Below are 53,007 nucleotides of genomic sequence, written 5' to 3'. Positions count from 1 at the left end.
CGACGGGCCCGCGCCGGCCGGCGGCGCGCGATCGCCGCGTAGCTTCTGCCCAGGGCGAATCTGCCCGGGGCAGAAAGCCTGGGCCGCCGGGGTGCGCCCGGCGGACGCTGGAGACCGCCGGCTCGCCGGGCGGTCCCCCGCCCACCGGCGCTACGGAGGTGGGCGGTCATGGGCAGCGTCTGGATGCGGGACGAGGGGCAGCCGGTCTTCGGGGACCGGGTCTTCGAACGGCTGCTCAAGGAGCGGATCATCTTCCTCGGCACCGAGGTCACCGACGAGTCGGCCAACCAGATCTGCGCGCAGATCCTGCTGCTCGCCGCCGAGGACCCGGAGCGGGACATCTTCCTCTACATCAACTCGCCCGGCGGCTCGGTGAGCGCCGGCATGGCGGTCTACGACACCATGCGGTACGTCAACAACGACGTGGCGACGCTGGCGCTGGGGATGGCCGGCTCGATGGGGCAGTTCCTGCTCTGCGCCGGGGCGGCGGGCAAGCGGTTCGCGCTGCCGCACGCGCGGATCATGATGCACCAGCCCTCCGGCGGGATGGGCGGCACCGCCGCCGACATCACCATCCAGGCCGAGAACATGCTGCACGTGAAGCGCACCATGCAGGAGCTGATCGCCGAACACAGCGGGCACACGCTGGAAGAGATCCAGCGCGACTGGGACCGGGACCGCTGGTTCACCGCCGAGGAGGCCCGCGAGTACGGCCTGGTCGACCAGGTCCTCTCCCGGGTCGACCAGCTCACCGGTTGACCGGTACGGCCCGGCCGGTCGCGCCGGCCGGGCCGTCCGGTACGGGTCAGGGGTAGCTGACGACGGGGCTGGTGCCGTACGAGCCGACGACGGGGGTGCCGGCCTCGTTGATCGTGCGCTCGATCCCGCCGCTGCCGTCGAGGAACACGGTGATCGCGTCGTGGAACCGCACCCCGGCCCGGCGCGGCGCCTCGATCGCCCGGTCGCAGCGGATGTCCACGCCCTGGTTGAAGTACGAGTAGACGCCGAGCCCCCACGCCTCGTGCGTCCGGACGTGCGGGGCCACCTTGTAGGAGGCCCAGCCGTCGCCGGTCGGGCTGCGCCAGGCCGCCTGGCTCGGCGGGTCGTAGGGCAGCTCGCTCTGGTAGAACACGGTCCGGCCGCGTTCGCCGTTCCAGATCGTCTGCCAGCGCTGGTAGTGCTCGACGAAGAGCCCGTACGCGGTCACGTCGTCGCCGTTGACCACCACGCCGGTGGCCGCGGTGTTCACGGTCCAGCCGATCGTGCCGGCCCGGCCGTGGTCGCCGCGCCAGGCCCAGATGTTGTCGATCAACGTGTGCCGGCTGTTGACGACCAGGCTGGTCACCGCGCGTCCGGCGTACGGGCCGCCGATGCGGAAGAACACGTCCTGGAGCGAGATCGGGTTCGTGGCGTGCGACAGGTGACAGTGCCGCCCACCGACCTCGACCAGCACCTCCGACTCGACCGGCCCGGCGTCCACCAGCACGCCGGCGATCCGGGCCCCGTCGACGTCGTCGATCCGCAGCGCCGCGTCGCCGCCGGTCGGCACCAGGCTCGGCATGCCGAGGCCGAGTACGACGGTGCCCGGCCGGCGCACCCGCAGCGCCCGGTCCAGGTGGTAGACGCCGGGGGTGAGCAGCAGGTGCCGGCCCCGGGCGAGCTGGGTGTTGATCCGCCGGGCGGAGTCGGTGGGCCGGGCGAGGTAGAAGTCGGACAGCGGCAACGAGGGCACCGGCGCGCCGCCGGCGCCCCAGGTGGTGCCGGCGGTGTCCCGGCGCAGGCGCGGCACGGCGACGCGCCAGCGGCCCGCGCCGTCGACGAAGAGGTACGGCTTCTCCCGGGTCACCGGGCTGGTCGGCAGCGTGGTGTACGGCGGATCGGGGAAGCCCTGCGCCGGCGCGCCGACCACCCCGGAGAAGACCTGGTTCCAGACCCCGTTGGTCCAGTCGCCGCCGAGTTCGCTGTCCCGGGTGAGCCACTGCTGCTGCGAGCCGTTGATGGTGATGCCGTCCACCTTGGAGTCGGCGATGTAGCCGCCACTGGAGTAGCCGCCGTTGCCCGGCTCCAGCCAGAGCACACCCTTGATGTGCACCCGGCGCATCGGTGACGCCTGGGAGACGGCCCACTGGTTCGACCAGTCGGTCGGGGTCACGGCGAGGTTCTCCGCCGAGCGCCAGAAGTTGGTGAGCGCGGAGATCCCGGCGGGCGAGTTCGGGTCGGGCTGCCCGATCACCCGGACCGCGCCGTGGATCTCCACGTCGTCCGGGTGCGCGCCGAGCCCGGCCACTGTCGTGTAGTAGCCGAGCCGGGCGTCCACCTCGTATCGGCCCGGCTTGAACAGCACGGCGTAGCGGTCGAAGCCCATCTCGTTGTGCTCCTGGGCGGTGAAGATCCGGTCCAGGGTGGACTGGATCTCCGCGACCGGCGTGCTCGGGTCGAAGACGTGGACGTTGGGGCCGAAGTCGGGCTCGCGGGTCGGCCGCGCGGGCGGGGACGCGACGGCGGCGCCGGCCGGGAGGCCGAGGGCGGTGAGCGAGGCCGCCGAGGCGGTGAGCGTGAGGAAACGGCGGCGGGAGGGATCGGGTGTTCGCATCTGCCTGCCTGTTCGGTGATGGTGGGGAGAGCGCTCTCTTGGCCGTTCCTACCTCATCACCGTCGATCCCGCCAGAGCCCGCCGGTTCCGGAACTAGCGGCCGGCGTCGTACCGGGCCCGGGCGGCCTCCACCTCAGCCAGGTGGGTGGTCGCCCACGCCTCCAGGCCGGCCACCAGGTCGAGCAGGCTGCGGCCGAGGTCGGTGAGCGCGTAGTCCACCCGGGGCGGGACGCTGGCGTGGACGGTCCGGGTGACGATGCCGTCCCGCTCCAGGCCGCGCAGCGTCTGGGTGAGCATCTTCTGGCTGATTCCGTCGATCCGCTCGGCCAGCTCGCCATATCGCCTGTCACCACCGGCCAGGCTGAGCACGACCAGGACGCTCCACCGGTCACCGATCCGGTCGAGGACCTTGCGGCTGCCGCAGTCTCGGTTGAACGGGTCCGCCAGCACCGCTTCACTCTCCTTCAGTGCGTATCGAACTTCAAGGTGCCTACTCTCCAACGGGAAGTGAGGTGACGCTGTTCCCGTTGGTTCGGACGACAGCCCCTCCGCACACCCAGGGAGCACACCCATGTCCATCGTCGTCACCGGGGCCACCGGCCAGCTCGGCCGCCTCATCGTCACCGCGCTGCTCGACCGGGGCGTACCGGCCGGGGAGATCGTCGCGCTCGGCCGCGACACCGGGCGGCTCGCCGACCTGGCCGGCCACGGGGTCGTCACCCGCCGGGCCGACTACGACGACCCGGAGTCGCTGCGGGCCGCCCTCGCCGGCGCCGACAGGCTGATGTTCGTCTCCGGCAGCGAGGTCGGCCGGCGGCGACCGCAGCACGCCAACGTGGTGGCCGCCGCCCGGGAGGCCGGCGTCGGGCTGGTCGTCTACACCAGCATCGCCCACGCCGACACCTCCGGCCTGCTGCTCGCCGGCGAGCACCGGGACACCGAGAAGCTCCTCCACGACTCGGGCCTGCCGTCGGTGTTCCTGCGCAACAGCTGGTACCTGGAGAACTACACCGGGCAGCTCGGCGCGTACCGGGAGCACGGCGTGACGGGCGCGGCCGGTGACGGGCGGGTCAGCGCCGCCACCCGCGCGGACCTCGCCGAGGCCGCCGCCGTGGTGCTCACCCGCGACGACCACGACCAGGTGTACGAGCTGGGCGGCGCGCCGTTCACCCTCACCGAACTGGCCGCCGAGGTCAGCCGCCAGACCGGCGTCCCGGTCGGCTACACCGACCTGCCCGCGGACCGCCTCACCGAGGTGCTGGTCGCCGCCGGCCTGCCCGAGGGGTACGCGGCCGTGCTCGCCGACGCCGACCGGGGGATCGCCCGCGGCGAGCTGGAGGTCGGCGACGACCTCGCAAAGCTGCTCGGTCGCGAGCCGACCACCCTGGCCGAGGCGATCCGCGCCGCGCTCTGACGACCGGCCGAGCGCGCCCGGCCGCCGGTGGCGGAGGTCAGGCGCGCTCGGCCCGCTGCTTCACGAGGTCGTCGACCAGGCTCTCCACGTAGTCGGCCGTCTCCTCCCAGCGGGTGACGGCGACGCTGCGGATCCCCATGGCCTTGACCGGGTAGTCGTTGCCACCCACGTCGAGGCGGTCACCGACGAAGAGCACGTTGTCGATCTTCAGGTCCAGGCACTCCAGCAGCTTCCGCATGCCGTACGCCTTGTCCACGCCCTTGCGGGTGACGTCGATCGAGGTCGAGCCGCCGCCCCGGACCTCCAGGTCCGGCAGCTTCGCCGCGACCGCGTCCCGCAGCCGCTTCTTCTTGTCACCGTCCGGGTCCCAGCCGTACTTCTCCGCCGGCGGGGCGGACTGCCCCAGCGCCGAGAACGTGATCTGGCTGCCCCGGTCCTCGATGATGTCGCCCCAGGTCTTCGCCTCCCACAGGCCGAGCGCCTGCGCCGACTCGGTGAGCGCCGCGACGACCCGGGCCTTGTCGGCATCGGTCAGGTCCTCGGCGTAGACCTGCCGCCAGTCCCCGTCCGACCAGCGGTAGTAGCGGGTGCCGCAGGTCGGCATCAGGTGCAGCCGGTCGCGCTGCTCCTCGGTGAGGTCGAGGTGGGTCAGCACCTGCGACTGGAACTGCTCGAACCGCCCGCCCGAGATGATCAGGACGTCCACCTCGGTGAGCAGGTGGCCGAGCAGGTCCGCCATCCGACGATCGATCTGGGACTTGGAAATCGCCAGGGTGTCGTCGAGGTCGAACGCCACCACTCGAAGATCGTTCACGAATACCTCATGTCGTCGCGGGCAGGCCAGGACTAGCAGGGTACCGACGGTGACCCTCCGGCGTCCGCGAGCCCCGATCGTCACGCCACGCAGCCTTCTGGTCGCAGGCTATCGCTCCGCCGCTCTCCCGTGGCCCTGGGCAGCGGAAACGTCCGCGTAGACCACCCCGTCGGCGCACGCGGCGACCACCGACGACGGCCACTCGGGGTCGTAGTCGCGGCACCGCCGTACGCGCCGGAACGCGGTCGCCTTCTCCGGGCCGGGCAGGAGCAGCACGGCGCGGTGGGCCAACTCGGCCATGGTCGCGATCCCCATCGTGACGCCGTGCGTGGGCACCTCGTCCACGGACCCGAACGCGGGATACGTGCGGAGGTTGTCCCGCCGGGTGGAATCCTCCAGGCGGACCACCCGCGTCACGCTCTGCCGAGCCGAGCCCGGCCCGTTGAAGCCGACATGGCCGTCGCCCGAACCGGACGCCAGGATCAGCAGGTCCATGCCGCCGTGCGCGCGGATCCGCGCGTCGAGATCGGCGGGACGGTCGGGCCCGGGGACCCAGACCTGCGCGTCGGGGATCCGGTCCGCCGGGCGCAGTCCCCGGTTGAGCGGTCCGACGATCTCCGTCGTGACGTACCGCTCGCAACTGTGGTGGCGGTCCGCCGGCACCGGCACGAAGCGGTCGGCCGCGGTCTGCACGTACGCGTCCAGCGCGACCACGACGAGGCCGGAGACGGGGATGCGCCGTTCCGTCACCACCTCGGCGAGCACGCGGAAGGTACGGGTGGCGCTGCGTCCGGACGGGCAGCCCAGGAGGTAGCGCCGGCCCGCCGACGCGGCGTCGCGCAAGCCACGGGCGATCTCCAGTGCCGTCTGGGTCGCGAGGTCCTCGGCGGTGGCGAACACGACGGAACGAACAGGCACGGCCTTTCTCCTACCACTTTGGAATGGTTCGACGAGAAGACGTTATTGCGTCCCGCGCTACCGTCGTCACTACCCGCCCGGCTGTTTCCGTGGTCGAGGGAGGCCGATGGTGTCATCCCCTGTCTCATCAGACCTCAGCGCCAATCTGCAGCGATTCGATGGAATTCGGGTGCACGACCTCCTGCACGAGTACGCGGAGCGAGGCGCCGCCGTGGTCCGGCTCCGGGTGGTGGACGCGCCGGCCACCTACGTCGGCACCGTCCACGTCGACATCGACACGCCCGTGCCGGCACGCAGCCGCAGCCCGTGGACCCGTCTCGTCGAACTGGCCGTGCCCCTGCCGCTGGACGCCCTCCGGGCGACCGGCACGGCGCCGCCCCGCGTCACGGACCTGAGCGTCACCGGAAGCGGCCGTGTCATCAGCGCGCGTCAGGTCACCACCGACTCCCGCCTGCTCATCGAGGTGCCGTCCCGGGAACTGCGGGGCGCGTCGGGAAAACTGCATCTCGCCTTCACGAGCGCGAGCCTGTTCTTCCTGGTCGGCGGCGACGGCGTGCTCCAGACCTGGCGGCTGGGCTTCGCCGTCCATGCCCCATCGGCCCCCCGCACCGTCGTCAATCTCGAACACTCACCCGAACTGTCGCTACGATGCCGGGTGGATTCCTCCGAATACCATTCGCTGGCCCAGGGCGTGGGCCCCGGCACGGTCCGCAAGATCGGTTTCTATCCGTCCGGCCGGGCCGAGATCGCCTACCTCTTCGGGCTGCACAGCGAATCGCGCTTCCGCAACCTGGCGATGCTGCCGTTCGCCGGTTGCGTCGGGTTGTTCTCCTCCGCCCTGACCATCGCGCTCGTGTTCGGTGGCTACACCGACATGGCCGCGGTCAGCCTCGCGCTCGCCCTGGCGCCGCCCGTCCTCCAGGCCGTACGGCCGTCGACCGGCTTCTACCGGTCGGCCGACATCCACAGCCGCAGCCCCGGCGCCTGGATCTTCGCCATGTCGATCGCGCTGTACGCGCCGGCCACGCTGTTCGCGGTTCTCACCATCACCGACCTCACCGAGCTGCGCCGGGTGAGCCAGGTCCTCTGCTACGCGTTCGGCGTCCTGCTGGGCCTGCTGGGCGCGGCGATCCTCGTCGCCGTGCGGGAACAGATCCTGCCGCCGCACTACTGCGACGTCTGCACGACGCGGCTGATCTGGCGCCGGCGGAGCCGGCTGCACCGCGCGAGCAGGCGTACGGTGTGCGAGACATGCTTCGCCGACATCGAAGCCGACGAGCAGGCGAGAGGCTGAGGAAGTGGCGCACCGACCGCTGACGTTCGACCTGGCCGCCGAGATCGCCGAGACGGTCCGGCCGGCACTGTCCGACGCCGCCGCGACCACCTCCCTCGGTGAGGTCACCCAGGACAAGGGCGGTGGGCACACCGCGCACAAGGTCGACGACGTCGCCGAGCAGGTCCTCTTCGACGCGCTGCGCCGGCGAGGCTTCCAGGGCCAGGTCTTCTCGGAGGAGGCCGGCCTGGTGCGGCTGGGCGACGAACCACGGATGGTCGTCTGCGACCCGTACTGCAACACCACCCTGACCTTCCACGGCGTCCGGGAGTCGGCGGTGGCGGTGTACGAGTACACCCTCGACGGAGAGTTTCTCAGCGGCGCGATCGCGGACATCCAGATCCCGCGCGTCGTCTGGGCCGACCCGCACACCGGGGCGCACGTCTCCAGCCTGGGCGGCGACACGCGAGCGGCGGCCTGCTCGGGCGTCCAGCAGGTCGAGGACGCGTTCCTGGTGGTGTCGCTCCTGAAGCGGAACCGCCGCCGGAACCCGCCACTGACGCTGCTCGCCGGCCCGAAGCTGCTCGCCACGGTCGACGGCGCCATCGTCGCCGCCCGGATCGCCGTCGGTGAGGTGGACGGCTTCGTCGACCACGAGTTCGGCCAGCCGTCCTACGAGACGCTGGCGTACGAGTTGGTGGCCCGGGCGGGCGGGACGGTGACCGACCCGGCGGGCGAGCCGATCGACTTCGGCGCGATCGTCCGTGGCCTCGGACGCGGTGAGGTACGGCGGCACAGGATCCTCGCCATCGCCAATCCGCGCCTGCACCAGGACGTGCGGGCGCACCTCGCCGGCTGACGACGTAAACCTGTCGACAGGCGGGCGGGGCGGGACCATGGTGGGTGGATGCGCCAGGAGGAGATCTGGGACGCCGACGCGGCCCGGCGCTACGACACCCCGGGCACCGGGATGTTCGCGCCGGACGTGCTCGGGCCCACCGTCGACCGCCTCGCCGCGCTCGCCGGTGACGGGCGCGCCCTGGAGTTCGCCGTCGGCACCGGCCGGGTGGCCGTACCCCTCGCCGGGCGCGGCGTGCCGGTCAGCGGGATCGAGTTGTCCGTGCCCATGCTGCACCGGCTGCGGACGAAGGTCGACGCGGCCACGGTCCCGGTGGTCGTCGGCGACATGGCGACCGCGACCGTGCCGGGCGAGTTCAGCCTGGTCTACCTGGTCTACAACACCATCGCCAACCTGCTCACCCAGGCCGAGCAGGTGGCCTGCTTCCGCAACGCCGCCCGCCACCTCGGGCCGGGCGGACGGTTCGTGATCGAGCTGTGGGTGCCGGAGCTGCGCAAGCTCCCCCCGGGCCAGCAGGCGACCGTGTGGCACACCGAGGACGGCTACATCGGCCTGGACACCTACGACGTGCTGCGGCAGCGGGTGGTGTCGCACCACTTCCACTTCGGCGCGGGCCGGGAGGCGCAGGTCTTCCGCACCCCGCACCGCTACGTCTGGCCGTCCGAACTGGACCTGATGGGCGAGCTGGCCGGCTTCACCCTGGAGAGCCGGCACGCCGACTGGCGCGGTGCGGAGTTCACCGCCGGATCCCGCTCGCACGTGTCGGTCTACCGGCTGCCGGGCTGACCGACGCTCACCCGATGGCGAAGGTTCTCGTCACCGGCATGTCCGGCGCCGGCAAGTCGACCGCGCTGCGGATCCTGGCCGCCCGGGGCCACCGCACCGTGGACACCGACTCCGACCGCTGGAGCCGGTGGGTGACCCTGGCCGACGGTTCGGCCGACTGGGTCTGGCGCGAGGACGCGATCGCCGACCTGCTCGCCGGGCAGAGCACCGGGCATCTGTTCGTCGCCGGCTGCAAGAGCAACCAGGGCCGGTTCTATCCGAGCTTCGACCACGTGGTGCTGCTCAGCGCACCGGCCGAGGTGCTGCTGACGCGCATCGCCGGCCGCACCGACAACCCGTACGGCAGGCGAGCCGAGGAACGGGCCGAGATCCTGCGCAACCTCGCCGAGGTCGAGCCCCTGCTGCGGGCCACCGCCACCGCCGAGGTCGACGCGTCGGCGCCGGTCGAGACTGTCGTGGGGCACCTGGAACGCCTCGCCGGTGCGTAGGGTCGGACGCATGTTCGAGAGCGCGCTCGTCAATCTCTACACCTCCGACATCGAGGCCGGCATCCGCTTCTACCGCGACCTGCTCGGCTTCGCGGAGACGTTCCGGACGCCCACCGAGGGCGTCCCGGAGCACGTCGAGCTCCGTCTCGGCGGATTCACCCTCGGGCTCGGCACGGTCGAGGCGGCCCGGCGCGCCCACGGCGTCACCGCCGAGCCGGGACGGCCCGTTATGGCGCTGGTCGTGTGGACACACGACGTCGACGAGGCCTTCGCCCGGCTGACCGCCGCCGGTGCGCCTCCGGTCCGGCATCCGCACGACTCGGGCAACGGCAACCGCAACGCGCTGCTCCGCGACCCGGACGGGAACCTCGTGGAGATCGTCTCCAAGGTCGGTTGAGCGACTCGGTCGGCATCGGTGCCGACTGTCAGCGGACGGCTGCCGTTCCCTCGTCGCCGTCGAGTGGTTCACCCAGGGCGACGGCGAGCCGGTTGCGGACCTCGTCGACGGTGAACTCCCACCCGACAAGTCGCGCTCCGGTCCAGTTGATGCCGACGAGGAAGCCGTCGCGAGCCAGTCCCGGCAACTCCTCGCCCCGCCAGTGCTCCAGCGACATCGATTCGGCCCGCAGCCCGTGTCCCCAGGTCTCGGCCGCCCGTTGGGCGCGAGCGAGCGTCGACCAGTACGGAGCGGCCCGCTTGCCGTTGGAGGTCATCGGCGCGGGGCTGCCGGCGTCGTCGCGGACGAACCAGACGACGTGATGATGCGCGACCTCACGAAAGAAGGCTGCCGCCTGGGATCCGCTCTGGCTCATGGCCCGCGACGGTAGCAGGGCGACGGCGCCCATGCCGCCGCGATCGGACAGCCGTACTCCTCTGCCTCGTCCGCGTCGGCAGGCGCGACGTCGATGTCGTCGCCGGCGTGCCGTCGCTCGTCATCGGTGCGCCGACCACTGGTGGCTGCGGCTACACGGAGAGCAGCTTCCAGTGCCCCTCGGAGACCACCTCGACGGTGCCGTCGGCCACCTTGATGGCCGTCTGGTCGTCGATCGCGTACGCCGGACCCGCGATCTCGGCCGCCCATCTCTCGGCGCCGGCCATGGTGTTGTCCGGCTCGAGACCGAGGTGCGGGAAGATCGAGAAGTCGACGAGCCCCAGCGTGCGGTCGTCGGGCGCGGACTGCCACCCGACGAAGTCCGCGCCGATCCGTGGGGTCAGCACCATGCTCCCGGCACTCAACCCCACCCAGACGGTGTCCCGCAGCGACGGCAGGAGATCCGCCAGCCCGGACTGCCGCATCCAGTGGCACAGGTACGTCGCGTCGCCGCCGGCCACCAGCAGGACGTCGGCCTCCCGGACCCACGGGATCCACCGCTGCTCACCGATGCTGGGCAGCGCCGTCAGCTCGAGGACGCCCAGCGACTTCCAGCCCAGGTCACACATGGGTAGCGGCGACTGACCGGCGATGAAGCGCCAGGCCGATGCCGGCCCGCCCATGGGATGGCACGCGGTGGGGATGCAGAGGGCGCTGGAGTCGGCGATCGGCTTGCCCAACAGGTCGACCAGCGCATCGCGGATGCTCGGGTTCTGGACGCCCGCGGAGGTGAGAAGAAGCTTCACGCTTGCCTCCTGTACGTAGCGGTCATGACGGTCCCCCGGAGAGCCGGGAGATCGGGGGCACGGAACTACAGACCGGTTACCAGAACGAAAATCATCGCCGTGGCGACCCTTCAGACAGAGGTCGCTCAACACCGAACAGGACGAAGGTGGCGGGGGCGATCGGGGGCACCGGACGCGTGAGCCCTGCACGGCCGTCAATGAGCGTTGATCGAAGCCGTGATCTGGTGCCCCCGGCAGGATTCGAACCTGCGACACACGGTTTAGGAAACCGATGCTCTATCCCCTGAGCTACGAGGGCGCGAGGGCCCAGTCTAGCTACCTGGGGGTTCACCTGGGGTGGCAGGGAGTGGCCCCCGTTCCCCGGACCAGTGTTCGCCCAGCCCAGGACCACACCCCAGGTCTCCATGCGACTCCGGTTGATCTTGGCGGGCAGGGCGGAGTGGCCGGCACGATGGGGTCGCGTCGGCGGGAAGCCTGCTAGTTCAGGCTGCGGCGCGGACTGCCGGCGTCGGTCGGGCGAGGGCGAACATGGCTTGCCGGTGGCCCCGTGGGGGCACGGTCGTTCACGTCGATGCCGGCCTGGTCATTGGTCGGGGTGAAGCTTCAGCAGCCGGTCGACGAGGGTGGCTGGGTTGGTTGGTGTGGTCCCGAACAGTAGGGCTGTGTACAGCGGTGCCACGACGACGTCGACGATCTGTTGGAGTGTGGGCGGATTCTCGCCACGTGCGCGGGCCCGATCGAGTAGTGCCTGCATCTCGTCGTAGCGTCGGGTGAGGGCGGGTGGTAGTTGCGCCTGGGTGCCGAGACGGACGGCGACCAGTGTGCGCAGCAGGAGCTTTCCGTCGGGGCCGGAGAGGTCTTCGGCGACGTGGTGGGCGTAGTCCTCCAGGTCGGCGTGGAGGTTGCCGGTGTCGCGTACGGGCGAGCGGACGGTAAGGCGTTCGGCGACCGCGTCGAGCAGCAGGCCGTCGAGGGAGCCCCAGCGCCGGTAGAGGGTACCCAGGTGCACTCCCGACCGCTCCGCCACCTGGGCCAGGGTCAGTTGGGCCAGCGGTTGTTCGGTGGTCAGGTCGTCGACTGCGCGTAGGACGTCGGCGCGGACTCGCGCGGTGCGTCCACCGGGGCGGGACTGGCGTTGGTCACTCACGGGGCAATCTTAACGCGGAGAGCTTTGCGTTTAGCGCCGCATGGGCTACCGTTGACGCGAAGATGTTCGCGTTAAGTGGCCGGCCCGCCAACCCGAGCCCCTTCAACACCCATCGCACGCACCAAGAAAGGACAAATGCCGTGAACATTCGCGAAACCGCCCAGCAAGCCTTCAAGAACCACCTGGAGTACCTGTCGTCCGGGCGGATCGAGGAGTGGGTGGATCTGTTCACCGAGGACGGAGTCCTGGAGTTCCCGTACGGCCCGGCCGACTTCCCGAAGAAGGTCGAAGGCAAGCAGGCCCTCTTCGACTACATGCGGAACTTCCCCGAGCACTTCAAGGTGGAGTTCATCGACCTGCGCTTCCACGAGACCGTCGACCCCACCCTGGTCATCGCAGAGTTCAAGTCCGTGGGCCAGGCGTTGAGCACCGGCAAGCCGTACAACCAGACCTACATCTCCGTCGTGGAGACGGTGGACGGAAGGATCAGCCGCTACGTCGACTTCTGGAACCCGCTGGTCGCGGCCGAGGCGCTCGACGCGACGGGCGACACCAGCCTGTACGCGGCCTTCGACGCCAACTAGGCCAGTGGTGATGGGGCGCCTCGAGTGGAGGCGCCCCATCACCACAACCTCGCCAGACTGCTGTCCGGGCCGGGTCGGCCTGGCAACCAGCCTCGTTCATCAGCTGCGACCATCGTCGACGCGAATCCCTGGCTCTGGGCATGGTCGACGACGGGCACCACTGGCCGCCTTCATCCCCCGCCACCACGAAGAGGAGTTATGACATGCATCCAGAGGATCTCATTGACCAGTTCGCCATCCAGCGGGTGATCACCGAGTACGCCTGGTTCGTGGACCGCCGAGACTGGGACGCTCTGGTGGCGACGTTCGCCGATACCGTGGTCGTCGACTACACCGCGATGAGCGGCGGCGACGCAGAGACTCTCTCCGGCGCCGAGCAGGTAGATCGGTGGCGACGGGAGCTTGGCGTCTTGGATGGCACACAGCACGTGGTCACCGGGGTGATCGCCGACGTGACGGGCGATACCGCAACCGCAACCGCGAACGTGCTGGCTTGGCTACGACGCGACAACGTGCCGGGCGGACGGCTGTGGCACAACGGCGGCACGTACGAGTTCGAGCTGCGCCGCGCAGGCGAGCGATGGCGAATCAGCCGACTGGTAGCCCGACCCATCTGGATCGAGGGAAACATCGGTGTCTTCGCGCACTGACGCGTCTTCGCCGCTCCCAGACCAGCCGCCCTGCTCGATCCTGACGACTTCGCCCAGTACGGCGTCACCGATCGAGCGCTGGACGATCTCCTTAGCCGATTCGCCGAATGGCGTCGTGAATTGCTCGACGAGGAGGAGACCGCTCGACCTGACGGCTCCGCCAGCTGATCTTCGGCAAGCGATCACGGCACGGCCGCAGAGCGACAGGCACGCAAGGGCGGAAAACAAAACCGCCGGTCATCGGCCTGCGCACACCGGCGGAGCGTCGGGTTAGGAAACCGACGACCGATCTCGGGACGTCACCTTCGGGCGGCGGGACGTCGACCCTCGACATCCCACCGCCTCGTCAACCCGCTTGCCGTCACCGCTGGGCGGTGGGCCGTACCACGATCTCGTTGACGTCGATCTGGTCCGGCTGGGTGACCGCGTACGCGATGGCGTCCGCGATCGCTGCGGGATCCAGCGCCATGGCGTCGCGGCTGGCCAGCAGCGTGGCGCGGGCGTCGGGGTCGGCGACCGCGTTGACGAAGTCGGTGTGCACGAAGCCCGGGGAGACGACGGTGACGCGGATCGTGTCCCCGACCTCCTGCCGCAGCCCTTCGCAGACCGTACGCACGGCCGTCTTCGTCGCGGCGTACACGGCCTGCCCGGGCACGGTGCGGTACGCGGCGGTGGACGCCACCGTCACCAGGTGTCCGAACCCCTGGCGGCGGAAGACCGGCAGCGCGGCGGCGATGCCGTGCAGGACACCGCGCAGGTTGACGTCGATCATGTCGTCCCACTCGTCGACGCGCAGGTCGTCCAGCGGGGAGATCGGGCCGATGCCGGCGTTGTTGACCAGAACGTCCAGCTGGCCGAATTCGGTGACCGCCGTGTCCACCAGGCGGATGAGGTCGTCGCGCCGCCGTACGTCGGTCGCCAGTGCCACGGCGCGGCCGCCGCGTTCACGGATCTCGCCGGCGAGCCGCTCGACGCGGTCGCTCCGCCGGGCGCCGAGGACGACCGTCGCCCCGCGGGCGGCCAGGGCCAGCGCGGCGGCCCGGCCGATTCCGCTGCTGGCGCCGGTGATGGCGATGACCTTGTGCCGGGCACCGGTCCTGTCTGTGCCTGTCATGGCGTTGTTCTCCTCGGGTTGCTGTACCGGGCCGCACGGAGGACGTCGCGTCTTCTCTCACGGCGGCTCGGATCGGGTGCACTTCCGCAGCCCCATCACTCCTGGGGCGACGGCCTGTGGCTAGGATGGAAACCGAAGCGGACAGGTGTCCGCATGGCCTCTCACGTTAGCGGACACATGTCCACTTCGCCAGCGAACAGGAGTGACATGGATCGCGGCACCGACGACCAGTCGAAGACCGGCGCGCAGCGGGGACCGAGACGGCGGACCGATGCCGAGCGCAACCGGACCCGAATCCTCGACACCGCGCGCACCGCCCTGGAGCAGGACCCCGACGCCTCGATGCAGTCGATAGCCAAGCTCGCCGGCATCGGTCAGGGCACCCTGTACCGCAACTTTCCCCACCGCGAGGCGCTCGTCCTGGCAGTACACCGTCGCGACGTCCAGGGCCTCATCGACGCCGCACCCCGGCTGGCCGCCCGACACCCTCCGCTCGCGGCGCTACGGCGATGGCTGGACGAACTGGGCAGCTACGGCAGGATCAAGCACGGCCTGGCCGGCGCCCTGAACAGCTCCACCCGAGAACAGCTCGCCACCGAGGGGTACGACCCGGTCGTCGACGCCATGGGCACGTTGCTGCACGCCTGTCAGCAGGCCGGCGAGGTCCGCGAAGACGTGACCGCCGACGACCTCCTGCTGCTGGTCGGCTTCCTCTGGCGCATCAGCCCGGACGAGAACTTCGAGACCCGCAGCAGCCACCTGCTCGACCTCGTCATGGACGCCTTGCGACGACCCGCCACGTAGCGTGCGTCTCGCGCCGCGGTCCGGTCACCTGTTCCCACGGACCGTAGTGGTGGGCAGGAGTCCGCCAGGCGTCCGGCCCGAGCGGGGCGACCCTCACGGGGACGGCGCGTCGGCCGGATCGACGCGCCGGTTGTCGAGCAGCCCATGCCCGCCTTCGGCCTCCCAGACGGCCGCATCGTCACCGGACCGGCGACGCTTCGCGGGCCGGGCGGCGACGAGCAGGCCGTCCGCGGCCTGGGCACCGCCCGGGCGGGCAGCCTGGGGCACGGCCGCCGGGACCACGGCGCGCGTGGTTCCCGGTGCGGTCACGGACAGGTCTACCCGCAGATCACGCGGACCCGTGGCGATCACCAGCTCAGCGCTGAGGGTCGCGAACCAACCCACTCGCACCACGGCACCGTCGACGCCGATCCGGGTCGGGTGGCTGTCCCAGGCCGCCGGCTGGAGCATGATCCGCTCGACCTGGCCGTACCGCCGGGCGGTCAGCGCCTTGACCAGGCTGGACAGTTCGACGACCGGATCGCGTGAGGTCGGCCACCAGTCTCCGTCGACAGTCGTCCGGCGGGCCGGCGCGTCGGCCAGCCGCAGGCGTGCCGTCGGGGGCTCACCGGTACAGATCCACGTCATCCGCTCCTCGGCGGAGCGGAGCATCAGTGCCGTCCTTCCGGTGTGCCCGCGCCCGGTTCGGTGCTCCCGAGGCGGTGGGAGCGGCGCGGTCGGACGATCCTTCGTACAGCTGCGTACGTGGTCACCAGCAGCACACCGAACACCACGGCGAGCAGCAGCGCGACTCCCATCGGCAGGCGACCCTGCGCACCGAAGAAGTGCACCTCCGCGCGCTGCCCGTTCATGAGGATGAAGATCAGAAGCAGGAGCAGCAGCACGGCGTACCCCGCAACCGCCGCCAGCGGACGTCCGGTGCGGCCACCCGGTTCCGGGCGGGCCCGGCCGTCGACGTCGGGGCCGGACTGCGCATCGACGGTACGGGCGGAAGAAGTTGACCTGGCCATCGGGACCTCATTTCGACGGTGGTGCGCGACGTACGCGAACCGGGGTCGCCGGGGTCCAGGGCAACACCCCCACCCTACGCTCGATGAGGCGCCTCGACCAGGCCGCCGGCATGAGGTGACGTCGTCACCGGTTCCGGCTCGAGCTTCTCGGAGCCGTCGACGATCGCCCGTGCCAGATCGGACAGCCGCCGGTTACGACGACGGGCCCCGTTGCGGAGCAGCGTGAAGGCCTCATCGACGTCCGTCTGGTGGCGTTCGGCGAGGACACCCTTGGCCTGCTCGATCAGAACCCGGCTGTGGAGTGCGGCCTGGAGTTGCTCGGTGAGGGTGTCGCCGTGGCGGATGGCGCGTTGCTGGAGCAGCCCGATGGTGGCCACGTCCGCCAGTGCCTGCCCGATCCGAGCCTTGCCTTCGTCGAGCGCGCCCGGGCGGACGTCGAAGAGATTGAGCGCACCGATGACCGTGGAACGCAGGCGCATGGGCAGGGCGTGCACGGCGACGAGACCGGCTTCGGCGGCGGCTGCCGTGAAGCGCGGCCATCGGTGGGCGGCGGTCCGCAGATCGACGACCGACACGGGTCGGCCGGTGCGGAAGCAGTCCACGCACGGGCCCTCGTCGGTCTGCAGCTGAAGCAGCTCCAGGAGGCGGGTGCGCTCGGAGGACGCCGCCATCACCTGAAGGTTGTCCCGCTGGTCGGTCACCAGCAGCCCGGCCGTCGAAACTCCCAGCAGCTGAACGCATCGTTCGGCGAGCACGTGCAGAAACTCGATCACGTCGAAGTCGTCGACGAGAGTGTCCGCCATCTCCACGAACACGTCGGACAACCGGATCTCGGCCACATCGCCCACCCTTGGATCCTTCGGTCCCGCACGGCCGGTACGCGGGCGTCAGCTCACCGTACGCCTGGTCGGGTGGAAGCTGTACTCGCACGGCCCGGGACAGCTCTTCGTCGCGGCGCTCGCCGGGACGTCACGAACCCTGGCCTGCCGTGTCGGGGGGATGTAGCGAGCTGGCCTGGACCGCCGACGGCGCTCAGGCCGCCCGACGCCCTCGCTCCCGGCGCTCGGGCAGCCAGAACAACGTCGGGTACAGCGTCCAGAGGTGCCAGAAGGGGATCTTGGTGGTCGCGGCGGCGCCGATGTGGAACCCGGCGGCGGCCAGCGCCACCAGGCGACGGTCCGGCTTGCCGACCAGCAGCAGCGGCAGGAACAGCACCTCCAGTGCCACCGTCGCGATGCTGATGTACCGGAACAGCTCCTTGCGTTCGTACAACCGGTGTCCCAGCCCGGTGCCGGTCAGCGCCGTCGCCGCGCGCAGCGTGCGACCCGTACTCAGCCAGGACACACCGCCGTACTTCAGCTTGGACACCGCCGACTGGAAGTAGAGCATGCCGACGTAGAGCTGCATGAACGCGATGGCCAACGACTGCAGCCGGGGGTCGGAGGGCCGGCCCGCGCGTCGGCCGAGGGCAAGGTCGCTCGACGTGTCCAGCGCGCCCAGGACCGCGAGGAACACGTTGAGGTGGGAGTTGTAGCTCCACAGCTTGGGGTGCAACGTCGTCACGTGCTGGCTGAGCCGGGCGAACTGGGCGGCAGCGGTCAAGCCGGCGGCCCGGCGGCCGGTCGCGCCCCAGGCCGCCAGGGAGGCGACCGTGGTCGCCCGGAGCGTCTCGTACTCCTTCGCGGTCAGCATCCGCCGCTGCTCGTCACCGGCCAGCGCGGCGACCGTGTCGCGATGCTCCTCGAAGAAGTCGCCGGGCGGGAGCTTCGCCACGGTCAGGCTGATCACCGCCACCAGGTTCATCCGGATCGCGGCCGCCTGCCGCCGCGGATCCGGCTGGTGGAAGAGGAACTGGTCAAGCCTGCGGAACATCTGGCCTCCGGTATGAGAACAGCAGTTCGGGCTGGTGCAACGGCCGGTCCGTACGCGGGTCGTAGTCGTCCAGGTCGAGGGTCACGGCATACAGGTCGAGGCCGTGGAACCCCGCCGGGCCGAGCGGCCGATGGCTGGCGTGGACCTCGTCGAACGCCGGCCACGGGCGGGTGTTGAGCCGGCGGAGGACCCGTTCGGCGAACCGGCGCTTGATCTCCTCGTCCCCGTTGACCAGGAACACCTCGGCCATGATCGACACGACCCGGAAGAACTCCAGCGGAAGGAGGCCGTACACGGGCAGCAGCTCCTGCGATCCCGCCGGGTCGTGCAGCGTCACCCGCGGCTGCGGGAACCGGCTGGGCAGGGTCCGGTTGAACATGTTGTAGGAGCACAACGGCCAGCGGTTCCGGTCCTTCCAGGTGTGCCAGAGCTGGGCGCCCAGGTAACCGGCGCCCGCGGTGACGAGAAGCGCCTCACTCAGGGAGCGCCAACCGCGACGACCCGGTGCGGAGCCGCTCACATCGCGTCCAGAACGGCCCGCCGGCGGGCCTCCGTCTCGAAGACGCGGAGCAGGACGACGGCGATCAGGGTGTACGCCACCGCGATGCCGACCTCGATCAGCAGGTCGGGACCGGCCGCGCCGAAGCCGTCGCCGTCGGTGATGTGCCGGGCTGCGGCGACCGAGTGGGTCAACGGCAGCACCGAACCGATCCCCCGCAGCAGGGCGGGCAGCTCGCCGGACGGGACGATGACACCGGTGAGCAGCAGCATGAGCGCCGAGGTGATGTTGGTGACCAGCCAGATGTCGCGCAGCCGCAGCCCGACCGACCCCAGGGTCAGGCCGAACGCGGTGCACGCGATCGCCCCCACCAGCGTGGTCAGGACGAGCGCCGGCAGCCGGTCGACGGGCGTGCGCCAGCCCAGCAGCAGAGCCGCCGCGCCCAGCATCGTCACGGAGACCAGGGCGCCGTTCAGCACGTACGGCAGTCCCCGGCCGAGGAAGATCGCGGCGCGGCTGCGCGGGCTCAGCAGCACCGTGCCCAGCGTGCCGTAACGGCGTTCGTTCGCGATCGCCATCGTGCCGCCGAAGATGCCCGCGACGCTGCACGACAGCACCGCGTTGCCGACGATGAGGAACTCGTCACCGGCCACACCCAGGCCGCGCCCCACGTAGACGAAGAAGAGCAGTTGGAACAGCGGGCTCGCGAAGAGGGTGCCGATGTACATCGACGGGGTCGTCCAGTTGAACAGCGCCCGGTACGAGGTCATGCCGCCGACGACCACCAGCCGGGCGGTGCTTGCGAAACCGTTCATGTCGACTCCTCCCCCGCTCAGGCCAGCGCCAGGGTCGCGGTGTCCCGCGCCCGGCGTTCCACCCAGGTCATCATCAGCGCACCCAGGACCAGGTAACAGAGCCCGACGGCGAGGCAGATCAGGATCGGTGGCCACGCGTCGCCGCCGGTGACCGCGGCCCGCAGCGCGTCCGCTCCCCACTTCGACGGCAGCGCCGCCGAGAGGGGCGCCGACCAGGCGGGCAGCACGTCGACCGGGACGAGCATGCCGGACATCATCCACACCGGGTAGCTCAGCGAGTTGGCCAGGGCGTTCGCGTTGGGCAGCAGGACGAACGACGCCGCCAGCAGCAGGCCGACCATCCCGAGCGACAGGACCGTCGCCGGGACCGCGGCCACGAAGGCCAGCGGGTCGGCGAAGTCCAGCGGCACGCCGAACAGCAGCACCCCCCAGATCAGGGTGGCCAGCAGCGCGTACGCGCCGACCGCGGCCGACGCGAGGGTGATCGGCAGGAAGACCAGCACGAGGGGGACGGGGGCGGCGGCCAGCGGCTCCAGCACCCCCATCCAGCGCTGGTTCTGGATCGCGGCCCCCGAGCCGAAGAGCACGGAGGCCCAGATACCCATCAGCCCGGCGCCGACCGCCGCCGACAGCAGTTCACCGGGGCGGTCGCCGGCGCGGAACAGGTAGACCGCGATGGTCGCGAAGATCAGCGGCTCGATCAGTGCGACAAGGATCTCCAGCGGAGAACGCGACAGGTAGACGATGTGCGTACGCAGGCCGACCGCGAGCAGCCGGGGCAGACGACGTGGCAACGAGCGCCGAGCGTTCACGACAGGACCGCCGTCGTCTCGGGGGCGGCGGCCTCCTGGCCGGTCACGATGCCCACGTAGGCGTCCTCCAGGGTCGGCTCGCGCACCTCCACCCGTCCCAGCTTCAGGTGCGCGAGGGACTGTCGCACGAACGAACGGAAACGCTCGGGCTCGGCGTCACCGTCGATGTCGCACTGGACGACGATCACCTGCAGCATGCCGCGCTGGTCCACGGTGACCCCACGGACACCTCGCTCGGCGCGCAGGGCGTCCAACTGTTCCTCGTCGACGCCGTAGACCTCGGCCTCCACCACCACCCGGTCCTGGGCGTGGCGTTTGAGCTCCCCCGGGGTGCCGAGGGCCCGCATCCGGCCCGACGTGATCACGCCGATCCGGTCGCACAACTCCTCGGCCTCGAACATGTAGTGGGTGGTCAGCAACACCGTCCGGCCGCTGCGGACCAACTCTGCGATCATCGCGCGCAGGTCGCGGGCGGCGACCGGGTCGACACCGAGGGTCGGCTCGTCGAGGAAGATCACGTCAGGATCGTGCAGCAGGCCGCGCGCGATGTGCAGGCGCTGCTTCATGCCACGCGAGTAGCCCTCGACCCGCTCCTTCTGGCGTCCGGTCAGGCCGACCAGTTCCAGCAGCTCCTCGATGCGACGGCGTTGGACGCGCGGGTCGACCTCGTAGAGTTCGGCGAAGTAGCGCAGGTTGTCCAGCGCCGACAGGCGGTCGTAGAGTCCGCGGTCGCCGCCGAACACGTAACCGATGCGGCGACGCACCTCCGCGGTGTGCCGGGTGACGTCCAGGCCGTGGATGCGGGCCGTGCCGCCGGTCGGCAGCAGCAAGGTGTTCAGGATCTTGATGGTCGTGGTCTTGCCGGCGCCGTTGGGCCCGAGCAGGCCGAACAGCTCCCCGGGGGGCACCTGGAAGCTGACGCCGTCGACGGCGGTGATGGTCCTGCGGGTTCGGCGGATCCAACCGGAGCTGGTCCGGTACGTGCGGTGCAGGTTGTCTGCCTCAATCGCGTACATGACTGTCCTGACTGTTTTCCGTGGCCTGGCTGATGGGGGTGCCACTCGGCTCGACGGCGACCGTGACCCAGGTCGGCAGCACCGTCACGAGCCCGTCGACGCAGGTGACGAAGACCCCCTCGAACATGTCGTACGCGCGGGGGGTGCCCATCCGGCCGTCCGCCGTCACCACCCGCGTCTCGCCCGGTCCGAGCCGCACCGTCCAGGACTGCGGGGCCGGCAGCCGGTGGTACGAGCCGTTCGCGAAGGCGAAACCCACAGCCACCGAGACCGGCTGGGGGCGGTCGTTGCGCAGCGTCAGCGGCAGAGCCATGGCCCTGCCGTCGTGGGCGAGAAGGTCGGCGCGGGTCGCCTGGTGGAGCCCCGGCACCTCACCGGTGCGCCACCGGGTCGGCCCGCACCGCAGGCAGAAGTGCACCCCCAGGGTCGCCGAAGCCCGCAGCCCGTGCCGGAACTGGAGTTCCTCGGCGGACCGACGTCCGCAGTGTGGGCAGGGCGCGGGAAGCGCGGCGGTCTGCCGCAGGCCGGCGACCGCCGATTCGCCGAACTGCCACCAGGTGGTGTGCACGGTGTCCAGGAAGTCGTCGACGATCCGGGCCTGCAGGCTCGCCAGCTCCTCGTGACACGCGGCGACCGCGGTGGCCAGGGAGGTGGAGGGCACTCCGCCCTGCAGCCCGGCCCACAGGTGACGTACCCGGTGGGCGAGCGCGGCCAGCGCCGGCTCCGGAATCGGCACGTCGAACCAGGGCAGCGACTCGATCGCCGGAATCACGTGCTCGCCCAGGGTCAGGAGGTCCGCCGCGGCCGCCGACCCGTCGGGTTGGCCCCCGCCCCCGCCGCTGGTGGCGGGGGCGGTGGCGGTGAGGTCCTGGGCGGCGGCCGCGACCAGGGTCGCGGGCAGCGCGAGCGACGGGTCGCCGAGCAGCCCGAAGCGGGTCAGCTCTCCGGTGCCGCCGGCGGCCATCGCGTTCAGCTCGCGCAGCACGTCACCGGGGCGCAGACCACGGGCGATCCCCGACAGCATCCGCTCCGACGTACCCGGGTCGGGCTCGTGGCGACCGACCGCGCCGAGCACCGCGACCGCGTTCCCCTCCAGCAGCCCCAGCGTCACGCTGACCCGGTGCGGCAGCGCGTTGACCCCGAAGGCGATCGCGTCGCAGGCGTGCGCGAGGACGACGGTGCCCCGCAGGGAGCTGGCCGGCACCCGCTGCGAAGGGCTCAACTCGGGCCGGAAACACCCGCCCCCGCGGAGGCAGGACGGCGTACGTACCCCGGGCGGCGCGGCACCGTCGGGCGGCGCGGCGTCCGACGGCGCGTCCGAGCGGCCGCACACCACACCGTCGGGCAGGTGTACGCAGCACTCCCGGCCGTGACTGTTGAGCACCAGCAACCCGTGGCCGCGGGTGGTCAGGGCGTCGATCTCGTCGATGCTCGTCACGTCCGCGCGGCTCGCCCCCGGCATGACCGGATGGACGAGCCTGCCGACGCCGGGCCCCGCCGCGGCCGCCACGGTCAGGGTGCGATAGACGAGCGCCACCAGGGCGGGGAGGTCGCGGGCGGTGACCACCCCGACGCGGGCGTGCCACGAGGCGGGCCAGTCGCCGATCGCGTCGAGGTCGGTGAGCAGACCGACGAGCGCGACGTACGAGTCACCCAGCCGCGCGAGCGCCGCCGGCATCTCCTCCGGGGCCACGTGCAGTCGATCCCGGCCGGTGGCCTCGGCCAACAGCCCGCCGACGACCTCCGACCGCCGCGAGCCGCACGACACCACGACACCGGGCCAGGCCAGCCTCTGCACCGGCGGCAGCGGCGCGGGAGCCAGCAGTTCCTCGTACCGTCGTAGGGCCGGCCCCTCGACCAGCGGGAACGGGTCGGAGGGCTGCCACCCTTCGGCGGCCGTGAACCATTCCTGCTCGGTGACGAACCGGACGCCCTGCGCCTGCGCGGTCCGCATCAAGCTCCGTCCGCTGGGCTGATGGGCGTCGCCGTGACCGTCGGCGCGCCGGTCATCGACAGGCCGTTCATCTCCTCGGGGTCGGCCACCAGGTCGAACACCTCGACGTCCGAGCCACCCTGCGCCCAGATGATCTTCTGCCGCTGCCGGCCGGGCTCGTCCAGGCGGACCGAGCCGAGGGGCTGCAGGTGGGAGTACCCGCTGGCCGCCCGCTTCTCCTCCGGGAAGAAGGTCTCCGAGTAGGCCGGGCGGGACACTCCGGTGTCGCCCTTGAAGAACTCCACGAGCGAGCTGCCGTCGGAGGGCGGTGCGGACAGGCCCAGCATCTCCAGGACGGTCGGCATGATGTCGACGAGCCGGACCTGGCTGTGCACCTCGCCGCCACCGGTCACGCCCGGCGCGGCAATGATCAGCGGGACGTGCTGGGTGGCGTCGAAGAGCAGACAGCCATGGCCCTCCTCCTCGGGGTGGCCACGGTCGCCCGCGTGGTCGTTGGGGTACCAGCCGCCGAGATCCTCGCCGTGGTCGGAGAAGCAGACCACGATGGTGGAGGACAGGTCGTGGCCCATCTGCTCGATCCGGGACAGCAGGAGCTGAAGGTAGTGGTCGGAGTAGGCGACCTCGCCCTCGTACGGGTTGGCGACGTCCGGGTTCACGTCCTCCGGCGGCTCGTACGGCCAGTGCGCGTCGAAGAAGTGCGCGAAGAGGAAGAACGGGGACTCCTGGCGGGACAACCACTCGGTCGCCCGGTCGACCACCAGCGGGGCCCGCTTGAGGGCCAGACCGCGCAGCTTGACGTCGCCGACCGACAGCGGGTCGCGCCCGTCCGGCAGCTTGGGGATCTCGTCGTCGTAGAAGTCGAAGCCGCGGTTGATGCCGTACCACGTGTTCAGACCGGGGCACGACACGACGGCGCCGGTGGCGTAGCCGGCGGACTTCAGCAGTGCCGCCAGGGTCGGCACGTCGGCCCGCAACTGCTCCCGGAACAGGTGTCGGATGCCGTGGTTGGGCGGCTGGAGTCCGGTGAAGACGGTGGCGTGGCTGACCGGCGTCAACGGACACGACGAGACCGCCTGCAGGAACGTCGTGCCCTGTCGACGCAGCCGCTCGATTCCCGGCATCTTGCCGGAGTAGGCGACGTCGGCCCGGACCGTGTCGAGGGAGATGAAAATGATGTTGGGCTGCTGCATCAGGCGCTCCTTGGCTCGTCGAGGGGGCGTCAAACCGTGTAGCCGAGGGCCCGCAGCTGCTGCCGAACCGTGTCGTCGGCGGAGACCGGAACCGGTGGCTGCAACGCCGCCCGGTAGTCCTCCAGCAGCTGGCGCAGGTCGGTCGGGTCGGCTGCCGGGTCCTCGTGCGGCACCCGCCGGTCGTCGAACCGTTCCACCCGACTGATGTCCACCTCGTCGATCCCGGCGAAGCCCGGCTGGTAGCGGCGCGTGACCCGGGTCAGCTTCCGCTGGTCCAGATAGGCGGCCTGACCGACCAGGACGTGCTTGAGCGGGCCGGGGGGCTCGCCGCGCAGCTGCCGCTGCTGGTAGGCGACGAACTCGCGGGTGTCCGACGTGTACGCCTCGGCCAGGGCCGGCCGGTCCTCGGGCGCCGGCTCCTTGCCCCGGACGGTCGCGGCCAGGGACGCTCCGTCGAAGACGCCGGTGCTCGGGACCGGGATCCCGGCCAGCTCCATCACCGTGGGCGCGATGTCCACGGTGCGGATCCGGTTGACGAAGGTGCCGGGGGCGACGTCCGGACCCACGACCATCAGGGGGACCCGCAGGACCCCCTCGTTCATGGAGTTGAAGTGGCCGTACGAGTGGGCGTCGAACTCGTGCCCATGGTCGGCGAAGAGCACCAGCAGCATGCGCTTGCCGGTACGCGCCACCCGCTCGGTCAGCTTCTCCAGGAACGGCTCGAACCGGCTGGCCAGGAAGTGCTCCACCCCGTCCAGGTAGAGCTGGAACAGCAGATCGTAGGAGCCCTCGGCGTAGAAGTGGTTGACCGCCCGCTTGTAGCGCAGCAGCAGGTCGGTGTCCTCCGCGTCCCGGAAGCTCTCCACCAGCTGATCCGTGAGCGGCGGCACGTCCGCCGGCAGCATCTCCTCCAGCTCGGCCACCTTGCGCCGGTAGGCGTCACCGCCGAACCGCAGGTTGTGGAAGCCGTACGGCAGGTGCACCCCGCCGAAGTGGGCCAGCGCCACCGTGGACTCGGCGGAGACCACCGCGTCCACGAAGTCGTCGTCGCGCTCGGTCAGGTAGGTGTCGATGTCCTGGGTGTAGCCGAGCTGCGGGCCGAGGATGATGGGGAAGTCCACGTTCATCACCGTGCGGCGCCCGACCCGGCGACCGTAGGTGAACACCGTGGGGCTGCGCAGGCGGCCGTTGTAGAACTCGTGCAGCCCGTGCCGGATCGGGAACTGCCCGGTGAGGATCGACCCGTGCGCGGCGGCCGTGTAGGGCGCCGCCGTGATCATGTTCGGGAAGTAGGCGCCCTGTCCGGCCAGGTCGTCGAGGACCGGGGTACGCGGGGCGCGCAGGCCGGGATACCGCAGCGGCCACAGCGGCATCGGGTTGGCGCCCATCACGTCGCTGCGCATGGTGTCGATGGATACGAAGACGACGTGGTCGTACTCGCCCGCGTGTGCCATGGTGCCCCCTGGTTCGCCTAGCATCGACGTCGCACGATCCCGGTCAGGCAACCCAGCCCGCCGTCCGCGTTCAGATATTCGCCCACATCGACCTCGTCGACCCGCACGCCGGCCGCGACCAGTCGGGCCCGGATCCCCGGGGCGCCGCTCGGCATCAACACGTGGCCGGGCGCCAGCGTCACGAGGTTCATGCCGCGGGCGTCGAGCATGTCGGCGTCGTCGGTCAGCTCGATCAGCCGGTAGCCGTACCGGTCGAGCAGGGCCCGCAGTTCCGGGCCGGCTGCGGCGGACCGCACCGCCGCCAGCCGGTCGTCGAGCGGCACGACCACCCCGAGCAGGTGCTGCGCGCCCCGTCCGAGCGGGGCCGACACCGTTCGAACGCCCTGCTCGCCCAGCACCCGGCCGACCACCCGGGCGCCGCCGTCGTCGGTCCGGAAACCCAGGCCGAGCAGGACGGTGTCGTCGGCTATCCAGAGCGCGTCGGCGCCCTCGAAATGGGCCTGTCCGGTGACCGTGGCCAGGATCGGCACGCCGGCGGCGGAGAGCGCCTCCGCGGCGTACCGCTCCTCTCCGGCCCGTTGCCGCGCGGCCGTCCGGCCGACCACCGCCCCGGCCGGCGTCATGAAGAAGAGGTCACGCATGAAGATCACGTTGGGCGGCGCCGTCGGAGGCGGCTCCGCCACCAGCACGTCGACGCCGTGCCGGTCGAAGGCCGCGGCTATCCCGTCCGCCTGCCTACGGATGGCGTCCAGGTCGACCGGAGCGCGCATCAGCTGCGTGGCCGCGTCGGCCACGGCGCCGAGGCTGTCGGGAGGGCGCGCGACGAGCACGGCCTCCAGCGGGGCGACCTCGGACCGGAGGCCGCACCGGGCCCAGACCAGGCCGCCGGACACCTCGTCGGCGTGCTCGGCCAGCCGTGGCTCCCAGCCCGCACCGCCGAGCGAACTCCGCTCAGATCCAGTCGGCTTCAGATCCATAGCCCAGTTCCTCGGCCGTCGCCAGCACCCGCTGGTCGAGTGACGAATGAATCAGCCGGGCGCGTCGCCGCCACCGGTGCGGCGACGGCGGTGCGGTCGCCACGACCGGTCCGATCCCGTCGTGCACGGTGCGGGAGAACCCACCGTCGAACGGCACACCGAGCCAGTCGGCGATCCGCCGGACCGTCTGGACCCGGCTGTCGGCTCCCCGGATCACGTCCTCGAACCGCACCCGCAGGTAGTCCGCGGAACCGTTCGCGACGTCGGAGAGGATCGCCTCGTGGCAGGAGCGCCACTGGAAGGCACAGACGTCGGTCAGCGGACGGTCCGCCAGCGCCTCCCAGCCCGGCGGGAGGTCGAACTTCCACCAGTGGCGTTCCTCTTCGCTGTGCGACGCGTAGTCCTTGATCCGCAGCGGGTCGGCGAGTCGGTGCGCATGGAAGCCGGGGTGCTGCCAACCGTCGTAGAGGCCGTTCACCGAGGCGGCCGGGTTGCGGGTCAGGTGGAGCACCCGGAGCCGGGCGTTGGGGAACAGGGCGCGCAGGAAGTTCATCCGGTACGCGTTGCTGGGCGCCTTGATGACCAGAGGATTCGCGGCCAGGTCGGCGGCGGTGGCCCGGCGCCACGGCCGGGGCAGCACGAACGGCGGTTCCTCGATGACGAACGGCCCGGGCGGGCCGTCGGGGCAGGTGGCGTGCGAGAACAGCCGTTCCGGCAGATCGTAGAAGCGCGGGTTGACCGGAAACGACCGGGCCCGCAGCTCGTCGATCAGCTCGGCCTGGAAGCCGTCCACGTCCGGCAACTCGTCCGGGGCCCACCCGTGGCGTTCCCGCAGCCGGCCGAGCACCGCCCGGGCGACAGTGGTCCACTCGGCCAGCCCCAGGTCGAGGTGGGGCCACTGGATGAAGAACCGCCACGCCGCGTCCAGCTCGAACTCGGTGGTGTCGGCGATCCTCGTCGCCGGCATGCCCGCGTCCAGCGCGAGCTCCCGGTCCAACACCTGGCGCACCGCCGGGTCCAGCCACTGGACGTGCTCGGGCCCGAGGGCGTCCGAGCCGGTGCCGCTCGCCGGGAAGTCCAGCCCGGCGATCCGCAGGAAGGGATTGAACTCGGCCCGCAGGTGCACCAGCCCGTCGGAGCTGCGCAGCATCTCGGTGAGCATGCTCGAGCCGCCACGCGAGCTGGAGACGATCACGATCAGGCAGCGCACCCGCGAGGTGAAGTCCGAGACGGCGGGCCCCCGCAGTTCACGGAGCTCGGCCAACCGCCCGTGCCCGGGCGCGGTGAGCGGCAACGCCGTCGCGCCGGCCACTACTGCGCCGGCTTTCGCAGGGAGTACACGCACCAGCGCCACCGGTCCCGCACCGACCCGTCGGCCGCCACCTCGAACGGGTGCACGGCACGCACCTCGGGCGGGGCGTCGTAGAACAGTCGGTAGATCTGCTGGCGATGCTCGGGAGTGGTCTCGTGGGTGTCGATCCATTTGTCGATCGATTCCCAGAGGAAATATTCCTCCATCTTGTCGAGCGTGAATCCCGCACCGAGCAGAAGGCGCCGGAAGTCCTCCTCGCGGAACATCTGAAAGAGCAGTGGCTGCTTCTTCTTGAAAATGCGGAACATCCAGAAGGCGTCTTCGTCGGCGTACGGGACGATCTGACCGACGATGAACTGCCCGCCCGGCCGCAGCACCCGGAAGATCTCCGCCACCGGCACTTCCGGCCTGGGCAGCAGGTGCAGCACCTCCCGGTTGACCACGAGGTCGAAACTGGCGTCCTCGAATGGCAGGTCGTAGACCGTGCCCTGAAAGACCTTGTCGAGCCGGGTGGAGGCCAGGCTCACCATCTCGGGCGTGATGTCCAGGCCGATCATCTCGCCGACCTTGCCGCGGAAGGCGCCGCCCACCACACCGCTGCCGCAGCAGACGTCCAGCATGCGGGCGTTCTCCGGCACGTCGCAGAGCGCCGCGTGCTGTGCCAGCAGGCCGTCGTCGGCCAACCAGGAACAGGAGTCGTGCCAGTTCTTCGAGCGGATGCCGAACTGCTTCTGGTAGACCGAGTAGTCGATCTCGATCTTGCGCTGGCGCACCCGAGCCGTCCGGGTCGCCAGGCGGGCGGCGAGCCGGGCGCGGGAGGCGTCCAGCACGCGTTGGACGATCCGTTGCGCCAGTTCCGGATCGGCGTCGAACTGACCCTGCAGCCCGTCCTGCACGGCCTCCTGCACGAAGGAGCCGACCTCGGGGCTCTGCAGGCGTCGCTTGGTCTGGCCGTCGAACTTCGGGTGCGCCATCCGGATCGCGACGACCGCGGTGAGCCCTTCCAGGACGTCGGTCGTGGTGATCTTCTCGCGGTTCAGCCCTTCCAACAGGCCGTTGGTGGTGGCATGTCGGTTGATCACGGTGGCCAGGGCCGCCCGGAGACCGTCGATGTGGGCGCCTCCCTGCTCGGTACGCACCGTGTTGACGAAGCTCCAGACGTCCTCGGTGTAGCCGTCGGTCCACCGGACGGCCGCCTCCAGGACCAGCGAGCCGGACTGCCCGCTGATCACGATCGGCTGCTCGTGCACGGGCGTGGCGGCACCGCCCCGATGCGCCAGGAACGCCGCGACGCCTCCGCTGTGGTTGAGCGTCACGTGCCGGCCGGTGCGCTCGTCGCGCATCTCGACCGTGAGGGCCGGGTGCAGGAAGGCGACCTCTTCCAGACGGTTCACCAGCACGTCGGCGGAGAATTCGACGGCGTCCAGCACCGTCGGGTCGGGCTTGAAGGCGATCGACGTGCCGCGCCTGTCGCTCGGCCCCAGATCCGTCAACTCGCTGGCCTGGCGCCCACGGGCGAAACTCTGCCTCAGGTGCCGACCGTCGCGCCAGACGTCGAGTTCGAGCCACTCGGCAAGCGCGTTCACGCAGGACAGGCCCACGCCGTGCAGGCCGGCGGAGTTGGCGTACGAGCCGCCGGCGAACTTGCCCCCCGAGTGCAGCGTGGTGAGCAGGACCTCGCAGGCCGGCCGCCCGGTCGCCGGATGGATGTCGACCGGGATGCCGCGCCCGTCGTCGGTGACGACGCAGGATCCGTCCCCACGCAGCACCACCGAGAGAGTGCGGCAGTAGCCGGCCTCGGACTCGTCGACCGCGTTGTCGATCAGCTCGGACACCAGGTGGTGCAGGCCCTCGGGCCCGGTCGATCCGACGTACATGGACGGGGTGCGGCGCACCGCGTCCAGGCCCGAGAGGATCGTGATGGACGACGCGTCGTAGCGGGCGACCGGCGCCGGCCGGTCGATTTCCGTGGCACCCATTCGCTCCCCTAGTCCCCCGTGCCGGCCGCGGTGTGGCGGCCGGTCAGTTCCTGCGCGCGCAGCTCGGCGAGGGTCGACTGCAGCCTGGTGACGTGGGCGCCCTTGAGGGCGGTCAGGGTCTCCAACCAACTCGCCACGTCGGCGAGACCCTCGTCGTGCGCGTGCTCGCTCAGCTTGGGGTAGAGGTCGGCGGATTCGTGCAGCTCGCCGGTCAGTGCCGCCGCGACGTTGAGCTCGGTGTCGCCGAGCGGTTGCCGGGTGGACGGGTCGGCCTCGAAGCGGAGCAGATCGAGGTGACCGTGCGCCACGCAATCCGTCGTGCTGGCAAGTTCCCGGAGAGTCTGTGCGACGGCGAGATGACCCTCGATCTCAGCAATTTCCGCGAAATATGCGTATCGCTGGGCGGTCATGGACTCGGACGCGAAAGCGGCGCGCAGATCTGCAAAAAGCTGCGAGCTCATGCCAGGCATGCAGGTTTCCTCGCCTCCTGCTGCAGAGCACAGGTCGCACCGAATCGATCGACCGCCCCCGCAGCTCGTGACCGACACTAGTCCAGTGATCGAGGGGCAGTCTAGAGTGGATCTCAAGATCATATTTACCTCGACCAGTACGTGTGCACTTGCTAAAGTGTGCTCCGTCGCGAACGGGGGACGGACATGCGCGGACTACTGGTATCCGGGCTCGGCCCGATGATCAAGAATGTCAATTACCTCGAAGGCAGCCTTTTCGACCCGGGCGAGGCCGACGTCGCGGGCTACTTCCGGGACGTCTCTCCCGAGTTCGCGCTCGAACGCCTGGAGCTGAGCGTCGACGGCGGCCGGGGGCCGTTGCTGCTGCCCCGGTGCTCCGACGTCCCCCACCTGACCACGTTCGCGCTCCTGGCCATCCTGGACGGATGCCCCGGCGACTACGACCACCTGGACACCGGCGACATCTGGGCGGACCGGTCCCCGGCCCTCGCCGACGACTACGACGTCGTGCTGCTCTCGACGACCTTCATCTACGAACGCCGGTCGCTGCGCCGGGCCCTGAGGTATCTGGCGGAGCGTTGGCCGGACGCCACCATGGTGCTCGGTGGGCAGTTCACCAACCTGAAGTTCGTCCCGGTGATGCGCGACCATCCCGAGGTCGACTACGTCGTCCGTGGTGACGGGGAGGAGGCCCTGCCGCTGCTCATGCGCGCGCTCGCCGGTCGCGGCGACCTCAGCGCGGTGCCGAACCTGGTGCACCGCACGGACACCGGCCGGCTGGGGCAGACCCCGCTGCGGGACATCGACATCGAGACCCACCCCTCGCCACAGTTCCGGGGCAAGCACGACATCGTGCCGTACGAGTCGATGCGCGGTTGCCCCTTCAGCTGCGGCTTCTGCTCCTTCCCGCACGCCTCGCCGCGCTGGCGGTACAAGTCGGCCACGAAGATCCGCGACGACTGGGGGCGGTACGCCGAGGCACACGGCGCATCCATGATCAAGGCGATGGACTCCACGTTCACGGTCCCGCCCCGGCGGATGCGCGAGCTGTTCGACCTGCTCCCGGCGCTCGGCGTGGGGTGGGAGGGATACAGCCGGGCCAACGCCGTCACCAGCGCCGAGGACGTGGAGCGGTTCGCCGCGTCCCACTGCCGCTCGCTGTCCATCGGGTTCGAGTCGATGAGCGAGGAGAGCCTGCGCCGGATGAACAAGCGGGTGACCGCGAAGCAGAACCGGCAGGCGTTCGAGCTGCTCAAGGACAGCGAGGTCGGCCATCGCTGCTCGTTCATGGTCGGCTACCCCGGTGAGACACCGGAGGACTACCGCCAGACCCACGACTTCCTGACGAACGAGTACCGCGGCTACTTCATGCTCAGCATCTTCTCGATGCAGGACGAGACCATGCCGGTCTGGCAGGAGGCCGACAAGTACGACCTTCAGGTCGCGGACCCCGAGGACCCGGACAGCGGCTGGAGCCACTGCGGGATGGACTTCGCGCAGGCGAAGGCCCTGCACCGGGAGACCCTGCACGAGGTTCGCCGACGCAACGACGAAGCCCTGCTGGTGCTCTGGCAGAGCCGGTACGAGGTGCCGATCGCGCCGAAGCTGCCCCGCCGGCAGCGGTTGCGGATCGAGAAACTGATCGAGCGGATCGGCATGCTGCCCGTCGACGAGCCGGACCGCGCCCGCGGTCGGCAGCTCGCCGCCGGCTACCTGCACCAGCTCGCCGACCTCGGCGTCACCCTGCGCGCCCGGGCCGGCGCGCCGGTCTGAGGCGGCTCGCCACGGCGGTCGGACCTCAGCCGGCCGCGGCGATGAGTTCGGCCTCGAGAGCGGGCGAGATGACGGGGGTCCGCGATGCCACCGCCAGGTGCGGGTCGGGCAGGGCCCAGTCCAGGATGTCGCGCAGCGTCTCCCGGACCGGCCGGGTCCGCAGCCCGGCGGCGATCGCCTTGGAGCAGTCGAGGCTGAACAGGCCGGCGACCGGCGTCAGCGCGGTCGGCTTCCACAGCGGCAGGGTGGTCAACGGCTGCAGGCCGTAATCGACGAGCACCTGCTCCGGGATCCAGACGGCGTTGCCCACCGGCGTTCCGGCCGCCTCCGCACAGGCGGCGATGAATCCGCTCATGGTCAGGGTGCCGTCCGCCGGACCCGTCGCCGTGTAGACCCCGGCCTGCCGGGCCTCGGTCAGCCGGACGACGAACTCACTCAGGTCGCGCGCGTCGATCAACTGCAGTGGCTGGTCCCGAGGCTCGGGGGCGGCGAACCGGTCCCCCCTGGCGACCCGCAACGGCCAGTACGGAATACGTCCGGAGAAGCTGTCGTAGTCGAGGGTGTTCGTGCTCACCCCGTGCGCGTCGCTGCGCGAGCGGCTGGCCACGTCGTACGGGCCGAAGATGAGGCCGCACCGCACGACGAGGCTCCGGTCAGCGCCGTAGCTGTGCTGGACGGCCCGCTCGCTCGCCGCCTTCTGCGGGCCGAGTGCCGGCCAACCGAGCGCCTCGGTGTCGGGCTCCTCGTCGAAGACCGGGGCCTCCTCGGTCACCCCGGGCCGACTCACGTCCCGATAGACCGACATGGTCGAGATGTAGGTGTAGAAGGGCACCGAGTCCGACAGCAGGGCCGCAGACGCACCCACCAGTCGCGGCACGTAGCCGCAGGTGTCGATGACCGCGTCGAAGGTCTCCCCGACCAGGCCGTCGAGCCCGCCGTCGCGGTCGCCGACGATCCGCCGCACCTGCGGGAACAGGTCCGGGTTCTCCCGGCCCCGGTTGAACAGGGTCACCTCGTGGCCGCGCCGGAGCAGGGCCGTGACGATGTGACGGCCCAGGAACACGGTGCCACCGAGCACGAGGACGCGCATGACGCTCCTATCGGGGATGGGGTTCGGGCAGCCCGAGTGCACGGGCCGCCCAGGGCAGGGCCACCCGCAGTTGAGCGCGCTGGAAGGGCCGCACCCGAGGGGCGGTGGGAATGTCGGGCTCCCCGGCGAAACCGGCGAAGAAGCCGGCCACCATGGCGACGACCCCCGGGTCGAGGCCCGGCTCGGCCGGCGGGACGCCCGTCTCCAGGGCGAGGCTGGGCAGCCAGAACGCCAGGTCCAGTTGGGGATTGCCGACGGCGGCCAGGTTCCAGTCGACCAGGACGGCACCGCGGTCGGTCAGGCAGGTGTTGTCGCTGCGGACGTCGAGGTGCAGCACACTGCTCCCCGCGAGCACCTGCGGACCGGTCACGTCGAGCAGCGTGTCGAGATGCCGCGTCAACCACGCCTCGTCGCAGGCACCTGTGGACAGGAACCGCTCCGGCGCCTCCGCGACGCGGCGCCAGCCGGTGACGAACGGCGAGTCGTCGGACAACCTCGGCAGGCCGTCCGGTACGGGCGCCTCGTGCAGGGCGTCGAGCGCCGCCCGGACCTCCGCGACGGACTCCGGCGTCCACGGCGGCGGCCAGCCGGACGGCAGGAACTCGAGCGCCAGCCACGGCACCGTTCCCTGCCCCATGCCCCACACGGCGGGCAGGAAGTCGCCCTTGGCCGTCGCGTAGAACCCCAGCTCCTGACGCAACCAGGTGGCGGTCAACGTGTCGCTCGGCGCCTTGACGAAAGCTCGGCGCCCGTCCGCGAGATCCACCCGGCACCGTCGGGCCGGGGTGTAGCCGCCACCGGTGACAGGTGCCACGGCGACGACGGTGCTGCCGAGGGTCTCCTCGATCTCCGGCAGGACGTCGTCCAGCTCGGTCATGCCGACCTTCCGATCATCTGGTCTAGCATTCAGCAACGCCCCTCTTGTTGACCAGAGCCCTCGGCCCTCGGATGGGGAAACGCATGGATGTCGTCGTACCCGCTCCACTGGTTCTCGCCCGCAGGCCACTGGTACGGGTCGTGGCTCCCTCGTTGTCCGCCCGGGTGGTGCCGGCGGAGGTCAGGGCGTTCGCCACCCGTCGGCTGACCGGGCTGGGCTTCCGGGTGACCTTCGGCGAGCACGTCGACGCCGACGGCCCGCTCGGGACCGCGCCGATCGGGTCCCGGCTGGCCGACCTGCACGCCGCATTCGCCGATCCGGAGGTCGACCTGATCCTCACCGCCATCGGCGGACACTCGGCGAACGCGGTGCTGGGTGGACTCGACTGGGATCTGGTGGCCGCCAACCCCACCTGGTTCTGCGGCTTCTCGGACATCACCGCCCTGCAGAACGCCCTGCTGACCCGGGCCGGCCTGGTGACCCTCTCCGGCCCCCACTGGTCGACCTTCGGGTGCCGCCGGCACCTGGAATCCACCGTGGAGAGTTTCCTGGACGCCGTCACCTCGGACGGGCCGGTGCGGTGGCGGGCACAGGACTGGTGGTCCGACGACCCGACCTGGTACCTGAACCAGGAGGATCGCACCCGACTGCCCTCCGAGGGCTGGTGGATGCTCTCCCCCGGCACGGCGCAGGGTCGGATCGTGGGAGGCAACCTGTGCACCCTGGCGCTGCTGCAGGGCACCGGCCTGCTCCCCGACCTGGCCGGGGCGGTGCTCTTCGTCGAGGACGACGCCGGTTCGTCGGCCGCCACGGTCGCCCGCCACCTGCACGCCCTGCTCCGGCAACCGGGCGCCGACCAGGTCGGCGGGCTCGTCCTCGGTCGCTTCCAGCGGGAGACGGGCATGACCCGGCCGCTGCTGGCGGCGATCGTGGCGGAGCTACCGCACCTGGCCGGACGACCGGTCGTCGCCAACGTCGACTTCGGCCACACCTTTCCCCTGCAGACGTTTCCGATCGGTGGCGCGGCCCGGGTGTCCGCGGACGCCGCCGATCCGGACATCACCTGGGCACTGCCTCACGCACCGGTGCGCACGACGTAGCGGCGCCGGGCCGCCTCGACCACGTCACGCAGCTCGGTCTCGCTGTCGGCGCGGAGGATGAGCATCAGGCACCAGAGGCCGTGGGTCTCCGCACCCACGGCACAGAGCGCCCGGTGCTCGACGACGTGCGGATCCGCGTCCAGCTCGGCGGCCGTCGGCATGGACAGCACCCGCCCGCCCCCACCACTGGCCGGGATGTTGATGCCGGCCACGTGCGGGCCTCCGCCCCGCTGCGCCACCCGTCGGGTCACCGATCTGCCGACCAGCTCGTCCGCCCAGAGCAGCCGCAGGTCGACCCCGTCGCGGCAGCGCACCATGTCGAGCAGCGGGCCGCCGCCGAACCGGGTGGCGACCTCGGACGCCACCAGCTCGTCAGCCGGCGTACGGAAGAACTCGAAGTGCGTCGGACCCGAGCTGATGCCGATCGCGGCGTTGACGGCCCGGTGCAGCTCCAGCGCCCGGTCGATGAGCTTGCCGTGGTCGGCGGCGTCGAGCAGCAGCGAGCCCTCCTCGCCGGGCGGCACCGACAGCCTCGGGCGCGGATACCGGCCGACCGTGAAGTACATCGGTGCCCCGTCGGACCAGACGGCGTCGGCGTGCAGTTCCTCGCCGGTCACGTACTCCTCGATGATCAGTTGGTGGGAGATCACCTCGGGCGGAAAGGCGAGGCCGTCCACGACCGTCCGCAGGTCCTCCGGCCGGTCCACCCGGACCGTGGCCATCGCGCCCATTCCGCTGACCGGCTTGACCACCACCGGGAAGCCGACGGTGTCGGCGACCTCGGCCGGATCGGGGACCGCCCGTGCGTCGGGTACGGACATGGAGCGCGCGCAGCGGATGCCGGCAGCCCGGTAGCGCCGCTTCATCTCCCGCTTGTCCCGGGTGGCCACGGCCTGGGCCAGCGTGCCGCCCGGCACACCCAGAAGCTCGGCCAGCAACCCGGCGCCGTACTGGCTGAACTCGGCGAAGCTGGCGACGCGGCGGATCCCGGCGTCGCGCAACCGCAGGTCCACCGCGACCGCGCTGAGCTGCTCGACGGAGTCGAAGTCGCGGACCTCGTAGACGCCCTCCGCGCGCGCCAGCAGCGCCCGGTCCACGTCGCCGAACCGCACGTCCCACTGGTCGAGGACGACGTGGACGCGGGCTCCCGCGTCCAGCAGCGCCCTGAGGACCACCGGCTCCCACTTGCAGAACAGGATGCTCACGACCGGGAGATCCCCGCGAGCTTCGGCAGGAGGTCCGCCACCTGTTCGACCGCGATGGAGGTGCGGTCGCCGGAACGCAGCTCCTTGACCGACACGGTGGTCGGGTCGTCGAGGGTCAGCACGAACATGGCCCCGCGGCCGTCCGCGTACTTCATCTGGGCGGCGTGCCTGGCCGCCCCGGGGTACAGGTCGACGTCGAACAGGCCGGTCTCCCGGACCGACGCGGCGAGCCGGGCATCCGCGATCTGGTCCTCCTGGTTGCCCCGGGTGACCACGACCAGGGGACGCTGTCGCTCGGCGTCCCGGATCCGGCCGAGGCTCTCCAGCGCGGACATCAGCCGGGTCACGCCGATGGTGCCGCCCACCCCCGGGAACCGGCTCCTGGTGTAGAGACCGGTGAGGTTGTCGTACCGGCCGCCACCGCCGACGCTGCCCACCTCGGGCGCCTCGACGAAGCCGATCTCGTAGACCATGCCCGTGTAGTAGTCGAGGCCGCGGACGATGCTGGGGTCGAAGCGCACCACGTCGGGGTCACCGCCGGCGGCGACGACCAGGTCGAGGATCGTCCGCAGCTCCTCCAGGCCCGCCTCGGCCTCGGCGCTGTCGACGAGGTCGGCCACCGCGGCGAAGGTCGCCTCGTTGGTCTCGCCACGGGCGGCGAGCACCGCGAGGATGCGCTCCACGACCGCGGCGTCGACCTCCACCTGGGCCAGCTCGGCGGTCACCCCCGCCGGACCGATCTTGTCGATCTTGTCCAGGGCACGCAGCACCGGAGTGATCCGGTCACCGAGGTCCAGGCCGTTGAGCAGCCCGTTGACCATCCGGCGGTTGTTGACGCGCACGACGAACCGCCCGAAGTCCATCCGGGTCAGCGCGGCCTGGGCGATGGCGAGGATCTCGGCGTCCGCGCTGACGTCCGTCTCGCCGATGATGTCCGCGTCGCACTGCAGGAACTCGCGGTAGCGACCCTTCTGCGGCCGGTCGCCGCGGAACACGTAACCGATGTTGTACGCCCGCAGCGGCATGGTGAGCCTCGACCCGTGCTGCGCGACGAATCGGGCCAGCGGGACGGTCAGGTCGAAGCGGAGCGCGACGTCCCGACCCCCCGCGTCCCGGAACTCGAACATCTGCTTGTCGTTGTCACCGCCGCCCTTGCCCTTGAGGATCTCGGCGTACTCCACGTTGGGGGTCTGGATCGGATCGAATCCGAAGGAGCAGAAGGTCTCCTCGATGACACGGAGCATCCGGCGCCGGTACTGGCCGGCTGCCGGCAACACGTCGGTGAAACCCTTGAGCGTACGAGGCTGAATGATCTGGCGGTCCATGATGACTCTCTGTCGGGTACGAACGGAGGACAGGGGCGCTGACGACGGCCGGCTCGCGACAGGAACCACGTCCACCCCTGCGGGTGGAAGCGGCTACGATGCCCGACCGCTGGCCACGACCTCCGCCACCGAGCCGGCATCCACCTCACGCACCTGACCGCCGGGCATATGTCGTACGGTGCACGATCCGTCGCCACGCACCTCCACGAGCGTCGCGAAGTCCGCTCGCACGGACGGGTCGGCGGGCGGGTCGAAGAGCACCCGGGTCGGCAGGCCACGCCGGCGCAACTCGCGCACCACGTCGAGCAACGACCCCTCGCGCGCGTCGGGTCCGCGCGTCACGACGACCTCGTCCGGTGCCGTGCCCCCGGCCCGGGCGTCCTCCAGCAGCAGACCGACCAGCCGGGTCAGGCCGATCGAGACTCCCACGCCGGGGTATCGCTCGCCGGTGACGTGGCCGAGCAGGTTGTCGTACCGACCGCCGGACCCGATCGCCCCCCAGTGTTCGCGACCGGCGACGAACGTCTCGTAGACGGTGCCGGTGTAGTAGTCGTGGCCCCGGGTGATGGAGAAGTCCAGCCGCAACCGGCCCGCCGGCATGCCCAGCCCGATCGCCGCGTCGATCACCGTCTCCAGCTCGTCCAGACCGCCCTGGTCCGCGCCACGACGCGCGAACAGGTCCCGTGCCTCGCGCACGGTGTGCAGGCTCAGCAGCTCGCCGATGTCCTCGGCGACGGCGTCGGCGACCCCGGCGTCGCGCAGTTGCAGGACGGTCTTCTCCCGCGGCTGCCGGCCGCCCTCGTCGATGATCTGCACGATGGCCTTGACCCGGGTGTTGTGCAGGCCGTGCACGGCGAGCAGGGCGGCCAGTGCCCGGCGGTTCGAGATCCGGACGGTGAAGTCGCCGAGGCCGACGGCCTCGAACGCGGCGTGCAGCGCGCAGGCGATCTCGGCGTCGAAGAACAGACTCAGCTCGCCGCGGCCGATCACGTCGAGGTCGCACTGGTAGAACTCACGGGCGTGTGACAGGTCGGGGATCTCCGCTCGCCACACCTTGGCGATCTGGTAGCAGCTCAACGGGAAGGCGAGGGTGTCGCCGCGCTCGGCGATGTGACGCGCGAGCGGGACGGTGAGGTCGTAGCGCAACCCGAGACTCGCGCCCGTGTCGGTCTCCGGAGGCTCGGCGACCCGGAAGATCGGCTTGCCGACTCCGCCGTCGGAGTATTGGCCGTCGCCCGCGGTCAGCACCGACCACGGCTGCACCGCGGCGGTGTCCAGCGGACGGAATCCGTGACTCTCGAAGCCTTCGCTGATCGCGCGGATGAGACGCCGCTCCAGCGACACACCGGCGGGGGACCACTCCGGGAACCCGGGCAGCTCGATCGGAGGACGCAGCGCCGAACGACGACCGTCGATCCCCACGTCCATCGAGACATCCTCATCAGGTGAGTGCTGCGCCTGCACCATAGCATCCGACTCCGGTGAAGTGGTCATCGAGGCGCATTCCGGGCGGCCGGCGCAGCCGGCTTGACCCCCCGGGCGACGACGAACAGCATCTGGTCGACGAACCGACCGCCGTCCATCCGTACGGAGTGCAACTCCTGGAACGCCGGCGAGGCCTTGCGGTACACCTCGCGGATCGCCTCCCGGTTGTCCTCACCGATCGCGCCGTTGTCGGACCACGCGTCGACGTCCTCCACGGAGACGTACCGCTCCGTGGAGACCTCGTCGCACCCGGCCTCGGTCATCAGCCGGGCGAGGTCGTCGGGGAGGAAGAAGTTGCGGCGGACCGGGTTGCGCAGCCGCAACACCTCGAAGTACTCGTCCCGGTCCGCGTCGCCGTAGGCGCACAGGTTGATCAGCAGGATGCGACCGCCCGGCTTGGTCACCCGCACCATCTCCCGCACCGCGTCGGGCAGGGTCATGAACTGGATGCCCTGTCGGCACACCACCACGTCGAAGGTGTCCGACTCGAACGGCAGCGACTCGGCCGGCGCCAGGACGAACTCGTCCAGGTGGGGCTGCGCCTGCTCGGCCATGTCGGCGGTGATGTCGACGCCGACGACCCGGGCCACCCGCCCGGAGAACAGGCGCGACACCAGGCCCGTGCCGCAGGCCACGTCCAGCACCGCGTCGTCGGCACCGGGTTGGGCCATGCCCAGCACGATCGCGCCCAACGCCTCGTCCGTGCACCACGAGCTGGACTGGTCGTAGGTGCGGGCTCGGGCGGCGAAGTGCTCCACGACGTCGTCGCGTTGGATGGTCAACTCGATTCCCTCCGGTTGTGGACGTGGGGTGCGGCCACGGCGGCCGCGTCGCGGTCGAGCACCGTCTTCCGGTGCGCGCGGTTCCGCAGCGCCCACCCGCTCCGCCTGCGTACGCGGACCCAGGCGACGGTGGCGTCGCGGACCAGCCGGCGCCGGTAGTTGCGGTCGTTGCGCATCGACCGCACCTCGTTGCGCAGTCGCAGCGCGAGGTCGTGCACCCGCACCCGCGCCATCGACGGCGGCCGGCCGGCGCCGTCCTCCGCCTCGGTGGCGTAGCCCAGGCGCCGCATCATCGGTCCGGCGGCGAGCACGACCTGACGGCTCTCGGTCGGGCTCAGTCCGCGCAGGTGCCGGCCGACGCTGTCGGCGTTGATCGGCCGGTCGGTGTTGTGCCACGACTGGGACAGCCGCGCGGTCCGCTGCGCGGCCGGAGACCTGTGGTGCGCCAGCATCGCGGGCTCGAAGGGCTCGTCGAGGAACTCGCAGAGCCGGCGCAGCACCGGCTCCGGATCGGCGACCAGATCCTCGTACCGCAACTGGTGCACCACCTCCGGCCCGTACCGGGCGAGCGCGGCGGCGGCCAGTTCCTGCTGGCGGGACCAGAGCAGGGCCGTCCGGTAGGGATGGAAGTGGTTGAACACCGACCGCTTCGCCGAGGCCGCGACGTCCCGGGGATCGCGGACCAGCCAGATGAACCTGGCCCGCGGATATTCGGCGAGGACCTCGGCGACGTGGTGCACCGTGAAGGTGCTCTTGCACCCCCAACGCGGCTTGCCCTCGGCACGCCGGTACTCCTCGTAGAAGGCCCCGACGACGCCGAACACGCTCGGGCCCGCCTGCGCGAGCACGCGCTCCTCGTCGATCGGATGCTCCCAGGGGTGGATGTGCCGACGCAGCAGCCGCTGGGCGTCGCGGACCAGGGCCCGCCGGTTCCGGTCCTGCCGCAGGTCCCCGTACGCCGGGGCGAGCGAGGCGAAGTAGTGCATGAAGTGCGGCGGGTGCGGCACCGTGATGTGCGGATGCGAGTTCAGCACCAGGCGCAGCAGGTTCGAGCCGGACCGCTCCGTCCCGATGATGAGGACGGGGCTGTCGGCTCGAACCAGCTGCGGCCCGGGTGCCGGCGGACCGCTCGGAATCATCCGACGGTCAGGCGCTGGCCGGCGCGAGCGTCGCCTCGCCGCTCAGCTTCTTGGCCCCGCAGGGCACCAGCAGGGAACCCGCCGCCGCCACCTCCGGCGGGGCGATCTTGTCGAGGGTGAACCGCTCCGAGCCCGGGACCAGGTGCGGACCGGCGGAGCTGAACTTCGACCGCCAGCCGGGCCCCGCGTACGAGGTGGAGCGCTCCAGGCCGTCGTTCGGCTGCGGGTAGAAGTAGTTGAAGTGCTCCGGGTAGTGCTTGAAGTCCATCACCGGCCCGGGAGCGTAGGCGTCGTAGATGCGGCTGTAGGCGTCCCGGCACGCCCGCTCGGGCAGGCCGCTGACGTTGAGGAACTCGTCCTCGTGCAGCGCCTGCTCGATGGAGAGCCAGTTCAGGTGGTCGACCTCGCTGCGCATCAGGCCCTTGTCGATGGCCTGACGGTAGACCGTCGTCCCGGGCATGGCGGACAGGTACTTCACCCGGGTCACGTGGTGGTAGCTCTCGGCGAACTCGACCATGTGGCCGAGCGACTCCTCGGTCTCGTTCGGCAGACCCACGATGAGCAGGGCACCGAAGCGCACACCGCCCTCGAAGGTGGTGCGCATGGCGCGGACGGTGAGGTTCTCCGAGTTGCCCTTGCGCGCCTCCCGGAGCACCTCCGAGCCGAGCGACTCCACCCCGTAGAGGATGATGTCGGCGCCCGCGTCACGCATCGCGTTGATCCGGGGCTGGTCCATGTCGGCACACCGCGTCAGGCACGTCCAGCGCAGGTCGTGGTCGGAGATGACGTCGCACATCTCCAGGGTCTGGCGGCGGTGGGAGCTGAACGTCAGGTCGACGAAGAAGCAGAAGTCGATGTTGTACTGCGACTTGAGCCAGGCCAGATCCCGGTCCATCTTCTCCGGCGACTTGGCCCGCACCTGCGGGGTCGTCCGGTAGCAGAAGGAGCAGTCCATCTTGCAGCCCCGACTGTAGGACGAGATGATCTGCGGCTGAAGGCCCATCGGGCTCTTCGACTGGGGCCACAGGTCCAGTCGCATGCGGGGCAGCGAGTCGAGGTCCATCATCTGACCACGGGGCCTGGTCCGGCGCATCTTGCCCTCCGGCCCCCGGAAGCAGATGCCCCGGATCGAGGGCAGGTCCTTCTCCCAGCGACCGGCGCAGTAGCTCTCCATCAGCTCGAGGATCGTGATCTCCCCTTCGCTGATCACCGCGATGTCACACGCCGTGTTCTCCATGAAGACGTGCGGCACCGAGGTGACGAGCGACCCGCCGCAGATGATGGGGACGTCCGGCCGGGCGTCCTTGACCATCGTCATCAGCTCGTTGACGAACGGGAAGTTGTCCTCGAAGGTGCAGATCCCCAGGACGTCGGTGCCCTCCATGATCTGCCGGTACGCCTCGTTCAGCGGGTCGACCGCGTACCGCACGTCGACGATGCGGACGGGGTAGCCGGCGTTGTGCAGGACCGTCGAGATGTAGGTCGCGCCCTCGTAGGGCGAGGTCAGGAAGAACTCCCACCCGCGCATCATGGTGAACGGCGACGGGCCGACGACCAGCGTGAACTTCGGCTTGGTCGGGTCGATCGGCACGGGCGTCTCGTCCTGCTCGCGCATCTGGGCCATGTACCGGTGGTCGACTGCTTCGTTGGAATTCGTGTAGAGCTCGGGCGCCAAGGAGAGCTGTCGTGGCATGTACGCGTCACCCTTTCAGATCGAGATCGGTCATTACTTCCACGTCGCGTTCCAGCGCCGTGCCGAATAATGGATGATCAAATCGTGGTGGTGCTCGCCGGCCCCGGCTCCTGCGCAGGGTAAACCGTCGGATCATCGAGCGGGACGTTCAACCAGGAGATCATCTGGCGGAGCTGGTGATAGGTGGCGAGACGGCGCTCGTCGGAGTCTTCCCGCTCGGCGGCGGCAATCGGCTCCCACAGCCGCCGCGTCATCACCGGACCGAGTTCGAGCAGCCCTCCGCTGCCCCCGGTCGCCCACTTCGCCAGCACGTAGCGGGCGATCGCACCGATCGGAATGTCCAGATTGGCCGACATCCCCCGCAACGTCACCAGCGGGTCCAGCAGGCCGTACATCTGGACCTCGGACTTGAAGTTGGCATGGCGGTCGTCATCGTCGATGGGTTCCCGCCACCGCGTCAGCGTGATGGTGGGTTCGTCCTCGACCGGATTCTGTTCGACTTCACGCATGCCCGTGCCCCCGTAATTTGCTCTAGGCGGGGTCACGCAGTTTCCGTGGACCGCCGCGCATCCGAAGGATGCCACGACTCCGACCCAGGCCGGAATGCCGCTAGATCAATGCCGAACACTAACATCCGCGCCGGACGCAAATCAACGGCTTCGATCGAACGAATTGCGTCGACGGCAGTCTTTACAGAAGACGAACGTTAACGCATGCCGGATCATTGCGGTGATCTCAATGGGACCTGGACGCGGCCGGGGACGACGTCCACCCCCGGCGCGCGCCGGACGACCCGCGGGACCTCCGCGAGGCCGGGAGAGGGGTCACTGCGCGCTCGGCCGGCTCCGCTCGATCCGAGCGGCCAGATCACCGAGCACGGTGTGGTCGAGCAGCTCGTGGAACTCCAGGGCCACCCCGAGATCGCGCCTGATCCGGCGCTGCGCCTGGAAGGCCAGCATCGAGTGGCCGCCGAGCGCGAAGAAGTCGTCGGTGGAGCCGATCCTCTCGTTCGCGAGCAGATCGGCCCAGAGGTCGGCGAGATAGCGCTCGACCTTCGTGCTCGGTTCACGGTGGTCGGCGCGCCGGCGTCGCCACTCCTCCAGCAGCCGTCGTACCCCCGCCTCGTCGCGCTTGCCGTGGTCGGTGGCGGGAATCTCGGGGACCACCAGGAAGCTCGCGGGGACCATGAAGTCCGGCAGGACCTCCTCGGCGTACGCGCGCAGGTCCCGGATGCGCACCGTGTCGTACCCGACGATCAGCGCCACGAGATGGCGGTCGCCGACGCCACCCTCCACCTCCACGGCCGCCTCCCGCACCTCGGGGTGACCGAGCAGAGCGCGCTCCACCTCCCGTGGCTCCACCCGGTATCCGCGGATCTTGACCTGCCCGTCCGCGCGCCCGACGAAGTCGAACAACCCGTCGGGGCGCTGTCGGGCCAGGTCACCGGTCGCGTAGAGGCGGGCGCCCGGGACCTCGCCGAACGGGTCCGGGCGGAAGCGTTGCGCGGTGAGATCGGCGCGGTCGAGGTAGCCGCGCGCCACTCCGGGACCACCCACGTGGATCTCACCGACCGTGCCCTGCGGCACCGGCGTCAGGTCGGCGTCGAGCAGGTGGATCGTCGCCCCGTGCAGCGGCACGCCGATCGGCACGCTCGGTGCGTCCGGCGCGACCTCGCGCACCTCGTGGGCCGTGCAGGCGGTGCTGATCTCGGCCGGCCCGTACAGGTTGTAGAGGCGGCCGCCGAACTCGCCGGCCAACAGCTCCCGACAGGCGGCCGGCAGCAGCACGTCACCGCCGGTGTGCAGGATGCGCAGCGACGCGAAGGCGTCCTGGTCCACGCTGACGATCTTGTTGAACGCCATGGTCGGCACACACATCGCGGTGATGCCCCGGCGCCGGAGCTCACGTCGCAGGTCCGCGCCCACCAGATCCCGCAGGGGCGGGAGGATGACCACGGCCGCGCCGGCCGCGAGAGTGCACCACGTCTCGAAGTGGAAGGCGTCGAAGGAGACGCTGGAGATCTGGCCGACCCGGTCCGTCGGCGTCAGCTCCGGCAGGGACGGGTTGCGGGCGAAACTGACCAGGTTGCGGTGCTCCAGCACGATGGCCTTGGGGGCACCGGTCGACCCGGACGAGAACAGGACACTGGCCACGGCGTTCGCCGGCACCGCCGGCAGCTCCGCACCGGACTCCGGCGCCTCGGCACCGCGGCGCCAGGCCCACACCTCACCGGGACACCGGTCGCCCCAACCGGGCAGGGTCACGGTGAGCCGCACCCGAGCCGCCTCGATCATCAGGTCCCGCCGCGCGTCGGGATAGCGCGGGTCGACCGCCACGTACGCCGCCCCGGCCTTGAGGATGGCCAGCACGGCCAGCCAGAGGTCGACGTCCCGAGGACGGTGGACCGCCACCCGGTCACCGGGCCGGACCCCACGGCCGATCAGCTGCCGGGCCAGCCGATCGCTCTCGGCGTCGACCTCCGCGTAGGTCAGGGCCTGCCCGGCGTCGACGAGCGCCGGTCGGTCGGGGTGCCGCCGCACGCTGTCCCGGAAGACATCGACCAGGGTGGCGCCGCTGACCGGAGCCGGCTCGGACAGGGGGCCGGCGAGTTGTCGCAGACAGTCGTCCTCGGCGCCGGCCACACCCGTGTCGACCCAACCGGCGGGTGCGGGTGCCGCCGCGGGCCAGAGAGCGACCTGGCCGTCGTCGTTGCGCAGCACGCGCACCGGAGACCGCGCATCCGTCGCCGCGTCGTCGAGCATGACCATGCAGACCTCCCCCGTGGTGATCCAGCGGTCAGGCTAGCAAGAGTCGGCCGCCCGATGGTGATCGAGAAGCATCTTTGCCGAAGGTCGGACGGCAGAGGTGGACATCGATGACCAGCGGGGCGCTTTCCATTGACACATGGAGAATTGGCCACGTATGGTCGCGATTCCGCCCCGCTGTGGAGCGTCAACCCCGCCGCACGCCTGGAGGAACGCTTGGCGTCGTCGCTCGCCTGGACCGCGCAGTCCGCCGCCGACGTCGCCGAGCAACCCCACCCACGCGGCAGCACGATCCACACTCTCGTCGCGGACAGCATCCTGCGCCACCCGGACCGGATCGCCGTCCGGGAGGGCGACCACCTGCTCAGCTACCGTGACCTGGACAGGCTGGCCCAGGACTTCGCCGCGGAGCTGACCTCGGCCGGCGCCCGGCCCGGCGACATCGTCCCGCTCCTCATGCCCCGGTCGGCCCGCCTGGCGATCGCCGCCCTCGCCGTGTTGCGCTGCGGCGCGGCCTATGCCGCGCTCGACCCGGCCTGGCCCGCCGGCCACCTCGCCCGGCTGCTGTCGCTGATCGACTCACCCGTCCTGATCACCGATCGCGCCGTGCCCGGTCCGGCCGCCCGCCTCGCCCCGACCGACTGGGACGGCATGGCCGCGACCCTGCGGTCCCCCCGTCCCCACACGCCCGTCGACGTCGACGGCACGGCGGCGGCGACGGTGTTCTTCACCTCCGGCACGACCGGCCTGCCCAAGGGCGTCGTCTCGCCGCACCTGGGGACGGTGCGTCTCTTCCACGACTGTCCCTTCGCGACCTTCGACGAGCACACCGTCATGCCACTGGCCGCCGCGGTCCCCTGGGACGTGCTCAGCTGCGAGCTGTGGGGCCCGCTGATGAACGGCGGCTGCGTGACGGTGGTGACCGACCGCTACCTGCTCCCCAGCGGGTTGCGGGAGTTCGTCACCCGGTACGGCGTCCAGACCGTCTTCTTCACGCCGACCCTGTTCAACATGATCGTCGACGAGGACGTCGGCGCGTTCGCCGGTCTCGAACAGGTCCTGATCGCCGGCGAGCGGGCCTCACCCGGGCACTGCGCGCGCCTGCTCGCGCACCACCCGGACGTGGTGCTGATCAACGCGTACGGCCCGGCCGAGGCCACCACCTTCGCCTCCGCCCAGCACGTGCGACCCGAGGACTGCCGGCTCCCGGGCGGGGTGCCGCTCGGCCATCCCCTCCCCCACACCGGCCTGCACGTCTGGGACGGCACCCGGGAGTGCGCGACCGGCGAGATCGGGGAGCTGCTGATCTCCGGCGCCGGGCTGGCCCTGCGCTACCTCGGTGATCCGGCACTGACCGACGAGCGGTTCGTGACCGTACGGGTGGACGGCCGGGCGGTGCGCGTCTACCGCACCGGCGACCGGGCCCACCGCGACCGGCAGGGCCGACTCTTCTTCGACGGTCGGGACGACCGGCAGATCAAGATCCGGGGTCACCGCATCGAGCTCGGTGCGGTGGAGACCGCGGTGGCCGCCGTGCCCGGGGTGACCTGGTGCCGGGCCCTCCCGGTGCAGGACGACGACGGAAGCTACCGGGACCTGTACCTGGCCTACACCAGTCCGGCGACGCCTCCGGTCGAGCCCGGGCAGATCCTGGCGTTCGTCGAGGACCGACTGCCGGCCTACCTGATCCCCCGCCGCCTGCTGCGGATCGACCGCCCGCCCATGTCGGGCACGGGCAAACTGGACGAGCGCGAGCTGATCCACCGGATGGCCGCCACGGCCCCGGCACCGCCGACCCCGAGCGCCACGGCGGCCGAGCCGGACGACGTCGCGTCGATCGTGTCCACGGTCGTCGACACGGTCCTGGGCCGGTCCGTCGAGCCCGATCAGGACTTCTTCGCCGCCGGCGGGACGTCGATCGAGTTCGGCGTGCTGTGCACCAGGCTGGCGGCCCGGCTGAACCGGCCGGTGCCGTTGTCGGTGGCGATCCAGCGCGCCACCCCACGCCGGCTGACCGAATGGCTCGACGGCCACCAGCCGGCGGACGACCGTGCGGCGTCCGCGTCGACGAAGCCCGACGACCGGCCACTGCCGCTGTCCGAGATGCAGACGTCCTTCTGGATGCGGCAGTCCCTGGATCCCACCGACGTCTCCGGCCTGTGCCCGGTCGTGCACGTCGTCGACGGCGCACTGGAACGGCGACCGCTCGACCAGGCCTTCCACGACGTCGTCGAGCGGCACCCCGCCCTGCGCGCGGGGTACACCTTCGACGACGACGGCACGACGCTCGTGGCGGTCCCCGCCACGGGCGTCGTGCGGGACGCGGTCACCTGGTTGGCACCTGCGGAGACGGACGCCGAGGCGGTGCGGGCACTGGCCGGGGTCCTGATGCGGCCGCTGGACGTCGAGGAGGGCCCGGTCTGGCGGGCGGTCGCGGTGCCGAGCCGGGACGGCACCCGGACCACACTCGGCATCGTGGTCCACCACATCGCCTTCGACGGATGGTCGGAGACCGTCCTGGTCGCCGATCTCAGCCGCGCGTATGCCGCCCGCCGGGCCGGCCGGGAGCCGGACTTCCCGCCGATCCCCACACCGGCCGACGCCCGGCGCCGGCTGGCGGACCGGTTGGCCGCCGTCGACCTCGACGCGCAGCGCCGCTACTGGCGGGAGACCCTGCGTGGAGTGCCGGCCCTGCCTCTGCCGGCCCCGGCCGGCTCCTCCGACGGTCGCCGGACAGCCAGCGAATCGTCGACCCGCACCTTCCGTCTCGACCCCACGATCGGGGTGGAGGTGGGCCGGCTGGCCGAGAAGCACGCCACCACCCCGTTCGCCGTGCTGCTCTCGGCGTACGCCGCGGCCCTGGCCCGTCTCACCGACAAGCGCGACTTCGGTCTGGGGGTGACGGTCTCCCGCCGCGCCGGGGCGGGCATCGACGACCTCGTCGGCTGCTTCGTCGAGACGGTCTGCCTGCGCCCGCGCCCGGCCGTGGAGTCCGGCTGGCCCGACCTGCTCGACGGCATGCTGCCCGTGATCCGCGACGGGATGGCGGCCCAGGACCTGCCCTTCAGCGAGGTGGTCCGGCTGGTGAACCCCGCGCGGGGGCGGCACAACCCGCTGTACCAGGTCCTGTTCGTCTATCAGGACCACCCCCGAACCGACGGGTCGTTCGCGGGTCATCCCATGCGCCGCGTGCCGCTCCCCGCGGTACACGGTGTCTGCGAACTCGTCGTCGAGGTCTGGCCGGAGCCCGACGGCGGCTACACCGTGGACATGACCTACCAGATCCAGGCGCTCGAAGCGGACTTCGTCACCGGCAGTTTCGACCGGTTCGCCGGCATCCTGACGCAGCGGGACCGTCGCTGAGGCCGGGTCAACCGACGACGCGCACCGGAAGCGAGGTGGTGCCCAGGATGAAGTTCGACCTCAGCCGGCGGACCGGCCCGGCCAGCGACAGGCGTACCCCTCGGGACACGAGGGCGGAGAACGCCGCGGTCAGTTCCACGGTGGCCACGGTGGCGCCGACACAGCGGTGGATGCCGCTGCCGAAGGAGACGTGCCGGTTCGGGGACCGGTCGATGATGAACCGGTCCGCCTGCGGGAACTGCGCCTCGTCCCGGTTGGCCGACACGCTCCAGAGGGTCACCGCGTCACCCTCCCGGATGAGCTGACCGCCGATCTCGACGTCGCGCAGGGCGCTGCGCTGGACGTACGCGTTGACGGAACTCCACCGCAGGATCTCCTCGACGGCGCCCCCCATGAGTGCGGGGCGCGCCAGCAGGGCGTCGTACGCGGTCGGGTTCTCGATCAGGGCGAGCAGACCGGAGCAGGCACTGTACGACGAGGTCTCGTTGCCGCCGACCGCCAGGTTCATGCAGTTGTAGAGGATCTCGGACTCGGGCAGGGGCCGCCCGTTGACCCGGGCCCGGATCAGCATGCTGACGGCGTCCTCGCCGGGGTTCCGCCGACGGCTCCTGACCAGGTCGGCGAAGAAGTCGAAGATGTCGTTCTGCAGTGACGCCAAACGCAGCCGCACGTCACCTGTGGTGTCGACGTAGGTCGGATCCCGGAAGCCGATCATCCGGCGGGTCAGGCCCACGATCTCGTGCGCCTCCGCGTGGCCGACGTTCATCATCGCCATCAGCGCCCCGGCCGGCAGCTCGGTGGCGATGGTGGTGGCGAAGTCGGTGCCGCCGTCCTCGAGCATCACCCGGACGGCCTCGTCGACGAGGTGGGTGATCTGCCGCCCGACGGCGTCCAGCATCGCCGGGGCGAACATGGGCTGGAAGACCTGCCGCAGCATGCGGTGACGCGGCAGGTCGCTGGCGACGAGCATCCGCCCGGCGGCGCTGTCCCGGACGCTGCGGAACGAACCGCCGAGCATGGCCCCGCACTCCGAGCTGAAGACCGTGTGGTCCCGGTAGGCGGACAGGACGTCCTCGTACCGGGTCAGGACCCAGAAGCTCCCGCCGTCGCGGGCGGGATGCGCGTAGACCGGCCGGTGCCGGCGCAGCCAGGCGAGCACGGCGTGGTGCTCGCCGCGGGCGAAGAGGTCGACGTCCTCGAGATCGACGTGGGCGGTCGCCACCGCCGAGGTGTCGCGGTCGTCGTCGAGCGGCACCACCGGAACGTCCATCATGCCTCCCCCGTCGCGCCCGACCGGTCACCCCGGAAACATCGACCCGGGCCTCTGCATGCTAGACGAACCCACCCGGCTCCGGGTCCTCCGTGGGCCGGAGGCAGGGCCCCCCGGGAGCCGCTCCCCGGCCGCCGTGAGCCGGCGGTCCCGTCGGCGCCCGGGGCGCCGGCACGAGCGGGGACCGGCCCGGGTCGGTGGGCCGGGTCCGGGCCCGCAACCGGACCGGCAGGACGGCCGGCGCCCGGAGACCGAAGGCGGGCAGCCACTGCGCGGGTCCGGTGCGCTCCACCTCGACCACCCCGGTCAGGTGCCCGACGAACTCCTCGAGCACGAGCCGGGTCAGGTTGGCGCCCAGGCAGTAGTGCGCGCCCCGGCCGAAGGTCAGGTGCTGACCGGACGAGGGGTGTCCCAGCGACAGCTCGTCGACCTGCGGAAAGCGGGCACCGTCCCGGTTGGCGGCGGAGAGCAGCAGCAGGACCGAACTGCCGGCGGCGATCCGCCGGCCGCCCACCTCGATGTCCGCGAGCGCGATGCGGGGGGCCAGGGTGAACGGGCAGGTGTACCGCAGGATCTCCGCCACCGTTCCGGCGACGGTCACCTCGCCCGTGTCGACCCGGCGCCACTGCTCGGGAAAGCCGGCCATCACGTCGACCGTGCCGGCGAGGGCGGCGCTCAGCGGGTCGGACCCACCCGTGAGGAACTGCGCGAACGTCGCCGTGACGGCGGTCGGCCCGAGGTCGAGCACCGCGTGCAGCGGATGGTCCGCCTCGGCGACCCGCTCCAGCGCGTAGCCCCGGAGCTGCCGCACGCTCGCCAGCGCGGCGTGCCCCAGCTCCACCAGGGGACGGGGGGTGACGATGAACCGGATGATGTCGGCCGCCCAGCCGGCCACCAGCGCGGCGTCCGACGCCGGGATCCGCAGGATCGCGCAGATGATCGCGTTGGCGAGCGGGCGCGCCAGTTCTTCCACGGCGTCGCACTCGCGGCCGACCAACGGACGGACGGCGTCGGCCACCGCCGCCTCGACGAGCGGGCGGTGGCAGGCGGTGCGGGAGGGTGCCCAGTCGGGCAGCACCCGGCCGCGCAGAGCCGTGTGCAGCGGCGGGTCGGAGAAGACCATCCAGTGGCCGTAGAACTCCCGGAGCTCCGCCAGCCGCTCCGCCTCCTCGGGAGGCAGCATCGCCATGAAGGCCATCGGCCCCTGAGCCGACAGGCGAGCGTCGACAAGCAGCTCGCGGACGAGACGGTCGGACACCACCACCCATGCCTGCAGCGCGCTGCTCCAGCTGACCGGGGCGTCGGCCAGGAGCCGCTGGTAGCCGCCGTGCGGCGCACGCAGCAGATGCTCGTCGGACCAGTCCGGCGAGGTCGAGGACGGCACAACGGGGTCCATCGGCTCCCACCGCGGATCAGGGCTGGTGGTCGGTGCCACTCGCTGGTGGCCGGCGGCGACCCAGGGACAGTGATCGAACCGGATCAGTGTAACCGGGAGCAACCTCGGTCCGGGGTCCCGGGCACGGAGCAGCAGGCCGGCCGGGCAGCGCGCTCAGGCGCTCTCGTCGACGAACTTGTAGTAGCTCATCCGGAAGCGCTGCAACAACGCGCGCATGAACTCCGGCCCCGTCTCCGGCCGCACCCGCTCCGGCCCGGCCGGTACGCCGTTGTCGTAGAAGTCCTGCGCCAGCGCCCCCCACTCGGGGTCCAGCACGTCCAGCGTCACCGCGCGGCCGGGCTCCCAGCGGAACTCGGCCACCCGCCGGCTGGTGTGCTGCGCGAACGTGTACAGCCCCACGCGGGTCGGTGCCTGCTCGGTCACGCCTACCTCCTCGATCGCCACGACTCGTCCACTCACCACGGGCTCGGCGGGCGGAAGGCCCCCCACGCCTCGCCGGTGATCATGCCTCGGCTGCGTATCTCGTTGAAGCGGTCCATCGCACCGGAGACCGCGTTCTCGTTCAGGCCGGTGGCGCGCAGCCGGTCGGCCAGCACGGCCGGGTCGGTGCTCTGGAGCCGGGCCATCGTGTCGGGACTGAGCGGCTGGTTCCGCTGCTGCGCGACGAAGTCCGAGCGCAACGGTTCGGCGTTCGACTCCGGGAAGGAGTAGCCGTGGTCGATGGCGACCAGGCGGCCGTCCGGGCCGGTCAGGTAGTTACCCATGTGCCGGTCGGTGTTGCCGCTGATGTAGTCGAGCACCGCCATCCGCTCCCGTTCCGGCAGGGAGTAGTCGGTGACGGGACGACCGGGGTGCGCGTTCTCCACGAACTCCTGCATCGAGCCGGCCCCGTGCGGGCCGTCCCACCGGGCGGTGGTCGGCACCAGGCCGAAGCCCAGGTCCTCGTCGAGGCGGGAGGCGGCGACCTCGCGGGCGGCCAGCTGGTTCTCCGGAATGGTGGAGCGCACCTGCACGAACTCGTTCTCCGGCACGTTCGGCTTGTAGACGCCGTGCGTGCCGTCGGTGAACGTCACGTCGTAGGCGTCGTTGACGTGCTCACCGGGTTTGAGCTCGACCATGCTGTGCACCTCCCTGCCGAGCAGCCGCAACTCGGCCTCGCTCGCATGATCGGGCACGGCCGGATCGGGATCGGCCCCGCCCCCCGGTGGATCGCCGCCGTCGAGGTCCGGCTCGGCACCGTCGTGTGGCGGGCCGCCGTCGTGGACCGGGCCGCCGTCGTGGACCGGGCCGCCCCCGGGCGCCGGACCGCCGGCGGCCCCGGGC

At 71.1% G+C, this 53,007-nt stretch carries 50 protein-coding genes and 1 tRNA gene; 13 read left to right on the top strand and 38 right to left on the bottom strand.

Annotation, left to right across the window (positions count from 1 at the left end):
• The first annotated feature begins 168 nt into the window (after positions 1-168).
• On the top strand, positions 169-759 hold the full coding sequence (locus HUW36_RS00740) for an ATP-dependent Clp protease proteolytic subunit (protein WP_174526270.1): 591 nt from the start codon (positions 169-171) through the stop codon (positions 757-759).
• A 46-nt stretch (positions 760-805) separates the two neighbouring features.
• Here the strand turns inward: HUW36_RS00740 and HUW36_RS00735 are convergent, their stop codons facing one another.
• Positions 806-2,593, bottom strand: coding sequence for an adenylyl cyclase (locus HUW36_RS00735; protein WP_174526269.1), 1,788 nt, complete (start codon positions 2,591-2,593; stop codon positions 806-808).
• Between the two features lie 93 nt (positions 2,594-2,686).
• On the bottom strand, positions 2,687-3,043 hold the full coding sequence (locus HUW36_RS00730; RefSeq protein WP_246247756.1) for a winged helix-turn-helix transcriptional regulator: 357 nt from the start codon (positions 3,041-3,043) through the stop codon (positions 2,687-2,689).
• 121 nt (positions 3,044-3,164) lie between these two features.
• Here HUW36_RS00730 and HUW36_RS00725 point away from each other — a divergent pair, with 121 nt between their 5' ends.
• Complete coding sequence (locus HUW36_RS00725; protein ID WP_174526268.1) at positions 3,165-4,007, top strand: SDR family oxidoreductase; 843 nt, start codon at positions 3,165-3,167, stop codon at positions 4,005-4,007.
• A gap of 37 nt (positions 4,008-4,044) precedes the next feature.
• On the opposite strand, the gene HUW36_RS00720 is transcribed toward HUW36_RS00725, so the two are convergent.
• Together HUW36_RS00720 and HUW36_RS00715 are read right to left on the bottom strand one after the other, a co-directional pair.
• Positions 4,045-4,821, bottom strand: a complete 777-nt coding sequence (locus HUW36_RS00720; protein ID WP_174526267.1) for an HAD-IIB family hydrolase — start codon at positions 4,819-4,821, stop codon at positions 4,045-4,047.
• Between the two features lie 108 nt (positions 4,822-4,929).
• Positions 4,930-5,739 carry a 6-phosphogluconolactonase gene (locus HUW36_RS00715; RefSeq protein WP_174526266.1) on the bottom strand — a complete coding sequence of 270 codons (810 nt, stop codon included), beginning with the start codon at positions 5,737-5,739 and terminating at the stop codon, positions 4,930-4,932.
• 169 nt (positions 5,740-5,908) lie between these two features.
• Between HUW36_RS00715 and HUW36_RS00710 the strand changes: the two genes are divergently transcribed.
• From HUW36_RS00710 to HUW36_RS00690, 5 genes are read left to right on the top strand one after another with little or no spacing between them, the layout of a single operon-like run.
• A complete protein-coding gene (locus tag HUW36_RS00710; protein WP_174526265.1) occupies positions 5,909-7,033 on the top strand; it encodes a hypothetical protein in 1,125 nt (374 codons plus the stop codon).
• 4 nt (positions 7,034-7,037) lie between these two features.
• Positions 7,038-7,871: an inositol monophosphatase family protein gene (locus HUW36_RS00705; RefSeq protein WP_174526264.1), complete on the top strand. Its 834-nt coding sequence runs from the start codon at positions 7,038-7,040 to the stop codon at positions 7,869-7,871.
• 48 nt (positions 7,872-7,919) lie between these two features.
• The gene (locus tag HUW36_RS00700; RefSeq protein WP_174526263.1) at positions 7,920-8,657 is read left to right on the top strand and encodes a class I SAM-dependent methyltransferase; all 738 of its coding nucleotides are present in this window, start codon (positions 7,920-7,922) and stop codon (positions 8,655-8,657) included.
• 14 nt (positions 8,658-8,671) lie between these two features.
• The gene (locus tag HUW36_RS00695; protein ID WP_174526262.1) at positions 8,672-9,145 is read left to right on the top strand and encodes an AAA family ATPase; all 474 of its coding nucleotides are present in this window, start codon (positions 8,672-8,674) and stop codon (positions 9,143-9,145) included.
• Between the two features lie 10 nt (positions 9,146-9,155).
• Complete coding sequence (locus tag HUW36_RS00690) at positions 9,156-9,542, top strand: VOC family protein (RefSeq protein WP_174526261.1); 387 nt, start codon at positions 9,156-9,158, stop codon at positions 9,540-9,542.
• A 28-nt stretch (positions 9,543-9,570) separates the two neighbouring features.
• Here HUW36_RS00690 and HUW36_RS00685 read toward each other — a convergent pair whose 3' ends face one another.
• From HUW36_RS00685 to HUW36_RS00670, 4 genes are all read right to left on the bottom strand, one after another.
• Positions 9,571-9,957: a DUF2750 domain-containing protein gene (locus HUW36_RS00685; protein WP_174526260.1), complete on the bottom strand. Its 387-nt coding sequence runs from the start codon at positions 9,955-9,957 to the stop codon at positions 9,571-9,573.
• Between the two features lie 151 nt (positions 9,958-10,108).
• Positions 10,109-10,762 (bottom strand): Type 1 glutamine amidotransferase-like domain-containing protein, encoded by a 654-nt coding sequence (locus HUW36_RS00680; protein WP_174526259.1) that lies wholly within the window; start codon positions 10,760-10,762, stop codon positions 10,109-10,111.
• A gap of 222 nt (positions 10,763-10,984) precedes the next feature.
• A tRNA-Arg gene (locus tag HUW36_RS00675) sits at positions 10,985-11,060 on the bottom strand.
• A 285-nt stretch (positions 11,061-11,345) separates the two neighbouring features.
• A complete protein-coding gene (locus HUW36_RS00670; protein WP_174526258.1) occupies positions 11,346-11,909 on the bottom strand; it encodes a TetR/AcrR family transcriptional regulator in 564 nt (187 codons plus the stop codon).
• A 62-nt stretch (positions 11,910-11,971) separates the two neighbouring features.
• Between HUW36_RS00670 and HUW36_RS00665 the strand changes: the two genes are divergently transcribed.
• Entirely contained in the window at positions 11,972-12,493 is a 522-nt protein-coding gene (locus HUW36_RS00665; protein WP_174526257.1) for a nuclear transport factor 2 family protein, read from the top strand.
• A gap of 203 nt (positions 12,494-12,696) precedes the next feature.
• Positions 12,697-13,143, top strand: coding sequence for a nuclear transport factor 2 family protein (locus tag HUW36_RS00660; protein ID WP_246247754.1), 447 nt, complete (start codon positions 12,697-12,699; stop codon positions 13,141-13,143).
• Between the two features lie 361 nt (positions 13,144-13,504).
• Here HUW36_RS00660 and HUW36_RS00655 read toward each other — a convergent pair whose 3' ends face one another.
• Positions 13,505-14,257, bottom strand: coding sequence for an SDR family oxidoreductase (locus tag HUW36_RS00655; RefSeq protein ID WP_174526256.1), 753 nt, complete (start codon positions 14,255-14,257; stop codon positions 13,505-13,507).
• A gap of 207 nt (positions 14,258-14,464) precedes the next feature.
• Between HUW36_RS00655 and HUW36_RS00650 the strand changes: the two genes are divergently transcribed.
• On the top strand, positions 14,465-15,061 hold the full coding sequence (locus HUW36_RS00650; protein WP_174526255.1) for a TetR/AcrR family transcriptional regulator: 597 nt from the start codon (positions 14,465-14,467) through the stop codon (positions 15,059-15,061).
• A 93-nt stretch (positions 15,062-15,154) separates the two neighbouring features.
• Here the strand turns inward: HUW36_RS00650 and HUW36_RS00645 are convergent, their stop codons facing one another.
• The 15 genes from HUW36_RS00645 to HUW36_RS00575 form a co-directional block, all read right to left on the bottom strand.
• Positions 15,155-15,712 carry a DUF5994 family protein gene (locus HUW36_RS00645; RefSeq protein ID WP_174526254.1) on the bottom strand — a complete coding sequence of 186 codons (558 nt, stop codon included), beginning with the start codon at positions 15,710-15,712 and terminating at the stop codon, positions 15,155-15,157.
• Complete coding sequence (locus HUW36_RS00640; protein WP_174526253.1) at positions 15,712-16,071, bottom strand: LapA family protein; 360 nt, start codon at positions 16,069-16,071, stop codon at positions 15,712-15,714. Before HUW36_RS00640 ends, HUW36_RS00645 begins: the two co-directional genes overlap by 1 nt.
• Positions 16,072-16,145: 74 nt before the next feature.
• On the bottom strand, positions 16,146-16,919 hold the full coding sequence (locus HUW36_RS00635; protein WP_217428740.1) for a GAF and ANTAR domain-containing protein: 774 nt from the start codon (positions 16,917-16,919) through the stop codon (positions 16,146-16,148).
• A 184-nt stretch (positions 16,920-17,103) separates the two neighbouring features.
• Positions 17,104-17,943, bottom strand: a complete 840-nt coding sequence (locus HUW36_RS00630) for a hypothetical protein (protein WP_174526252.1) — start codon at positions 17,941-17,943, stop codon at positions 17,104-17,106.
• Positions 17,927-18,463: a hypothetical protein gene (locus HUW36_RS00625; protein WP_174526251.1), complete on the bottom strand. Its 537-nt coding sequence runs from the start codon at positions 18,461-18,463 to the stop codon at positions 17,927-17,929. Before HUW36_RS00625 ends, HUW36_RS00630 begins: the two co-directional genes overlap by 17 nt.
• A complete protein-coding gene (locus HUW36_RS00620) occupies positions 18,460-19,257 on the bottom strand; it encodes an ABC transporter permease (RefSeq protein WP_174526250.1) in 798 nt (265 codons plus the stop codon). The genes HUW36_RS00625 and HUW36_RS00620 overlap by 4 nt, the downstream gene beginning before the upstream one ends.
• A 17-nt stretch (positions 19,258-19,274) precedes the next feature.
• Positions 19,275-20,069 carry an ABC transporter permease gene (locus HUW36_RS00615; RefSeq protein WP_246247753.1) on the bottom strand — a complete coding sequence of 265 codons (795 nt, stop codon included), beginning with the start codon at positions 20,067-20,069 and terminating at the stop codon, positions 19,275-19,277.
• On the bottom strand, positions 20,066-21,085 hold the full coding sequence (locus tag HUW36_RS00610; protein WP_174526249.1) for an ABC transporter ATP-binding protein: 1,020 nt from the start codon (positions 21,083-21,085) through the stop codon (positions 20,066-20,068). Before HUW36_RS00610 ends, HUW36_RS00615 begins: the two co-directional genes overlap by 4 nt.
• Positions 21,072-23,039 carry a hypothetical protein gene (locus tag HUW36_RS00605; protein WP_174526248.1) on the bottom strand — a complete coding sequence of 656 codons (1,968 nt, stop codon included), beginning with the start codon at positions 23,037-23,039 and terminating at the stop codon, positions 21,072-21,074. The genes HUW36_RS00610 and HUW36_RS00605 overlap by 14 nt, the downstream gene beginning before the upstream one ends.
• Entirely contained in the window at positions 23,039-24,229 is a 1,191-nt protein-coding gene (locus HUW36_RS00600) for a sulfatase (protein ID WP_217428739.1), read from the bottom strand. Before HUW36_RS00600 ends, HUW36_RS00605 begins: the two co-directional genes overlap by 1 nt.
• Positions 24,230-24,258: 29 nt before the next feature.
• Positions 24,259-25,683 (bottom strand): sulfatase-like hydrolase/transferase, encoded by a 1,425-nt coding sequence (locus HUW36_RS00595; RefSeq protein WP_174526247.1) that lies wholly within the window; start codon positions 25,681-25,683, stop codon positions 24,259-24,261.
• 17 nt (positions 25,684-25,700) lie between these two features.
• Positions 25,701-26,660: a dimethylarginine dimethylaminohydrolase family protein gene (locus HUW36_RS00590; protein ID WP_217428738.1), complete on the bottom strand. Its 960-nt coding sequence runs from the start codon at positions 26,658-26,660 to the stop codon at positions 25,701-25,703.
• Positions 26,635-27,924 carry a sulfotransferase gene (locus tag HUW36_RS00585; RefSeq protein ID WP_217428737.1) on the bottom strand — a complete coding sequence of 430 codons (1,290 nt, stop codon included), beginning with the start codon at positions 27,922-27,924 and terminating at the stop codon, positions 26,635-26,637. The genes HUW36_RS00590 and HUW36_RS00585 overlap by 26 nt, the downstream gene beginning before the upstream one ends.
• A gap of 47 nt (positions 27,925-27,971) precedes the next feature.
• Positions 27,972-29,951, bottom strand: a complete 1,980-nt coding sequence (locus HUW36_RS00580) for a methyltransferase domain-containing protein (protein ID WP_174526245.1) — start codon at positions 29,949-29,951, stop codon at positions 27,972-27,974.
• Positions 29,952-29,959: 8 nt separating this feature from the next.
• Positions 29,960-30,421 carry a rubrerythrin family protein gene (locus HUW36_RS00575; protein ID WP_217428736.1) on the bottom strand — a complete coding sequence of 154 codons (462 nt, stop codon included), beginning with the start codon at positions 30,419-30,421 and terminating at the stop codon, positions 29,960-29,962.
• A gap of 186 nt (positions 30,422-30,607) precedes the next feature.
• On the opposite strand from HUW36_RS00575, the gene HUW36_RS00570 reads away from it, so the two are divergent.
• Positions 30,608-32,194 carry a B12-binding domain-containing radical SAM protein gene (locus HUW36_RS00570; RefSeq protein ID WP_174526244.1) on the top strand — a complete coding sequence of 529 codons (1,587 nt, stop codon included), beginning with the start codon at positions 30,608-30,610 and terminating at the stop codon, positions 32,192-32,194.
• 25 nt (positions 32,195-32,219) lie between these two features.
• Here HUW36_RS00570 and HUW36_RS00565 read toward each other — a convergent pair whose 3' ends face one another.
• Both HUW36_RS00565 and HUW36_RS00560 read right to left on the bottom strand, forming a co-directional pair.
• A complete protein-coding gene (locus HUW36_RS00565; protein WP_174526243.1) occupies positions 32,220-33,284 on the bottom strand; it encodes an NAD-dependent epimerase/dehydratase family protein in 1,065 nt (354 codons plus the stop codon).
• A gap of 7 nt (positions 33,285-33,291) precedes the next feature.
• On the bottom strand, positions 33,292-34,161 hold the full coding sequence (locus tag HUW36_RS00560) for a phosphotransferase (RefSeq protein WP_174526242.1): 870 nt from the start codon (positions 34,159-34,161) through the stop codon (positions 33,292-33,294).
• 140 nt (positions 34,162-34,301) lie between these two features.
• Between HUW36_RS00560 and HUW36_RS00555 the strand changes: the two genes are divergently transcribed.
• Positions 34,302-35,261: a S66 family peptidase gene (locus HUW36_RS00555; protein WP_217428735.1), complete on the top strand. Its 960-nt coding sequence runs from the start codon at positions 34,302-34,304 to the stop codon at positions 35,259-35,261.
• Here the strand turns inward: HUW36_RS00555 and HUW36_RS00550 are convergent.
• The 8 genes from HUW36_RS00550 to HUW36_RS00515 form a co-directional block, all read right to left on the bottom strand.
• Positions 35,237-36,466 (bottom strand): ATP-grasp domain-containing protein, encoded by a 1,230-nt coding sequence (locus HUW36_RS00550; RefSeq protein WP_174526240.1) that lies wholly within the window; start codon positions 36,464-36,466, stop codon positions 35,237-35,239. The genes HUW36_RS00555 and HUW36_RS00550 overlap by 25 nt on opposite strands.
• Positions 36,463-37,791, bottom strand: a complete 1,329-nt coding sequence (hisS, locus tag HUW36_RS00545) for a histidine--tRNA ligase (RefSeq protein WP_174526239.1) — start codon at positions 37,789-37,791, stop codon at positions 36,463-36,465. Before hisS ends, HUW36_RS00550 begins: the two co-directional genes overlap by 4 nt.
• A gap of 93 nt (positions 37,792-37,884) precedes the next feature.
• Positions 37,885-39,219: a histidine--tRNA ligase gene (locus HUW36_RS00540; RefSeq protein WP_174526238.1), complete on the bottom strand. Its 1,335-nt coding sequence runs from the start codon at positions 39,217-39,219 to the stop codon at positions 37,885-37,887.
• 62 nt (positions 39,220-39,281) lie between these two features.
• Positions 39,282-40,058, bottom strand: coding sequence for a class I SAM-dependent methyltransferase (locus HUW36_RS00535; RefSeq protein WP_217428734.1), 777 nt, complete (start codon positions 40,056-40,058; stop codon positions 39,282-39,284).
• A complete protein-coding gene (locus HUW36_RS00530; RefSeq protein WP_217428733.1) occupies positions 40,055-41,197 on the bottom strand; it encodes a sulfotransferase family protein in 1,143 nt (380 codons plus the stop codon). Before HUW36_RS00530 ends, HUW36_RS00535 begins: the two co-directional genes overlap by 4 nt.
• 7 nt (positions 41,198-41,204) lie before the next feature.
• On the bottom strand, positions 41,205-42,821 hold the full coding sequence (locus tag HUW36_RS00525; RefSeq protein ID WP_217428732.1) for a B12-binding domain-containing radical SAM protein: 1,617 nt from the start codon (positions 42,819-42,821) through the stop codon (positions 41,205-41,207).
• A 146-nt stretch (positions 42,822-42,967) separates the two neighbouring features.
• Positions 42,968-43,399, bottom strand: coding sequence for a DUF6027 family protein (locus HUW36_RS00520; RefSeq protein ID WP_217428731.1), 432 nt, complete (start codon positions 43,397-43,399; stop codon positions 42,968-42,970).
• A 315-nt stretch (positions 43,400-43,714) separates the two neighbouring features.
• On the bottom strand, positions 43,715-45,658 hold the full coding sequence (locus HUW36_RS00515; protein ID WP_174526236.1) for an amino acid adenylation domain-containing protein: 1,944 nt from the start codon (positions 45,656-45,658) through the stop codon (positions 43,715-43,717).
• A 213-nt stretch (positions 45,659-45,871) separates the two neighbouring features.
• Between HUW36_RS00515 and HUW36_RS00510 the strand changes: the two genes are divergently transcribed.
• Positions 45,872-49,018, top strand: coding sequence for an AMP-binding protein (locus tag HUW36_RS00510; RefSeq protein ID WP_174526235.1), 3,147 nt, complete (start codon positions 45,872-45,874; stop codon positions 49,016-49,018).
• 7 nt (positions 49,019-49,025) lie between these two features.
• Here the strand turns inward: HUW36_RS00510 and HUW36_RS00505 are convergent, their stop codons facing one another.
• The 4 genes from HUW36_RS00505 to HUW36_RS00490 form a co-directional block, all read right to left on the bottom strand.
• Complete coding sequence (locus HUW36_RS00505; protein WP_174526234.1) at positions 49,026-50,288, bottom strand: cytochrome P450; 1,263 nt, start codon at positions 50,286-50,288, stop codon at positions 49,026-49,028.
• A gap of 61 nt (positions 50,289-50,349) precedes the next feature.
• Positions 50,350-51,684 carry a cytochrome P450 gene (locus tag HUW36_RS00500; RefSeq protein WP_174526233.1) on the bottom strand — a complete coding sequence of 445 codons (1,335 nt, stop codon included), beginning with the start codon at positions 51,682-51,684 and terminating at the stop codon, positions 50,350-50,352.
• A gap of 153 nt (positions 51,685-51,837) precedes the next feature.
• Positions 51,838-52,107, bottom strand: a complete 270-nt coding sequence (locus tag HUW36_RS00495) for a hypothetical protein (protein WP_174526232.1) — start codon at positions 52,105-52,107, stop codon at positions 51,838-51,840.
• Positions 52,108-52,139: 32 nt separating this feature from the next.
• The gene (locus HUW36_RS00490) at positions 52,140-52,859 is read right to left on the bottom strand and encodes a protein kinase family protein (RefSeq protein ID WP_174526231.1); all 720 of its coding nucleotides are present in this window, start codon (positions 52,857-52,859) and stop codon (positions 52,140-52,142) included.
• Between the last annotated feature and the right edge of the window lie 148 nt (positions 52,860-53,007).

Origin of the sequence: Micromonospora maritima, from assembly GCF_902825405.1 — a bacterium.
In the GTDB taxonomy this organism is placed as follows: Bacteria; Actinomycetota; Actinomycetes; order Mycobacteriales; family Micromonosporaceae; genus Micromonospora; species Micromonospora maritima.
Note: the sequence above shows the minus strand (reverse complement) of the source record. Positions and strands in the feature narration are given on the sequence as shown.

Coding starts and splice junctions, on each gene's coding strand:
- HUW36_RS00740 (WP_174526270.1), top strand. CDS start 169: ATGGGCAGCGTCTGGATGCGGGACGAGGGGCAGCCGGTCTTCGGGGAC.
- HUW36_RS00735 (WP_174526269.1), bottom strand. CDS start 2,593: ATGCGAACACCCGATCCCTCCCGCCGCCGTTTCCTCACGCTCACCGCC.
- HUW36_RS00725 (WP_174526268.1), top strand. CDS start 3,165: ATGTCCATCGTCGTCACCGGGGCCACCGGCCAGCTCGGCCGCCTCATC.
- HUW36_RS00700 (WP_174526263.1), top strand. CDS start 7,920: ATGCGCCAGGAGGAGATCTGGGACGCCGACGCGGCCCGGCGCTACGAC.
- HUW36_RS00695 (WP_174526262.1), top strand. CDS start 8,672: ATGGCGAAGGTTCTCGTCACCGGCATGTCCGGCGCCGGCAAGTCGACC.
- HUW36_RS00690 (WP_174526261.1), top strand. CDS start 9,156: ATGTTCGAGAGCGCGCTCGTCAATCTCTACACCTCCGACATCGAGGCC.
- HUW36_RS00685 (WP_174526260.1), bottom strand. CDS start 9,957: ATGAGCCAGAGCGGATCCCAGGCGGCAGCCTTCTTTCGTGAGGTCGCG.
- HUW36_RS00665 (WP_174526257.1), top strand. CDS start 11,972: ATGTTCGCGTTAAGTGGCCGGCCCGCCAACCCGAGCCCCTTCAACACC.
- HUW36_RS00660 (WP_246247754.1), top strand. CDS start 12,697: ATGCATCCAGAGGATCTCATTGACCAGTTCGCCATCCAGCGGGTGATC.
- HUW36_RS00655 (WP_174526256.1), bottom strand. CDS start 14,257: ATGACAGGCACAGACAGGACCGGTGCCCGGCACAAGGTCATCGCCATC.
- HUW36_RS00650 (WP_174526255.1), top strand. CDS start 14,465: ATGGATCGCGGCACCGACGACCAGTCGAAGACCGGCGCGCAGCGGGGA.
- HUW36_RS00645 (WP_174526254.1), bottom strand. CDS start 15,712: ATGCTCCGCTCCGCCGAGGAGCGGATGACGTGGATCTGTACCGGTGAG.
- HUW36_RS00640 (WP_174526253.1), bottom strand. CDS start 16,071: ATGGCCAGGTCAACTTCTTCCGCCCGTACCGTCGATGCGCAGTCCGGC.
- HUW36_RS00630 (WP_174526252.1), bottom strand. CDS start 17,943: ATGTTCCGCAGGCTTGACCAGTTCCTCTTCCACCAGCCGGATCCGCGG.
- HUW36_RS00620 (WP_174526250.1), bottom strand. CDS start 19,257: ATGAACGGTTTCGCAAGCACCGCCCGGCTGGTGGTCGTCGGCGGCATG.
- HUW36_RS00610 (WP_174526249.1), bottom strand. CDS start 21,085: ATGTACGCGATTGAGGCAGACAACCTGCACCGCACGTACCGGACCAGC.
- HUW36_RS00605 (WP_174526248.1), bottom strand. CDS start 23,039: ATGCGGACCGCGCAGGCGCAGGGCGTCCGGTTCGTCACCGAGCAGGAA.
- HUW36_RS00600 (WP_217428739.1), bottom strand. CDS start 24,229: ATGCAGCAGCCCAACATCATTTTCATCTCCCTCGACACGGTCCGGGCC.
- HUW36_RS00595 (WP_174526247.1), bottom strand. CDS start 25,683: ATGGCACACGCGGGCGAGTACGACCACGTCGTCTTCGTATCCATCGAC.
- HUW36_RS00590 (WP_217428738.1), bottom strand. CDS start 26,660: ATGGATCTGAAGCCGACTGGATCTGAGCGGAGTTCGCTCGGCGGTGCG.
- HUW36_RS00580 (WP_174526245.1), bottom strand. CDS start 29,951: ATGGGTGCCACGGAAATCGACCGGCCGGCGCCGGTCGCCCGCTACGAC.
- HUW36_RS00575 (WP_217428736.1), bottom strand. CDS start 30,421: ATGCCTGGCATGAGCTCGCAGCTTTTTGCAGATCTGCGCGCCGCTTTC.
- HUW36_RS00570 (WP_174526244.1), top strand. CDS start 30,608: ATGCGCGGACTACTGGTATCCGGGCTCGGCCCGATGATCAAGAATGTC.
- HUW36_RS00565 (WP_174526243.1), bottom strand. CDS start 33,284: ATGCGCGTCCTCGTGCTCGGTGGCACCGTGTTCCTGGGCCGTCACATC.
- HUW36_RS00560 (WP_174526242.1), bottom strand. CDS start 34,161: ATGACCGAGCTGGACGACGTCCTGCCGGAGATCGAGGAGACCCTCGGC.
- hisS (WP_174526239.1), bottom strand. CDS start 37,791: ATGGACCGCCAGATCATTCAGCCTCGTACGCTCAAGGGTTTCACCGAC.
- HUW36_RS00540 (WP_174526238.1), bottom strand. CDS start 39,219: ATGGACGTGGGGATCGACGGTCGTCGTTCGGCGCTGCGTCCTCCGATC.
- HUW36_RS00530 (WP_217428733.1), bottom strand. CDS start 41,197: ATGATTCCGAGCGGTCCGCCGGCACCCGGGCCGCAGCTGGTTCGAGCC.
- HUW36_RS00525 (WP_217428732.1), bottom strand. CDS start 42,821: ATGGCCCAGATGCGCGAGCAGGACGAGACGCCCGTGCCGATCGACCCG.
- HUW36_RS00520 (WP_217428731.1), bottom strand. CDS start 43,399: ATGCGTGAAGTCGAACAGAATCCGGTCGAGGACGAACCCACCATCACG.
- HUW36_RS00515 (WP_174526236.1), bottom strand. CDS start 45,658: ATGGTCATGCTCGACGACGCGGCGACGGATGCGCGGTCTCCGGTGCGC.
- HUW36_RS00505 (WP_174526234.1), bottom strand. CDS start 50,288: ATGGACGTTCCGGTGGTGCCGCTCGACGACGACCGCGACACCTCGGCG.
- HUW36_RS00500 (WP_174526233.1), bottom strand. CDS start 51,684: ATGGACCCCGTTGTGCCGTCCTCGACCTCGCCGGACTGGTCCGACGAG.